This window comes from Phocaeicola fibrisolvens (assembly GCF_025567125.1).
GTDB lineage: Bacteria > Bacteroidota > Bacteroidia > Bacteroidales > Bacteroidaceae > Phocaeicola > Phocaeicola fibrisolvens.
Genome location: NZ_JAOQJI010000036.1, coordinates 1 through 41,633, shown reverse-complemented (window position 1 = coordinate 41,633; position 41,633 = coordinate 1). Strand labels below are relative to the sequence as shown.

The window sequence follows — 41,633 nt, the reverse complement described above, 5'->3', positions numbered from 1 at the left end:
TGACAATAAAAATGGCATATGAAAATGATAGACCATAATCACTTCATATGCCATTTTATTTTTGGGGGACATTTACTGAATATCCCCAATCTAGATAGATTAATCTTTGTCAATTTTCAGGATACCTCCCGTGGTGGAATTGAAAATAACCCGGGTATTGATTTTTTTCTCAAATAGTCCGTCTACAAGTGCTTCTGTATATCCATACTGGGTAAGTGGCATTTCTTCATTGAAAAGTTCTTTCCCCTTGTAGCTGACTGTAACTTTTCCTTTCCCTGGTATATTATAGATGATATCATCTTTTCTTTTTTTCTTCTTTTTCTCTTCAGGTGCGTGGAAAGAAGAAATGTTACGGATACGAATATAGATGGGTTCTCCCGCCAGGTTATCAGTCGGAAGTACGCCTAGTTGAGTTGAAAAGCGTGCCGCAATTTGTTCTTGTGTCTCTTCTCCAGGTTCTATCAGAATGGTAAATACCTTGTCTGTACGACTGGTTACGCCTGTGAACGCTTGCGTCAGTGCTTTTTCTTGTTTGCTTAGTTGGTCGATGACCAGTTGCAAGGAGGCTCCATCTTTAGGCATAGTATCAGCTTGTCCACGTAGAATAAGGTTCTTGCTGTCGCGAATGTTATAGATTTCACGAGCGGTAAGTTCAGCCATCTTGGCAGTAGAACCAGCCATCAGTATGTCTTCAGTCATGTATGTGCGTGCGTCTTCTCCCGGTTGAGTCCTTTCTAGATTGTAGTCTGGAAGTGTCTCTTCCTCAGTAGAGGTGGTATTGATGGCTTTTACGATGCCTTCATCAGTAAGTTCTACGTTGGAAGCCATATTTTTGTCTTTGATCTTCATGATATACGCTTTTGTTGAATCAGGGACACCTACCAAGCGTACTTGAATATCTTTGATTTCCCAGTGACTTTCAGGATGGGTATTTACATCGTTCAGTCGGAGATAGCGATTGGCATAAAGACAAAAATCTCCCGGCTGATAATTGATTTTTGTAGCAATGATATCGATAGCGATTTTTGTCTTTGGCAGGAAGTAGACAATTCCTTCCCCTTCCTGTGGCACGTAGCTTTCTTGGGAATAGGCACTTAGAGAAGCCAGTAATCCCAATGCGATGATTCCTCTTTTCATATTGTCTGTCATTTAGTTTCAGTTAGTTGTTTCCATGCTTCAGGCAGGGCTTCTACAATATCGCCGGAAGTCATGCTGATAACTCCTTTCTTCTGGCAGGCAATATCACCGGCCAATCCATGTACGTAGACTCCCAGCCGACAAGCTTCTTCCTGAGTGTATCCTTGTGAAAGGAGAGAGAGAATGATGCCTGTAAGTACATCTCCACTTCCAGCTGTAGCCATTCCCGGGTTGCCTGTCGGATTGAAATAGGTGACTCCGTCAGGAGTAATAATAGCGGTCCATGCACCTTTCAACACAATGTAGCATTGTAGGTAAGCCGCTAGTTCTTTGGCTTTGGAAAGTCGTTCGTAACTGTTGCTGCAACGGCCGATGATACGTTCCAATTCCTTGACATGCGGTGTGAGGATGCTGTGGCGTGGTATGCGGGTCAGATAATTACGGTAGTTGCTGAAAATATTCAAGGCATCTGCATCCAGTACTAACGGAATGTAGCAATTACTTATCTGGTCGAAAAGAGCTTGTACGGTCACTTCTTCCTGTCCTAGTCCAGGGCCGATAGCTACAGCTTGAAAATTGTCTAGGTCGGCAGCTTCGGCAAAATATCGGTCGTGTACATCGTCTTGTACCATGGCTTCCGGGACGTTGCTTTGTAGCAGGTTGTGATTGCAAACAGGAGTATGTACGGTTAACAAGCCAATACCTGTACGTAGGCAGGCACGTGAAGCCAGTATGGCTGCACCTCCCATTCCGTATGAACCGGCTATCAACAGGCCGTGTCCGAACATGCCTTTATGAGCAAATTTCTTTCTTGGTTTGATGAGTGCCCGCATTTCATCGGCTTCGGTGATGAGGTAGGGCGTTTTGGCTTTTTCGATAAATTCATGGCTGATGCCGATGTCAAGCAATTGCCATTCACCTACTATGTCGGCATTTTCTGCAAAGAGGAAAGAAAGCTTAGGCAATTGGATGCTCAGTGTCAGATTGGCTTTGATGATGTTCTGACGGATATTGTGGGTGTTATCTTCCCCCATCAGTCCAGAAGGAATATCAATGGATACTACCTGTGCAGGGGAAGCGTTGATGTATTGAACAACGGATGCAAATCCGCCACTCAGAGGTTTGTTGAGGCCTGAGCCAAACAGACCGTCCACGATGACGTCATGACCTCCAAGACGAGGAGGGTCGAATTGACTGCTGACTTCGGTATAATTGGCAAATCCGCAGTCTTTCAAACGTTGCACGTTGGTCAGACATTCTTCAGATAGCGTACCTTTTACGTTAAAAAGGTAAGCTTCGACCGGATAGTTCTTCAGAAAAAGAATGCGGGCTACAGCAAGAGCATCACCTCCGTTGTTTCCTGGACCGGCAAAAACGATGATGCGATGAGATTTGTCCCATTTTTCGCTGATGGCTTGTGCCAATAATCCGGCAGCCTTTTCCATAAGGTTGATAGATAATATGGATTCATGGGCGATGGTGTATGCATCAGCCTCCTTTTGTTGTGTACAACTCAAAATTTTCATTGTGTATAAATAGCTATTTGTCGGTAAAAGTACGAAAAAAGCCTCGAATGGTGTATATGTTCTATTGAAAATATCTTTAAATACTCAGGGGGATGTGCGGCGGTTTTAGGGAAAATCCGTAAATTTGCGCAATTTCTAAAAACTACATCATAACATGGAGACGATTCAGATAAAAGACAAGCGTTTCAAAACGTTTATCCCGGAGGCGGAAATATTGAAGGAAGTGGCACGTGTAGCCGATGAAATCAATCGTGATTTGGAGGGTGAAAATCCGTTGTTTTTGAGTGTATTGAATGGCTCGTTCATGTTCACTGCCGACTTGATGAAGCATCTGACGATTCCGTGTGAGATTTCGTTTGTGAAATTGGCTTCATACGAAGGTACGGCTTCTACTGGAAAAGTGAAGGAACTGGTGGGCTTGAACGAAGACATTGCAGGACGTACAGTGGTGATTGTAGAAGATATCGTGGATACAGGACTGACCATGCAGCGTCTGCTGGAAACTTTGAAGGCACGTAATCCAAAAGAAATCCGTATTGCTACGTTGCTGGTGAAACCAGACAAGCTGAAAGTCGATCTGAATATTCATTATGTGGCCATGAATATTCCTAATGATTTTATTGTGGGATATGGTCTTGATTATGATGGACTTGGTCGGAACTATCGTGATATTTATACGGTTATCGAATAATTTTTTATAAATCATATCTAAATAACATGTTGAATATTGTAATTTTTGGTGCTCCGGGTTCAGGTAAGGGAACTCAGAGTGCTCGTATTGTGGAAAAGTATGGTTTGAACCATATTTCTACGGGAGATGTATTGCGTGCAGAAATCAAGAACGGTACAGAGCTGGGTAAGACAGCCAAAGGTTATATCGACAATGGTCAGCTGATTCCTGATGCATTGATGATTGACATTCTGGCTAGCGTGTTCGACAGTTTCAAAGATAGCAAGGGCGTAATCTTCGATGGATTCCCTCGTACCATTGCTCAGGCAGAAGCATTGAAGAAAATGTTGCAGGAACGTGGCCAGGAAGTGTCTATCATGCTCGACCTGGAAGTGCCGGAAGAAGAACTGATGACTCGTCTGATCAAACGTGGACAGGAATCAGGCCGTGCCGACGACAACGAAGAGACTATCAAGAAACGTCTGGTGGTATATCATTCTCAGACAGCTCCGTTGATTGACTGGTACAAGAACGACGGTAAATATTGCCACATCCAGGGTCTGGGTACTATGGAAGGCATCTTCGCTGACATCTGTGCAGCTATCGATAAACTTTAAATAATGGAAAAACTGGCGGGCTGGGGACAGTCTGCCAGTTCTTAAATTTTAAATTATGGCTGAATCGAATTTTGTTGATTACGTAAAAATCTATTGCCGCTCCGGAAAAGGAGGCCGCGGTTCGGTGCACATGCGCCGTGAGAAGTATATGCCCAACGGAGGTCCAGACGGTGGCGACGGTGGTAGAGGAGGTCATGTGATTTTGCGGGGAAACCGCAACTATTGGACGTTGCTGCACCTGAAATACGACCGTCATGTGTTTGCGGAACACGGCGGAAACGGTTCGAAGAACAAGAGCTTCGGAAAAGATGGGGCAGACAAGGTCATCGAGGTTCCATGCGGAACCGTAGTATATAATGCCGAAACCGGCGAATATGTGTGCGACGTAACGGAGCACGGACAAGAAGTCATCTTGTTGAAAGGCGGACGTGGCGGACTGGGCAACTGGCATTTTCGTACAGCTACCCGTCAGGCACCTCGTTTTGCTCAACCGGGGGAACCCATGCAGGAGATGACGGTGATTTTGGAATTGAAATTATTGGCTGATGTGGGTCTGGTGGGTTTCCCGAATGCGGGAAAATCAACCTTGCTGGCAGCCGTTTCTGCGGCCCGTCCGAAGATTGCCAATTATCCTTTTACCACGCTGGAACCGAATCTGGGTATCGTGTCTTATCGCGAAGGAAAGTCGTTCGTGATGGCGGACATCCCGGGTATCATTGAAGGGGCCAGTGAAGGAAAGGGGCTGGGACTGCGTTTTTTGCGTCATATCGAGCGTAACTCCCTGCTGTTGTTCATGGTGCCGGGCGATACGGACGACATCCGGAAGGAGTATGAGATTCTGCTCCATGAGTTGGCTACCTTCAATCCGGAGATGCTGGACAAACAGCGGGTGCTGGCTATCACGAAGTGTGATATGCTGGATGAGGAGTTGATGCAGATGCTGGGGCCTACATTGCCTGAAGATATACCGCATGTCTTTATTTCTTCGGTGTCCGGAATGGGTATCCAACAGTTGAAGGACCTGTTGTGGACGGAATTGAATAAAGACAGCAACCAGTTGGAGGCCGTACGTCGGGAAGCCATCGTACATCGTCCGAAGGACCTGAAGAAACTCCAGAAAGAACTGGAAGATATGGGTGAGGACGAGGACTTCGAGTATGAATACGAGGAGGATACGGACGAAGATGACTTCGACTACGAGTACGAAGAGGAAGACTGGGACGACGAAACACAGAAGTAATGGATCATCTGACTAAGGATAAAAGGATGTGGGTGTACGACCGGATGAGCTCGCGCACCGACATCTTTTGTTTTTCTACCACCCGTCATGGAGGCTGTAGTGAGGGAAACTATGCCTCGTTCAACTGTAACCATTATTGTGGGGATAATCCTGAAAAAGTGGAACAGAACAGGGAGTTATTGTGCTCATTGATGCCTGTCCGTCCGAAAATGCTGGTGGTGCCTCATCAGACACACGGCACGACGGTGAGGGTGATTGATGATGAGTTTATAGGATTTCCTCCGGAGAAAAGAAGAGAATTGCTGGAGGGAGTGGATGCTTTGGTCAGTGACAAGGTGGGAGTGTGCCTTTGTATCTCTACCGCCGATTGTATCCCGGTGCTTTGTTATGATAGGAAGCACAAGGTGGTGGCGGCTGTTCATGCCGGATGGCGGGGGACGGTAGCCCGGATTGTGGAAAAGACCTTCGACCGGATGCGCGAACTGTATGGCACGGAAGGAGAAGATGTGTGGGCCTGTATCGGACCGGGAATTTCTCTTGAAGCGTTTGAGGTAGGCGAGGAGGTGTATGAAGCTTTTGAAGTCGCCGGATTTGATATGGCGAGGATAGCCCGACGGTATGCAAAGTGGCACATCGACCTGTGGGAGGCCAATCGCCTGCAATTGTTGTCGAAAGGTGTAAAAGCATCTCATATTGAAGTGGCAGGTGTTTGTACCTATCAGCATTATACGGATTTCTTTTCGGCACGTCGTCTGGGCATTCATTCCGGACGTATTTTGTCGGGAATTATGCGAATGGAAAAATAGAAAGGAGAGTTTGCAGAATGGATTTGAAAATTGAAGTATCAGAAGAGTTACGGCAGGCTTGGCCGCAGTTTCGCGGGGCTGCCGTGTTTGCTACCGTGAAGAATTCACCTTACAGTGAAGCGTTATGGAAAAGAATCGGGGAGTTTACCGAACTCTATCGTCAGAAATATACCATTGATTCCATCAAAGAGATGCCGGCTATTCAGGCTACCCGCCAGGCATACAAGAAATGCGGAAAGGATCCTAGCCGTTACCGTCCTTCTTCAGAAGCCTTGTGCCGCAGATTGCTGAGAGGCCTTTCGCTGTATCAGATTGATACGCTGGTGGATTTGATTAACCTGGCTTCCATTTACAGTGGACATTCCATCGGTGGTTTCGACCGTGACAAGATTCAGGGCGACAAACTGGTGCTGGGCATCGGAAAGGCAGGTGAGCCTTATGAGGGCATCGGCCGTGGAGAACTGAACATCGAAGGAATGCCGGTGTATCGGGATGCAGTGGGAGGTGTAGGTACGCCGACCAGTGACAATGAGCGGACGAAGATTTCGGAGCATACCACGCATCTGTTGGCAATAATGAATGCATACAGTGGCAGTGAGGGACTGGAGGAAGCGGTGAACTACATGGTGAACTTGTTGAAGGAGTTTGCGGATGCACAGGATGTAGAACTTTGTTATTTCAAGTAAGATGAAGCGGTTGATATGGTTGATGATTGCTTGGTGCTTCTGGGCAGGAAGTATTCAGGCCGGTGAGCCGGTTTCCACTGGATTCACACACATGGAGCGTAATCATGTCAGGGTTCAGACTCCGGGCTTGTTTGCTAAAGGAAACCGTTTTGAAATTCATTTGGAATGTTTGGCCGATTCGCAGTTTTGTTTTCCGCTTCGAAATGGAAAGGTTATTTCGGCATACGGAAGCCGTGGAGGTCATTCAGGGGCAGACATTAAGACGAAGGCCAATGATTCTATTGTATGTGTATTCGATGGGGTAGTACGTATGGCCAAGCATTATGGAGGATACGGAAAAGTCATTGTGGTACGGCACGAAAATGGCCTTGAAACATTGTACAGTCATAATTCTAAGAATCTGGTGGTATCGGGGGATACCGTAAAAGCGGGACAGGTCATTGCGTTGACTGGCAGGTCGGGACGTGCCACTACCGAACATCTGCACTTTGAGCTGCGGGTAAACGGACAGCATTTCAGTCCTGGACTCTTGTTCAATATGCAGACACGCCAGCCTCTGAAACGTACTTTGATTTGTACAAAGTCGGGTAAGCATGTAAAATTACAACCTAAAAAATAAGCAGATTATGGATATTGAAAAGATATTGACCGAAGGAATTATCTTTAAAGGAGGAAAATCCTCGGACGGAAAGAAAAAGGAAGAGAAAGTAAAGACGAAGGCCAAGAAGAAAACGTATATTACGGGACTTCATGGATCGGGCTCTGCCAAGATGAAGGCAGAATACCGTCGCCGGAGAGCCAACCGCCACAAACAGGGTTGAGTGGGCTGAATATAGGATAGGAAGAGAGATGAGTGTATCAAAATAAATTGTAGAACTAAAAAAGAAGATTATGAGAAAGTTATTTTTGCTCGTAGTGATTGTTATGGCTGCCATTTCGGCCAGTGCACAGGAAGGTATTTATCTGGGAGGTGGCATCAGCTTGTGGAGAAACAATGATGTGGATAAAACATCATTCTCTATTACGCCGGATGTAGGTTATAACTTGAGTAAACAATGGGCTGTGGGCGTGGAACTGGCCTATGCGCATACTGGATATGATGATAAATATGATGTAAGTACCAATGCTTTTGCGTTGGCTCCTTATGCCCGTTATTCGTTCTATGAAAATAAGATTGTCCGTCTGTTCGTAGACATGGGATTCGGATTTTCTACTTTCAAGGCTAAGCATGCGGATTCTGTCAATGGTTTTGAAATCGGTTTGAAACCGGGACTGGCCCTGAAATTGAATGATCATTTTAGTTTCATTACGAAAGTTGGATTTGCCGGTTATCGTGATGATTACTATCGTGATATGGAAGGTAATGGATTTGGAGTCGGATTGGATATGGAAAATATCTCAATTGGTATTGACTACGAATTCTAAGAGAATATCGAAATCTTTTGTAAGGGAGCAAAAAGAGGTAAAAACTTCTTTTTTGCTTCCTTTTTATTTGTTCGTCTGTTTTATATTCCTAAATTTGTGTAATTCATATATTTTGAGCTTATGAGAAAGATAGTGTGTATAGTGGCATGTTTGTTCTCTGTATTGACGATGGCCGCGCAGACAAAGGTAACGTGGAGTATGGAACTTGGATTGGGGATGAGTTCCTGGATGGGAAAAGATGCCGGAAACTCTTCTGCATTGTTCAATCAGAAAGTTGGTGTGGGTATTGATGTACCTTTAAGTGGACTGGTTTCTTTTCAGACGGGTTTGAACTGGGTTTCAAAAGGTGCCAGTATGGACATTGATTTGTCGGGGGCTGATATGGGGGTAGTGAATATGCACGTCAACCAGAACTATTTTGAGATGCCTTTACTGGCTGCCTTTCATGTGGGAACAGCTGCTAATTTTGATATGGTATTTTCGGTAGGTCCTTATTTGGCTTACGGAATAAGTGGGAAGCGAGATGTGGATGTAGACGATTTGACTGTGTCATGCAATACATTTGGTGATTCAAAAATACAAGAGCAGATTGTCCCAGGACTTCAACGTTTTGACGCTGGTCTGATGGGCGGGGTAGCTTTGGACTTTAAACGTTGGACCGTGGGACTTGATGGAGAATTTGGCCTTTGCCGTTTGGTAAGTAATACAAATATTCGCAATTTGGCCTTTTTCTTTACTGCTGGCTATAAATTCTGATTCTGCTGAGATATACGATGAATGCTGGACGGCTTGTACCGTTTTTTGACAGGCAGGCTGTGCAGCATTTTCAAAGCTGCCAGGTGGCGGTTACGCCATATTCGGTAGCTGAGTACGATTACTAGGAATACCGTTCCAATGATGCAGACCCAGCCGAACAGTTCTTTCAGGCTGGTCAGCATGGTTTGGGTGTTGACTTCATTGTAGAGTTGCATGAGGGACGAATTGGGAATCGATTCTGTGAGGTCGTCCAAATCACGGCTCAGTAATGCCCAGTTGTCCAGCTGGAGATGTTTCATCCAGCGGTTCAGTATGGCACTGCCCAGCGGGGTGGCAATACTGGTCCGGATGAAGCTGAGTACGCATAGTGACTGGAAGAAATGTTTGAACGGGATGTGCTTGGCCACGTAGATAGTCAATGCGATGTAAAGAATCCCGTGTCCGATTCCTTTCAGAAAGTTCGGCAAGTACAGGCTTTCAATGTTCAAGTCCGGATAAATCAGGAAATACATGTAGTACTGGTACACGACAATCAGTGTAAACCCCACCGAAATCAACAGTTTGTATCCTTTTTTTAGTACGGCCTGCCGGAAGAAGACGACTCCGGCTCCGGCTAGGATTCCTACGAATACGCACCAGTTCAGCGAGATGGCGTTGAGGGTATCGTATCGCAGAATGGACATCATAAAGGCATTCTGAAGTACGGATGAAGTGGCCAGAAACAGGCAAAGCATCAGGAACAAGAACAGGATGACGGGGAACTTCTTGTATTTGAATACTTGCGGGTCGATATACGGATGACGGATGGAGGTCATCCGGTTGATGTTGACCAGTAGGGCTACCACGGCAATCACGATGCAGGCACGTATCTGTGCGCTGTCCAGCCAGTCATAATAATCTCCGTAAATACAGATGAACACAATGGCAAACAGCATGGTGGTCCATAGGCTCAGTCCTATCCAGTCGATGCCGTACAACGGCATTTTCTTCATCAGGCGGACAGAGCGGGTAAGACACATGACGCAGACCCATACAATCATCAGCATACCGATGACGAACCAGTGCATGTATTGCCAGTTGGCCCAGTCGTTGATGTGCATCGTGACCAGTCCGGAAAGCTGGATACTTTCGAGTACAATGATGTAAATCACAGGGTAGAACACGGAGAAGTTACCCGAAGGTGTGATGCTCAGACGGATGTTGGAAAAACATTCAAACGTCCCCCACATGCGGAAGAATCCCGACACAAAGCATACGCAAATCATCAGGAAGATATTTTCCGTGTGCATGGTAATCAGGTTGCAGGCAATCAGTACCGGACAGACCGTCATGAAAATGGAGCGGGTAGTAAACCGTGCCTTCAGACGGAACAGAATCGGGAAGATGATGGTCATACCGATGAAAGAGGCATATCCGGCCATGGTGACATCTTCCTGAATGCAGCCCAAGGCACTCGACATCTGGGTGGCTGCAGGCAGGAATACTCCTCCGTTGAACTGGAATACCATGGCAAAAAACATGGACAAGCCGATGCAGACGGAGGTGGGCAGAAAATCTTTAAAGTATAGGATACGGGGACGTTGTTCAGCCATTTCTCAACTTATTGTTTTACGTAACATTCTACATTCATTCCGGCTCTTAGGCGTTGCAAGTCTTCCGGACGGTTGTTTTGGGTAAATTCAATGCGGACCGGGATGCGTTGTTCAACTTTCACAAAGTTGCCGGCCGAGTTGTTTTGTGGAATGAGCGAATAAGAGGCTCCGGTGGCATCCGAGATGGAAGCGATGCGTCCTTCAAATTTTACTCCCGGAATGGCATCCACTTTCACTTCTACCAGCTGGTTTCTATGCATGTCGGTCGTTTGGGTCTCCTTATAGTTGGCGATGACCCATTTTTCCGTGCCGTCTACCAGTGTCACCAAGGCCTGTCCCGGTTGTACCAGTTCCCCTTCGTGGATATCCTTTCGTCCGGTCACTCCGTCGGTCGTGGCCAGAATGACGGTATAAGAAAGGTTCAGCTTGGCCAGGTTAAGAGCTGCTTCCGCCAGTTTGATGGCCGATTCGTTCTGTTCCAGTCGCTGGGTCTGTTCCTGTTTCTGGAGCAAGGTAGACTGTTTCTGTCGCATCAGCTGTTCGTAGCGGGCCTGGGTGGCTTCGTAGTCCGTCTTTACCCGGTCGAACTGTTGGGGAGTGACCGCCTCTTCTTTCAGCAGTTCCTGATAACGTTTGTAATCAGTTTCTGCATTCTTCAGGCGGACCCGTTGTTCGTCAATGGCTGCATCCGTGACGAGGATGTTGTTCTGCGTGGTGTTGATGGTGGTGTACATGGCACTCTTTCCGGCCAGGGCATTGCGGTAGTCGGCCTCGGCTTGGGCTACTTTCAACCGGTATTCCGTGTCTTCGATGATGGCCAGCGTGTCTCCTTTCTTCACGGTTTGGTATTCCTCAAAACAAATTTTCTTGATGAATCCCTGTACCCGTGTGCTGACGGGGGTAAGGTGCTGTTTCACTTGCGCATTGTCGGTGTATTCCACGTTGCCCAGGTGGATGAACTTGCCGCATACCCAGCTGATGCCGGCTGCGAGGACCAGAAGTATAAAGAAGTTGGAAATCGCTCTTTTCTTGTTTCGTATCATGTCTTGATTCTTTTTGTGTGAATATAAATGGGGTTAAAGGGTTCCTGTAATTTTTTTCAACAGGTAGTACTGATACAATATACCAATCTGATAGTTGGCCAGCTGAAGTTCCATGTCCAGCTGCATGTTGCTGGCATCCAGCATGTCGGTAATCAGTGACAGCCCGTTCAGGTAGCGTTGGCGGACAATCCGGAAATTCTCGTGTGCCAGCTGTACGCTCTTCTGTTGGGTCTGGAGCCGTACGTAGGCTTCGTTCAGATTCACGTAGGCTTCATGCACGTTGTTCTCGATTTCTTCCTTGGCCAGCTCGTAGTTTTTTTCCGCTTTCGAAGTGGCAATCCGTGCCTGTCGCAGTTTTTTCTTGCTTTTGAACAAGGCATCCAGGTTGTATGAAATACCGACTCCGGCAAACCAGTAGGTGAAATTATTGTTTAAGGGCGGTACCTCTACCAGAATCGGGCCGGTGAAGTCGTTCGTGGCTGTCAGGTTGATGTGTGGTCTGCGTTCCGAACGAATTAGGTCCTGCTGGTTGTGGCTTAGCTTGATGGCGGTTTGTGCCTGCTGAAGAGTAGGCGATTCCTGCGAGTCTTCCATCCAGGAAATTTCCTGTCGTTTGTCCACATTTATATGGAACAAAGCCGTGGAATCCGGGACGATGTGTACCGAAGGCTCCAGTCCGATGGTCGTCGTCAGTTTGTGGTTCAGCACGTTGAGCCTGTTTACGGTAGAAGTCAGTCCCAGCTGAAGATTCTGAAGCTGCAGTTCGTAACGGGTGATGTCACTTTTCAGCGCTGTTCCTTGCTGGTAGGCAGCCCGCATATCCTTTACCAGCAGGCGCGTCTGCTCGATGTTCTTTTCATATACGGTTTGTTGGTTCCGAAGTTGGAACAAATCCAAGTAGTAGCCCAGCAACATGAATCGTAAATCTTGCTGATTGTTGTCGTAGGTCTGTTGTGACAGTTGGTGTTGTAGTTTCGCTTTTTGTATGTTTGCGTGGATGCTTCCCCCTGCATAGATGACTTGTGAGGCCTTGAGTACAAACGTATTGCCGAAATGTGGCATGTCGGCATGTATTCCGTTGCTGAAATCCCGGTCGGTCATGCAGCCGTCACCGATGTAGTTGAGGTCTACCTGTGCCCGGATGGACGGGAGTCTGGCATCCTTGGCCACTTTGACAGCCTGTGCGCTTTCGTCGATGGCCAGTGCATGTAGTTGGATGCTTTTGCTGTTCTGGTCTGCCAGCTGAAACAGTTCGTCGATGGAAAGTACCCGCTCCTGGGCTGAGATGTACATAAAAAAAGAAAGAACTCCGATACTTGCAATTAGTCTTTTATTCATTTGTCTGTGTGATATTGAAAAACAGTTTGAAACCAGCTGACCACTCTCTCGATGACCGGTTGCTGGAACCAGTATAAATCGCCGTGTCCGGCACCTTCCACCGTAACGTAAGTGGCTTGGTTGCCTTTTTCTGTCAGAGCTTTGAACAGCTGTTCGCTTTGTACGGGCGATACCAACTTGTCGTTGCTTCCATGCATAATCAGGAAGGGAGGCATGTGCTCTTTTACGTGTCCCAGCGGACTGGCTTTCATGGCCTTTTCCGGGTCGGAAAGGATGCTGGCTCCCGCAAAGTCTGCAAAGGCAGGGCCGTGTACGAGCAAAGCTTCTGTTACAGCCGGTGAGGCATGAACCTGCTGTATGGCATCAGAATAACCTTCGCCTATGTTCAGCAGATTGCTGATGCCGTAAATGGTGACGGCAGCCTGTACGTCGGACGACTGGTCGAGATAGTCTCCTTGGTCATACTCTTTTTCTCCATTGGTCGTACCTACCATTTGTGACAGATAACCGCCGGCAGAATCTCCTAGTACACCGATGCGGGTCGGGTCGATACCAAACTGTGTGGCATGGGCTCTCAGGAAACGTACGGCCGCTTTTCCATCGATGACCAGTGCCGGAAATTTGTCGGGAACTGTACGGTACTCTGCAGCGGCCACCACGAATCCGGCTTTGGCCAGTGCCATACGCATTTCGATGAACTTCTCATAATCTGCAGATGTGAATCCTCCTCCGGGGAAATATACAATTGCAGGTTTGGGGGTACGGGTTCGTGGAACCAGTACGGTCATCCGCAACGCACGGTTGCTGTGAGTGGAAATGACTTGTGAATAGATAATACCACTGATTACATCTATTTGTCCTTCCGTAATTTCCACTTTGATGCTTTCCGGTTTATTTTCGGGTGCCTTTTCTGGCATAGCGGATGCGCGGAAGGTGGTTCCTGCGAGCAAAACTGCAATTGCAAAAATACATTTCATCATAATTTCATCGCTAATTTATAGTCTCTTCTATTGCTGGTGCAAAATTAAACCTTTATTTTTATGCGGAATATGCGATTTATGCAAAAAAATTATCATTTTAAGCCATAGAACTAGCAATGAATCAGGAACAGGAGCGTTACATTTCGTTGATAAACCGTACCAGTCGGGAGACCATCCGAATCAAGAAGACGGGTTGGGAAGAGATAAATTTGCCGGGTCATACGCACGGCCAGTGCCAGATTGTATATACCCTTTCGGGCACATTGCATGTACAGATTGGTTCGACCAACTATTTTGTGCCGGAGAAGCACATAGCATGGATTCCCGGTTGTACGGAACACAAACTGTGCAGTAACAACCGGCAGACTTCGCTGGTAATCTTTTATTTGTCGCTCGACAGCGATGGAGGTGATGAAGCGTTGAAGGATTTTTCCATATACCACACCGACTCGTTTGTGGCAGAAAACCTGAAGTTTATCGCTTCGAAAGGGACGGAGATAAACCGGGAGGATACTCCCGATTTGTATGCTTTTGCCCTGGGCTTTTTCCGTTTGCTTCCTTCCATCAGCCAGAACATGGGCTTCCTGTTGAAAACCCTGACCATTCCCAACGATGCCCGTTTGCATCCCATATTGGCATACTTGCAGGAACATCTGCAAGAAAACTTGAAGATGCCGCAGCTGGCCGAACATTTCGGTTTCTCGGTGCGAAACCTGAGCCGTTTGTTCAATGAATCGGGCATACGCTTCAGCTATTATGTGAACAACCTCCGGATTATGCGGGCCATCGAACTGTTTGCCGACGGAGGCAAGACCATGCAGCAGATTGCCTATGAAGTGGGATTTACCACCCCGAACAATTTCAACCGGGTGTTCCGTCAGATTACGGGCATGTCGCCCAATGCGTTTATGAAAAACGACTGAGTCCCTTTCTTCCTTGTGCGGCAGGGAAAGAAAAGGACTCAGCTATAAATAAAATAAGAAATGCAGGTCGTTTATACGTAAGTTTCCAGGAAGGATACTTCACCGTCTGGCACGACTTCCAGGTTTTGGGTCGTGGCAGGGAACAAGACCGACTCACCGGCTTTCAGGGAAATGCAGTTGCCTTCATTGTCGGTCACGGTACAGCTTCCTTTCATGCAGATGTAGATGACGAAAGAATCCAGTTCACTGTAGTCCATCGTCATGGATTCTGTCAGGTTGTAGACAGAGGTGGTGAAATACGGACAGCTGACCAGTTCCACCGGTTCATCCTTGTGCGGAGTGTAGTGGGTGCGATAGTCATTTTCTACCGTATAGTCGATGGCATCCTTCGACAGTTCGGTGTGCAGTTCGCGAAGGTTGCCGTTCTTGTCTCTGCGGTTGAAGTCGTAGATGCGGTAAGTGATGTTGGAAGTCTGCTGGATTTCGGCCAAGAAACAACCCGCTCCGATGCTGTGGATACGTCCTGCCGGCAAGAAGAATACGTCGCCCGGCTGTACGTCGTATTTGTCGAGTGCGTCGCAGATGGTGTTTTCTTCAATCATCTGGGCATATTCTTCGGGGGTAATTTTTTTCTTCAGTCCGGAATAAAGATGCGCTTTTCCGCCCGTATTGTCGATGATGTACCACATCTCCGTCTTTCCCATGGACTGGTGGCGCTTCATGGCCAGCTCGTCGTTGGGGTGTACTTGGATGGATAAATCTTGTTTGGCATCGATAAATTTAATCAGCAAAGGGAATTTGCCCTGGAAACGCTGATAATTTTCTTTTCCTACCAGTTTTTCCTTATATTCTTGCATCAGTTGGGTAAGGTTCTTGCCGGCATCTGCTCCGTCGGCCACTACAGATTCATCGCCCGGCACATCGGATATTTCCCAGCTTTCTCCCACCTGTTCCTGCTGGCAGTCCAGTTGTTTGAAAGGAATGATACGTTCTCCTCCCCAGAGGGTGGATTTCAAAATCGGTTTGAATTTTAAAGGATACATCATATATTTATTGTTTAGGTTTGTACAAAAATAGGAAAAACCCTTCATAAAATCAGGAAATAAGGGAAAAAGAATCTCCGGCTTTCATGCGTGGCGGATACTTTGCATGAAAACCGGAGAAGAAAAGCAAATCAGTGTGATGTGTTATGGTTAGAATTTATAGCCTGTCCAGCTGAAGGCTGTTTGGTCGGCTCCTGTGTTGCCGTCTGTGATTTTGATATTTTCATAAGAAGTACCTCCATCATTGATTTCCTTGCCACTGAGTGTAGAACTGATTTGGTTGGTGACACTCATTTGGGTAGCAGTAGTGGCGTTTCCTTTGGAGTCGGTTACGTCGATAAAGTCTTTCATCTGTCCGTTTCCAATTACCAGGGCGTTTTCAATGTGTGCGGTAGCTCCTCTGCGCACCTTGATGGCGTCGTCCATCACCTGGCCGGTGGCATAGGTAGCAATGGTCATGTTCTTGATGGTGAAATCCGACTGTCCTTGGTGGTCGGGTCCGTTTCCGTCCAGGTTACCGTCGGCTTCCACTCCACGTGGGTCTTCCTCTGTGCTGGTGTATCCGGCTTCCCATACGCCGTAGCAGTTGCTCAACGTGCCTTTATAACCTTGGGTGAAATCGAACATGTCGTCGTCGCAGTTTACAGCCAGTATGTTTTCCACATTGACCGTTCCTCCAAAGAATTCAATGGCATCGTCCGCACCGTCTGTGATATAAAGGTTCTTGATGGTCGTTCCTCTTCCCACACCGTTCAGGGTCAGTCCGTTGTGCTCGATGTCCGCACTGGAACGTGCACCGGTGAACCGCAATTCCACGTATTCCAGCGTACCGCTGTTGTCGTTTTCATCCGTACCTCCGTATTTCTGGTTGTTGTCTACTTCTGTAGAGCCCAGTTCGCCGCTGGTAGCTCCTGAAATCGGAGCTTTTCCGTTGATAATCAGTCCACCCCAGTATCCGGTAGTAGCATTTTCCTCATCGTCGGCGGTAAAGATAATGGGTTTGTCGGCCGTACCTTTGGCATTGATTTTACCTCCCTGTGCCACAAGGATATAGTTTCCGAATCCTTTGGCAGCCTTGATGGTGGTACCAGCCGGAATTTCCAGTGTGGCTCCGTCGGCGACGGTCAGCGTGCCGTTCAGGATATATTCATTGTTGGCATCCAACGTCAGGGTGCCTTCCACGGTTCCGTTCAGTTCAATCTTTTCACCTCCTGTGCTTGGTCCTTCCGGATTATCGTCGTTGGAACAAGCTGTTAAACTTACACTGCTTACTATGGCTGCAAAAGCCATTGCTGTAAAAAATACCTTTTTCATAATGAATAATTGATTAAGAAAATTGATTGTCTTTATTGCTAGTTTATGTAACGTATCTTGATTAGAAGTTGCAGGTCACTCCGATGCTGAAGTCCATGCCTCTCTTGTATTTGCTCAGTACCACTTCCTTTCCGTCGGCATTGCCTTTTCGGGTCAGCTGGTGGGCCGGATTCAGCAAGTTCTTCGCTTTCAGGCTGAGGGTCACGTATTTGTTCAGCTGGGCAGAAGAAACGAAGTCGAGTGTCGGAACACCGTTTTCCACGATGTCCTGATATCCCTCCGTGCCGATGGTATGGATACGGTCGCTGAAATAGTTCACCACCAGCGTATTGGTAAAACTCTTCTGCCCTTTCCGGAACAGATGGCTCAGGTCTGCATTGAAGATCCAGGGTGCGGCTCCTTCCAGTTGTGAACCGGTGGGGTCGGTGGCCAGGGGCACTTTGGCGTAGGTGTACGTATAGGCCCCGTTAATGCCCAGGCTGAGTTTGCTGACCCCGTTGCCCTGCAGGTTGCGGTTGAACAAGTCCTTTCGGAATTCCATTTCCACTCCGGCCACGGTAGCGTGGTTCGCAATGTTCTCATAAGAGAGGAAGCCTCCGGCACTGGCAATCTCGATGCGTGAAATCGGGTTCTGGATGTATTTGTAGAATCCGGTGACGGAAAACAGCTCGCTCGGAGAGATATAGAAATCCCACTTCAAGTCTACGTTGTAGTTGTCCGAAGGCTTCAAGTCCGGGTTACCCTGGCTGTTGAAACTGACACTGGTATAACGGAACGGGGAAATTTCTTTGGCCTGCGGCAGGGTGTAAGTCTTGCTGGCAGCCAGGCGGAGCGCATGCTTGTCGTTGAAATTATAGCGCAGGTTGAGGCTGGGGAGGAAATAAGATTTGTCGATGGTATTCTCTCCTTTGGTCCCTCCACGGTTCACGTTGTAGTTCACGCGGATATTGACATCGTCGTATTTCAGTCCGAGGTTGGCAATGAAGCGCGAGGTGAACTGATAAGTGGCTTCCGCATAGGCCGAGTGGATATTCTTCCGGACACCGTATTCATCCACGTTGCGGTCTAGCTGGAACATGCCGTTGTCCAGGTTCTCCTGGTTGTAGAAATCCCCGAAGGAAATGTGTGCCAGGTCGAAAACCGACTGCTTGACAACAGACATGTCGTATTCCGTAGCTTCGAAGTTGTCATCTACTATCCGGCCCATGTAGCCCAGTTGAATGTTCGACAAATCCCCATACCCGTCGTGGAGCTTATAGGTCAGTCCGGCCCGGAGATTCAGGTCGTTTTCCTGCAATTCAGAGAAATAACGCTGTTGCACGCCCGTACCTTTCATCGGTACATAACCCTTGTCGGTTTTTACCAGGTTGTTGATTCTTCTGTCGGGTTCGTTTCCTTGAATCGTGTTGTAAGAAAGTCCGGCATCCAGCAGGAAATTCTTGCCCAAGTCCCATTGCGTGTGAAGCTGGTTCACAAACAGCAGGTTGTCGTTGGTCTGCTGACGGCGCATGAATCCCTCGTATGTGTCCGACGACTGATAGTCGGCATCCATGCCGAGGTAATCGCCCACAGAGGAATTGGAGGCATGCACCATCATGAAGTTGTAGGACAGGTGATGCTTCTGGTTGTGGGTGTAACTCAGGTTGGCCATGGCCAGCTGACTGGTCTCGATGCGGGAGATTTCGCCGTTCATATCTTGCGACAAATCGCCGCTGGTGATAGTATTTCGCACTTCCTCGTCGTAGTAGGAGAAGTTTTTGTGGTGGCTGGCCACGATGAAGAAGGAGAGCGGGTTGCCGTGGATACGAAACTGTTTTCCACCCGACAGGCTGTAGTCCTGGTTGATGGGGATATTCTTTTGAGAAGGGTCGATGGCATTTTTAAAGCGGTAGCTCTTCAAATCCTCTCCCGGCTGGGTAGTATTGGCAAATCCGAACAGGTTGTTTCCGCTGGCTTGCAGCAGGTCGCCCGACAGCGCCTGGGTATTGACACCTCCCGACAGGCTGAAATCCAGTGTGGCGTCTCCCGTCAGTTCCTTCGACGTGATGTTGATGTTGGCTCCTGATGCATCGGCAGAGGTGTTGCCATAAAAAGCCTTGTTCACTTCCACCGACTGGATGACGTCGGTGGAGAAAAAGTCGAGGGCAATATTCTTGTATTCAGGGTCTTCCGACGGAATGGGATAGCGGTTGAGAGTGGTGAGGTTGTAACGGTCGCCCAATCCGCGGACAAAGACATTTTTCACTCCCTCCTGTTTAGAGATACCCGATATCTTGGTCACGGCAGCCTGTGCGTCGCTGACACCTTTTCGTGCCAGTTCTTTGGCGCCGACTGCCTGAACGGCCACAACCGACCGTTTTTGTTCCAGCAGGGTCACGCTTTCAGATTCGCGGTTGGCCTTGGCTACCACTACCACATCCGACAACAGGTGCTCATCGGTCACCATTTCGAAATCGAGCGTAGTGATTTTATTGTTTTCAATCTTGACCTGTCTTTTGATGGCAGTCTTGTAGCCTACATATTTAATCTCGATGTCGTAGATGCCATCTTCCACTCCTGAAAGCTGGAAATTTCCGTCCATGTCGGTCACGGCTCCGATGCTGCTCCCTACAATCTGTACCGTGGCACCAATCAGCGGCTCTTTTGATTTCTGGTCTGTAATGCAGCCCTTGATATTGACATTTACCTCTACGGCAAACACTTTGGCAGTAATCAGTGAGGTAAAAAGCGCTGCGTGAATCCATCTTCTTGTTCTGTTCATGTATCGTTTGCTTTTTTCTGCTGCAAAGTTGCAGACTTCCCGTTACAGGGTGAAAGCAATCTGATGAAGTTGTGTTTACGAAGATGTGTCGTCTGTGTTGCCGTTTTTTCATTCCTATTTCAGCAGGAAGCGGAGTGTCTGTGCATCGCTGGAGGCCGCATCGTAGGAAAAACCTTCCCATTCAAAGGCTTTCAGCTGTTCCGGCTGTTCAATCCGATTTTTCAGGATGAAGCGGGTCATTTCGCCGCGGCACATCTTGGCATAGACTACCACGGTGGTGGGTTTCCCGTTCTTCAGGGTATAGAATTCGGGAGTAATGACCTGGACTTCCCGGCATACCTTTTCCCAATGGAACAGGTCTTTCATTTCGCTACTGGCCAGATTGACCAGGATACCTCCTTGCCGACGGACGGCTTCAATGAAGTAGTCGGTCAGAATCGGTTTCCAATAGTCGAACTGCGTCTGGTGCTGGTGTTCCGGCAGGCGGACATTCCCCTCCATCCGGTAGTTCCTGATGGCATCCAGCGGACGCAGCAGGCCATATAAGAAAGAGGTAATGAGCAGGTGCTGCTGGGCAAACTGGAAATCTTCCGTGGTAAAGTCGGCTGGATGGATGCGTTTGAACACCATACCCGTGTAGGCTAGCAGTGCCGGGAGAGACGGAGTGTCCGGTGAAAGAAAATCCTGGTAACGCAGGCGGTTCTCTGCGGCTAGCTTGGCATTCACTTTCAGCATCCGGCCCAGTTCCTCAGCAGTGAACTGGTTCATGTACAAGGCATTTTCCCGGGCTTCCTTCTGAAAATGAGGCACAGTGGTTTCGGGGAATTTTATCTTGGTGCGTGCCGTCATGGTTTTGGCACACGAAATGAAGGTCATCATATTGCAGGCTTGTTTTTTCGTTAAAACTCTTTACAAAGATAGGCTCCCCGGCGGATTTTCCATCGGTTTACGGTATCTTTGTCAGGATTTAACATTTACAAAAAGGAAAAAGACAATGAAAAGCGTACGAATCTGGAGCCTTCTGTGCCTGATTTGGATGGGGGTGCTGGCAGCCTCTGCACAGGATGCGGGAAAAGAAAAAATCAAAGTGGGAGATGCGATGCCAGCCATCACCCTCAGTTCGGAAGTGTATGGGAAAGTGACCCCGGCCGACTTGAAAGGTAAGGTGGTATTGGTGAGTCTGTTTGCTACGTGGTGCGGCCCTTGCCAGCTGGAACTGGCAGAAGTGCAGAAAACCTTGTGGCCGAAATACAAGGATTGCAAGGATTTCAAGCTGCTGGTTATCGGGCGGGAACATACCGATGCCGAGTTGAAGAAATACAACGAACGGAAAAAGTTTACCTTTCCGCTCTATCCGGACCCGAAGCGGGAAGTGTTCTCTCTGTTTGCCGACCAAAGTATTCCCCGTGCCTATCTGTTCGGAAAGGACGGCAAGTTGATTCGGGCTTCTGTCGGCTATACGAAAGCTGAATTTGAGGAGCTGATGAAAGCCATTGAAACGGCTCTGAAATAAGTAAAAAAAGGTATTGAAAAAACGCCTTTGCGTTTGGAGGAAAACGTAAGTTCGTTTTACCTGAAACGCCGAAGCGTTTTGCTTCAAACGTCGAAGCGTTTTATAGAACGTCAAAGCGTTTTTGTTCGAACGCTTTGACGTTTTTTTAGGTCGTCAAAAGTCTTCAGAAAATCTTCAAAAGACGTCAAAAGTCTACACTTTTCATTTGTATTCCTGCCAGCTCTTTATCTGGATGTCTTCCTGCTTCAGATGGCAGAAAGCCTCGATGAATGCCTTGGCTAGACGGGCGTTGGTAATCAGCGGAATGTTGTGGTCGATGGCCCCGCGGCGGATGCGGTATCCGTTGGTGAGTTCCCGTTTGGTATGGTTCTTCGGGATGTTCACAATCAGTTCGAATTTGTGTTCCGCAATCATCTTCATCACGTTGTTTTCGGCGTGCGGACGTTCATCGGGCCAGAACACCGGCGTGGTCGGAATGCCGTGCGAGTTCAGGAAGGCAGCCGTGCCGGCAGTGGCATAGATGTCGTATCCTTTCTGGTGCAGCATGTGGCTGGCATCCAGCAGGTCCACTTTCGATTTGGTGGCGCCGGAAGAGAAGAGCACCGATTTCTTCGGAATCTTGTAGCCTGTCGCAATCAGGGCGTTCAGCAAGGCTTCGTCAAAGTCGTCGCCCAGACAGCCTACTTCTCCCGTAGACGACATGTCGACACCCAGTACCGGGTCGGCATTCTGCAGACGGGCGAACGAGAACTGGGAGGCCTTGACTCCAATCCAGTCGATATCGAACGCCAGTTTGTCGGGACGCACGTACGGGGCATCGAGCATGATGCGGGTGGCCGTTTCGATGAAGTTGCGTTTCAACACCTTCGATACGAACGGGAAGCTGCGGGAAGCACGCAGGTTACATTCAATCACTTTCACGTCATTGTTCTTGGCCAGGTACTGGATGTTGAACGGACCCGAAATGTTGAGTTCCTTGGCAATCTTGCGGCTGATTTTCTTAATTTGGCGGGCCGTCGCAAAATAAATGTGCTGTGCGGGGAATACCAGGGTCGCGTCGCCGGAATGCACGCCGGCATATTCGATGTGTTCCGATATGGCGTATTCCACAATCTCTCCGTTCTGTGCTACGGCATCGAACTCGATTTCCTTGGTTTCCTGCATGAACTGCGATACGACCACCGGATATTCCTTGGACACCTCACTGGCCATTTGCAGGAAGCGTTCCAGTTCCTCCTGGTCGTAGCATACGTTCATGGCCGCTCCAGAGAGCACGTATGACGGACGAACCAATACCGGATATCCCACTTTCTTCACGAACTCTTTCACATCGTCCAAACTGGTCAGTTCCTGCCAGGCTGGTTGGTCGATACCCAACTGGTCGAGCATAGCCGAGAACTTGTTGCGGTTTTCCGCCCGGTCGATGGAAATCGGAGAGGTACCGAGTACCGGTACTGACTGGCGATATAGTTTCATGGCCAGGTTGTTCGGAATCTGTCCGCCTACGGAGACGATGACACCGCGCGGCTGTTCTAGGTCGATGACATCAAGTACCCGTTCGAAGGAAAGTTCATCAAAATACAGACGGTCGCATACGTCGTAGTCGGTAGACACCGTTTCCGGATTGTAGTTGATCATGATGGATTTGTATCCCAGCTTGCGGGCGGTTTGGATGGCATTCACCGAGCACCAGTCGAATTCCACGGACGAGCCGATGCGGTAGGCACCTGAACCGAGGACGATGACCGATTTCTCGTTCTTGTAATAATTGACATCGTGTCCTTCCACGGCATACGTCATATATAGGTAGTTGGTCAGTTCCGGATGTTCGGAAGCCACCGTGTTGATGCGTTTCACTGCCGGCAGGATACCCAGCTTCTTGCGGTAGGCACGTACTTGCAGGTTCTCTTTCTCCATATTTCCCTGCGTGGGTTTCAGTACGAAGCGGGCAATCTGGAAATCGGAGAAGCCCATCACCTTGGCCTGACGGAGCACCTCGGTCGGAAGTTCTTCAAGTGAGTTATATTCAGACAGCTTATGTTTGTAGTCGACAATGTTTTTCAGCTTGCCGATGAACCACGGGTCAATCTTGGTCAGTTCGTAGATGCGCTCGATGGAATAACCTTCTTCCAGCGCCTGTGCGATGGCAAAGATACGCAGGTCGGTCGGATTGGCCAGTTCATCGTCCAGGTTCGTGAAGCGGGTATGGTCATTGCCTACGAAGCCGTGCATGCCCTGACCAATCATACGCAGTCCTTTCTGGATAATCTCTTCAAACGTCCGTCCGATGGACATGATTTCGCCCACCGACTTCATGCTGGAGCCGATGCGGTGGGATACGCCGGCAAACTTGTTGAGGTCCCAGCGCGGAATCTTGCAAATCAGGTAATCCAGTTGCGGAGCCACATAGGCTGAGTTCGGGGTGCCCATCTCACCGATTTCATCCAATGTATAGCCCAGCGCAATCTTGGCGGCCACGAAAGCCAGCGGATAACCGGTGGCCTTGGAAGCCAGTGCCGATGAACGGCTCAGGCGGGCATTTACCTCAATGATACGGTAGTCGTTGGTTTCGGCGTGGAACGCATACTGGATGTTGCATTCTCCCACAATGTTCAGATGGCGGATACATTGCTTCGACAAATCTTGCAGCATGCTGACCTGTTCTTCGGTCAGTGAGCAGGTAGGCGCCACCACGATGGATTCTCCGGTATGGATGCCCAGCGGGTCGAAGTTTTCCATGCTGGCCACGGTAAAACAATGGTCGTTGGCATCGCGGATGACCTCGAACTCGATTTCTTTCCAGCCTTTCAGGGATTCTTCCACCAGAATCTGCGGAGAGAAGGTGAAGGCACTTTCAGCCAGTTCGATGAATTTTTCCTCATCGGGGCAGATACCGCTTCCCAGACCTCCCAGCGCATAAGCCGAACGGATCATGACCGGATAGCCGATAGACCGTGCGGCTTCGAGTGCATCCCGCATGTTTTCCACTGCCCGGCTGACAGGAGTCTTGAGGGGTACTTCGTTGAGTTTCTTGACAAACAGGTCGCGGTCTTCCGTGTACATGATGGCATCCACTGAAGTGCCCAGCACTTCCACACCATATTCTTTCAGCACACCTTTTTGGAAAAGTTCCGTACCGCAGTTCAGGGCTGTCTGTCCGCCGAAAGCCAGCAGAATACCGTCCGGACGTTCCTTCTTGATGATTTCAGTTACGAAATACGGAGTCACGGGCAGGAAGTAGACTTGGTCGGCAATGCCTTCCGAAGTCTGGATGGTGGCAATATTGGGATTGATAAGGACGGAGCGGATACCTTCTTCGCGCAATGCTTTCAAGGCCTGCGAACCTGAATAGTCGAACTCTCCGGCTTGTCCGATTTTCAGTGCGCCTGATCCGAGAACCAGGACTTTTTTCAATTCTTTCTTCATGGTTATAGATAAATTGGTGTTTTTCTCAAAGGTTGTTTGCGTCCGGCGGCTGTTTTTGTCGTTTGGGACTACTTGCAAAGAAACGATTTATTTTGAAGAAAACAAAGGATTTATATATCTTTGCTGCAATTTAGAAAGTAGAAACAATAGCTTGTAGTATGAAAAAAGAAAAGATTATTTTAACCGGTGATCGCCCTACCGGTAAATTACATATCGGCCACTACGTGGGTTCGTTGCGCCGACGTGTGGAATTGCAGAATTCAGGACTTTACGACAAAATCTTTGTGTTCGAGGCCGACGGACAGGCGTTGACCGACAACATTGACAATCCGGAAAAGGTGCGTCAGAACGTGATTGAAGTGGCATTGGACTATTTGTCTGTGGGACTTGATCCGGCAAAGTCTACTATTTTTATCCAGTCGCAGATTCCGGAACTGTGTGAATTGACGTTCTATTACATGGACTTGGTCACGGTATCCCGCTTGCAGCGTAATCCGACAGTGAAGACCGAAATCCAGATGCGTAATTTTGAAACGAGCATTCCGGTGGGCTTCTTTACTTATCCCATTAGTCAGGCTGCCGACATCACCGCCTTCAAGGCGACTACCGTACCGGTGGGAGAAGATCAGGAACCGATGATTGAACAGACGCGTGAAATTGTGCGTCGTTTCAATCATATCTATGGAGAAACGCTTGTGGAACCCGATATTTTGTTGCCAGACAATGCCGCTTGTCTGCGTTTGCCGGGAACGGACGGTAAGGCCAAGATGAGCAAGTCGTTGGGCAACTGCATCTATTTGTCGGATTCAGCAGACGAAGTGGCAAAGAAGGTGAAGAGCATGTACACCGACCCCACTCACATCAAGGTGAGCGACCCGGGTAAGCTGGAAGGCAACTGTGTATTCACGTATTTGGATGCCTTCTGCCGTCCGGAACACTTTGGCCGTTATTTGCCGGAATATGCCAGCTTGGATGAATTGAAGGCTCATTACACTCGTGGTGGACTAGGTGATATGAAGGTGAAGAAGTTCCTTGCTGCCGTAATGCAGGAAGAATTGGAACCGATTCGTGAGCGTCGTAAGGTATTTGAAAAGGACATTCCGGCTGTCTACGACATGCTGAAGAAAGGTTGTGAAGTAGCCCGTGAGGCAGCTGCACAGACGTTGGACGAGGTGCGCCGTGCCATGAAAATCAACTATTTTGACGATGCCGCACTGATTGAAGAGCAGGCAAAACGCTTCGCAGAGCAATAAGAATATGGAAATAGAGGAACTATATAACCGCTTTACGGAATGTAACGGACTGACGACCGACAGCCGCCATTGTCCGGAGGGTTCTATGTTTCTGGCCCTGAAAGGAGAAACATTCAATGGGAATGCCTTTGCCGCTCAGTCGTTGGCACAGGGTTGCCGCTATGCAGTGGTGGATGAACCGCAGTATGCTTCTCCCGAGAATCCACGGATTATTCTGGTGGACAACTGTCTGGAGACCTTACAGAAGCTGGCCAACTATCACCGCCGTCGGTTGGGTACCCGCATGATTGGGGTGACCGGTACGAACGGAAAAACCACCACGAAAGAACTGATTGCAACCGTGCTGGGCGAGAAGTTTAAGGTGCTTTACACGCAAGGAAACTTCAACAACCATATCGGAGTGCCGTTGACACTGTTGCGCCTGAAGCCGGAGCATGAGATGGCGGTCATCGAAATGGGGGCTAATCATCCGGGAGAAATCAAGACCTTGGTTCACATTGCCGAGCCGGACTACGGGATCATTACCAATGTGGGGAAGGCCCATCTTCAGGGATTCGGCTCTTTCGAAGGAGTCATTCGCACCAAAGGAGAATTGTATGATTTCTTGCGGGAAAAGGGAAATGCTACCATCTTCATCCAGAACGAGAATCCTTATCTGAACAAGATTGCTGCCGGCTTGACCTGCGTCCGTTACGGACAGACTCCGGGACTGGATGTGACGGGAAAAGTGGTAGCTTGTTCGCCGTTCCTGCATTTCAGCTGGACAGCCGAAGGAATCTCCCATGATGTACAGACGCATCTGATAGGGGCCTATAACTTGGACAATGCCTTGGCGGCTGTAGCCATTGGTCGTTATTTCGGAGTGGAGGATACAAAAATCTGTCACGCACTGTCTTCGTATGTGCCGCAGAACAATCGCTCGCAGCTGGTACATACCGCTTCCAATACCTTGATTGTGGATGCATACAATGCCAATCCCACCAGTATGATGGCGGCGTTGGAAAACTTCCGTCAGATGGAGGCGGCGCACAAGGTAGCAATTTTGGGTGACATGAAGGAACTCGGAGAAGGAAGTCACGAGGAACACCAGAAGGTGGTTGATTTCCTGAAAGAATGCGGATTTGAACGGGTGATGTTGGTTGGTCCGGAATTTGGAGGTACTGCCTCTTCCTTCGAGCATTATAAAGATGTGAAGGAAGTGGAAGCTCTGCTGGCAGCTCATCCCTTGCAAGGATGTTGTATCTTGGTAAAAGGCTCTAACAGCATGAAGTTGAGCGAGCTTCCAGCCAGTTTGTAATAAAAAGTCATTTATTTTAATAAAAGTCCATGTTTGAGAGGGAAATCTCTTGAATGTGGACTTTTTGTCTATTCTGAAAAATAGCATGCGGAGAGATAGAATAATTCGTCCAAAAAATGGATAATATTGTCACTTGCTTGTTTTTCTTCTTTCCTTGACGAAATTTTTATCCCTTCTTTTGATGCGAAAAGCCTATTTTTGTAACTGTACTTAATATGTAAACTATGAAGCGCATTTTTTTATGTTTGATAGGCATTTTCTTTTTGGGAACTCTTGCCGCACAACGTTTGGTAAAGGTGGGTGACGGATATAGCTCGACTTCAGTCAATACGACCGTATTCCGGAACAGCCCGCTGGTGACGGACAAGGGTACGCAATACATATCTTATTATGATGCGGACGGTTATTTGGTGGTAGGTAAACGTGCTTTGGGTATGGAGAACTGGACGTTGCATCGTAGCCAGTATAAAGGAAACGTGGCCGACGCACACAATGTCATCAGCATGATGGTAGACGGAGACGGCTATCTGCATCTTTCTTTTGACCACCATGGGCACAAATTGAATTATTGTCGGAGTACGGCTCCCGGAGCACTGACCTTGGGAGAAAAAGAGCCGATGACCGGGAAGGACGAGGATGATGTGACTTATCCGGAATTCTATCGGATGCCCAGCGGCGATTTGCTGTTTGCCTATCGTTCGGGAGCTTCCGGACGGGGAAATCTGGTGTTGAACCGTTATGACTTGAAGAGCCGCAAGTGGTCGCGTGTGCAGGATATCCTGATTGACGGGGAAAACCAGCGGAATGCGTATTGGCAGCTGTATATGGATGAGGCCGGAGTGATTCATCTGTCGTGGGTGTGGCGTGAAACGTGGATGGTGGAAACCAACCATGACCTTTGCTATGCATATTCTCCCGATGAAGGGAAAACGTGGTATAAGTCGACCGGCGAAAAATATACGCTTCCTATCCGGAAAGACAATGCGGAATATGCTTGTTACATTCCGCAGAACAGTGAGCTGATTAACCAGACCAGTATGAGTACCGATGCGGAAGGACATCCTTATATCGTGACTTATTGGAGGGATGCAGACAGTGAGGTGCCGCAGTACCGACTCGTGTGGAACGATGGCAAAGGCTGGCAGAACCGTCAGATAATGAACCGGTCACAAGGATTTACCTTGAAAGGCGGGGGAACAAAGATGATTCCGATTTCGCGTCCGCGCATTGCGGTGGATAAAGGAAAGGCTTATTTCGTGTTCCGCGATGCGGAGCGGGGAAGCAAGGTTTCAGTGGCTTATACGGAGAATGTGAAGTCGGGAGAATGGCAGGTGAAAGACCTGACCGATTTTTCTGTGGATGCCTGGGAACCCAGTTGTGACACGGAATTGTGGAAAACACAGAAAAGACTGCATGTGTTTGTGCAGGAAACCCATCAGGGAGACGGTGAAAAAGTGAAGGATTCAGCTGCTACCCCGGTATATGTATTGGAAGTAAATTAATCTCAAAATAAAACTATGAAACAAGTATGTAAATTTTTATTGGCTTGTGCGTTGGGTATATGGTCAGGATCGGCGGGTGCCAAGGACTCCGAAGCGGGTCAGGTCCGCAAGATGATTGACAAGGTGAACCAGCACTGGCAGGCCGAAAATTCACCGGAAGTACGTTCGTTCTGGGACAATGCCGTGTATCACACGGGAAACATGGAAGCTTATTTCCTGACTGGAAACGAGACGTACCGCACCTATTCGGAAACATGGGCAAACTACAATCAGTGGAAAGGAGCCAAGAGTGACAACCGTTCGGAATGGAAATACTCCTACGGAGAATCGGATGAATATGTACTTTTTGGCGATTATCAGATTTGCTTCCAGACGTATGTGGATTTATACAACCTGGCTCCGGAGGATTGGAAAATCCGCCGTGCCCGTGAGGTAATGGAATATCAGATGAGTACCTCACAGAACGATTACTGGTGGTGGAGCGATGCGCTCTACATGGCCATGCCGGTGATGACCAAACTGTATAAGGTGACGCACAATACGCTGTACTTGGATAAATTGTATGCGTATCTGCAATACTCTGACAGCATCATGTTCGACAAGGACGAAAACTTGTATTACCGCGATGCGAAATACATCTATCCGAAGCATAAAACAGCCAGCGGAAAGAAAGATTTCTGGGCCAGAGGAGATGCCTGGGTGCTGGCCGGACTGGCTAAGGTGTTGAAAGATATGCCGGAAGAATACAAGCATCATTCGTTCTTTGTGGAGAAGTTTCAGAAAATGGCGAAGGCCGTAGCCGCCATTCAGCAGCCGGAAGGCTATTGGACCCGCAGCATGATGGATCCGGATTTTGCCCCAGGACCGGAAACCAGTGGTACGGCGCTGTTCACATACGGATTTTTATGGGGAATCAACAATGGGTATTTAGGAAAAGATACATACATGCCGGTAGTGGAGAAGGCATGGAGCTATTTGTCAAAGAGAGCACTTCAGAAAGATGGTACGGTGGGCTATGTGCAGCCGATTGGCGAAAAAGCCATTCCCGGACAAGTGATTAACGCCAACTCTACGGCAAATTTCGGGGTGGGAGCATTTTTGCTGGCAGCCTGTGAATATGTACGTTATCTGGAAGCTCCTCAGGCTGCAGACCGTGTCTACTGGTGCAAGTTGGCTTACCAGATGGCGGCTCCGGTATTGCGCAACATGGCCAAAGGAGAATTGCAGAAGAACATGCAGCTGGAAGTCAGCCCTACTTGGGACGGACGCAACAAAAAAGTGGCTTACATGGAAACCTTCGGACGCCTGATGGCCGGTATCGCTCCTTGGCTCACGTTGCCGGATGACAATACGGAAGAAGGCAAGATGCGCAAGGAACTGCGTGAATGGGCGTTGAAGAGTTACGCCAACGCCGTGGACCCGCAGAGTCCGGATTATCTGCTGTGGCGTCAGGAAGGACAGACGCTGGTCGACGGTGCGTATGTGGCCGAAAGTTTCCTCCGTGCCTACGACCAGCTGTGGATGCCATTGGATGAAACCACTAAGAAACGCTATATCGAGGAATTCCAGCAGCTGCGTCGCATCGACCCTCCTTATACCAATTGGCTGCTTTTCTCGTCTACCATTGAAAGTTTCCTGGCTAAGGCGGGGGCACCGTTTGATGAATATCGGGTAAATTCTGCCATCCGTAAAGTGGAAGAGTGGTACACCGGCGACGGATGGTACTCAGACGGTCCATCTTTTGCATTTGATTATTACAGCAGTTACGTGTTCCATCCTATGTACCTGGAGACGCTCCAGGCCATGAAGGATGCCAAAGTGCGCAGCCGGATTGACTACGGAAAATATTATGACCGCGCGTTGAAGCGTGCCCAGAAATACAGTCTGATATTGGAACGTTTCATTTCACCGGAGGGAACTTTCCCCGTATTCGGTCGTTCCATCCCGTACCGTATGGCTACCATGCAGCCATTGGCCCTGATGGCTTGGTATCAGGAACTCCCGGCAGGGGTGACAGGGGCGCAGGTACGTTGTGCTTTGACTGCCGTGATGAAGCGTATGTTTGCTACTGGTCATAATTTTAATGAAGGTGGTTTCCTGACCATCGGTTTTACTGGTCGCCAGCCGAATGTAGCCGACTGGTACACCAACAACGGAAGCTTGTATATGACTTCTCTGGCTTTCCTGCCATTGGGACTTCCAGCTTCCCATCCTTTCTGGACCGATGCACCTCAGGAATGGACCAGCGTGCGGGCATGGGGTGAAAAACCGTTCCCGAAAGATCATCAATGGAAAGACGAAATCCGTACGTGGGATTTGTTTTAAGAGATTGGGGGCTGTGAGTAAATTGTGAAATGGCGGCGAATCTCTGGAATGGTGCGCGAGTTTCGTGTCTGTTCCTTGTCGTAAGAGTTTCGTCGCTATTCCCATATATGCCAGGATCAATCATTTATTTGTTAACCCAATAATTATGTGGATTTTATAAGAGACAAGCATAGGTATATTTTTTATTTTGCTGGGTTATTGTGTGGGGTTTGCAATATAGCCTCTCCTTTAAGGGTATAGAAAATGAAGGAAGTAAAGACCGTTCCGTTGGATTCCATCTGGTTAAGCGATTTCTGTATCTTGGCTAATCAATCTGGTCGCATGTATTATATGACGGGTACTGGAGGAATGTTATGGAAAAATAAGAACCTGAAACTTTGAGTAGGTCCGTATAAGGTGGTTCACACGGCCAAAAGATAATGGCTGATTTCTGTGTATAGCTATAAGGAGATGAAAGGAGTGTATATCCGGGTTCCTCATCTGTTTGAAGTGGACTTATTTGGAGATAAGTTGCAAGTCGGAAAAGAATACAAACCATAAATAACAAAAAATAGATAAAGATGAAAATGAAAAGACTTTGCCTTTTGGGATGTTTTTGCTTGTTATGGACAATGGTCTGCACGGCAGCAAATCCTAAGAAAATCCGGAGTGGAGAAATTTGGCCCGATAACCAAGGAGTGCACGTCAATGCCCATGGTGGAGGGGTGTTGTATCATGAAGGTAACTATTACTGGTATGGAGAGAATAAATCGGATACCACCAACAGTGCGATGGTAGGCATTATGTGTTATTCTTCTTCCAATCTGGTGGACTGGAAAAATGAAGGAGTTGCACTTCCGGTGGTAAAAGATGATGCGAACAGTGATATCGTGCAGGGCTGTATCATGGAACGTCCGAAAGTGATTTATAACCCGAAAACCAAAAAGTTTGTTATGTGGTTTCATCTGGAACTGAAAGGAAAAGGTTATGCGGCAGCCCGTTCGGCCGTGGCCGTTTCCGATACTCCGACAGGACCGTTCAAGTATATCCGTTCCGAACGCATCAATGCGGGGAAACTGCCTTTCGACATGACTGACGCGCAGCGTACCGCTTTGGATACCTTGGATGCGGAGAAATACAAGGAATGGTGGACACCGGCCTGGTATCAGGCGATTGACAAAGGTCTGTTCGTAAAACGCGATTTGGCGGGAGGGCAGATGGCACGCGATATGCAGTTGTTTGTCGATGACGACGGAAAGGCTTATCATATTTACTCCTCGGAAGACAATCTGACGTTACAGATTGCAGAACTGAGCGAGGATTTCCTGAGCCATACTGGCAAGTATGTGCGGGTGGCTCCTGCCGGCCACAATGAAGCTCCGGCTCTGTTTAAGAAAGACGGCATGTATTGGATGATTACCTCCGGATGTACAGGCTGGGCACCCAATGAGGCTCGCATGTTTTCCGCTCCCAGTATCTTAGGCCCGTGGACCAAGCATCCGAATCCCTGCCGGGGCCCGAAATCGGAAATTACGTTTGGCGGACAGAGTACGTATGTGCTTCCGGTTCTGGGAAAGAAAGACGCTTTTATCTTCATGGCCGATATCTGGCGTCCGAAGCATCCCAGTGATGCTCGCTACATTTGGTTGCCCATTCAGTTTGAGGAAGGTGTCCCTTATGTGGAATGGATGGACAGTTGGTCGCTTGATTTTTTTGATAATAAGCAATAATTCTTTTTTGCATAATAAAACCATAAAAGCCTGCAGGAAAAGTTTCCGGCAGGCTTTTATGGTTTAGATACGAGGACAGGTTAATTCTGTTTCCGTTTTAAATATTCCGTAGGCGCCATGCCATATTCATCTTTGAAACATTGACGGAAATAGGCCACACTGCTGAATCCGGTCAGGTCGGATACTTCAGCCAGTGAGTATTGGCCGCTGTTGATGAGCTCCATCCCCTTTTTCATCTTGATTTTCCGGACAAATTCATTGACCGACATCTCCATCAGGCCCTTGATTTTCCGGTAAAGAGTGGAATGGCTCATGCACATTTTATCGGCGATAAAGGCCACATCCATTTTTTCCATGCTCAGGTTTTCTTCGATGATGGCCGTCACTTTGTTCAGAAACTCCTGGTCCAGTTTGTTTAGGTTTTTCCGTTCATTTTCAATGTGCTTCTGCTCGCTTTCCGTTTCCGGTATCGAGGTAATGACTCCCGCAATTTTACGTCGGTTTTCCAGAATGTTGTTGATACGGCTGTTCAGCAAGCGGGCACTGAACGGTTTGGTGATGAATGAGTCGGCTCCTGCGGCATACCCTTCTTCTTTGTCTTGTAGCGTATCTTTTGCCGTGAGCAGGATGACCGGAATATGGCTGGTACGCATATCCTCCTTGATGTGGCGGCACAGTTCTATGCCATCCATTACAGGCATCATGATGTCGCTGATAACGATGTTCGGTATCCGATTCTGGGTTATTTCCCATCCTTCCTTTCCGTCGGCAGCAGTCAGTACCTCATACATTTCTTTAAAAGAGCAGCGTATGTATTCCCGGATATCCCGGTTATCTTCTACCACCAAAATAATCGGTTTCCCTTCTTCCGATTCGGCTGTCGGTACATTAGCCGATTCCTCTTTCTTATGCTTGCTTGTTTCTTGTATGACCTGATGTTCCGCATTGGGATAAGTGTTTTCCGTCAGCAGTTTCAGGGTAAAGCGGCTTCCTTTTTCCACTTCACTTTCCACTTCGATGGTAGCCTGATGCAAATCGGCCAATGATTTGACCAGTGCCAGGCCGATACCCGATCCGGAAGCTTGGTATTTGCCTTGTCCCTGATAATATCGCTCGAAGATGTGATTGAGCGATTCCTTGGAGATTCCATGTCCCGTGTCTTCCACGCTGATGGTGGTGTATTTCACCCCATTTTCCTCACAATTTCCAATGCCGAGCGTAATTGTCCCCTTAGGAGTGTATTTTAGAGCGTTCGACATTAGATTATCGATGATGATGGTGATGATTTCCCTGTCATAGTAGAGTTTACCTTCCTCGCCGTCTGTTTTTATTTGAATGTCCACGTTCGGATTTTGGTTAAGTTCTTTGTATTTGATGCCGATTTCTTGTACGAGTATAGCTAGGTGGTTGTAGGCTACTTTCAGCTTTCTGTTTTCTGTTTCCGTTTTCCTGAATTCCAGAATCTGGTTGATTAGGTTCAGCAGCCGGTTGGCGCTGTCGCGTACAAGGCTGATTTTGTTGGCTTGTCGTGCCGACAAGGTCTTGTCGGCCAGCAGATCCTCTAAGGGACCAAGTATTAGTGTCAGTGGGGTACGTAGTTCGTGCGTGATGTTCGTATAAAAGCGCAATCGTTCATTATTGAGCTTCTGGTCATTTTCATGTTGGTGATGCTCAAGGTTCAGACGGCTTTCCAGTTCCAGTTTACGCTTGTAGAAGCGTACGATGGCAAATAAGATGACAGCGACTACAATCAGGTAGCATAGTTTGGCATACCATGTCAGCCAGAATGGTGGAGTGATGACGACATGGATGGATGTGAATTCATCTCCCCATGGCTGGTTCCGCATTTTCGCCTTGACTTTAAAGGTGTATTCTCCGGGTTGCAGGTTACGGAACGTAATCCGGTTCTCACTGCCTGTTTCAAACCACGTTTTCCCCAAGCCTTCCATGTTGTAGGCATATTCCACTTGTGGACATTGTGTGTAGTCCATTACGCTGAAGGTGAGGGTGAAAGTACTGTTTTGATAGGATAATCTCACCTCATCGTTTATTATCGGTGCAATGGAGCCTTGACTGTCGGTTTCAGAATGTCCGTAGCTTGTGACACCGGTGATTCTGACCGGAGCAACCTGTACATTTTCTTCGATACGTTCCGGGTTGAAATAGCAGACTCCGTTTTGTGAGCCAAAGAATAAATTCCCATTTTTGTCCTTGCATACAGAGCCATCCATGAAATCTCCTCTGGGGACACCTTGGTGCCAGGTATAGTTCAGGAATCTTTTTTCATCACTTTTCCATTGTGAAATGCCTGCATTGGTGCTGATCCAGATTTCCCCTTTATTGTCTTCCATGATAGCCCGTACGTTTTCGTCAATCAGTCCTTGTTCCTGTCCAAGCACTTCAAGTTGGGGGTTGGAGGTATCACTGATGTGTACGATACCTGCCCGGGTAGTAGCCCACAAGCCGCCTTTCTTGTCCATGTATAATGAGTTGACGGCATTGGATGCCATGCCATTGGAAGTGTCAAAACGCATGATTCGTTTTCCTTCAGGTGAAAAGACAATCAGTCCTTTGCCGAAGGTACCCAGCCAGAGTTTCCCTTGCCGGTCTTTCTGGATGCCATGTACCATGAGGTCGGGCAACTGTGCATTGATTTCCTTTTCTTCTGTGATTTTATCGTTTTCCCATGCGTAAAGTCCGTTTTGGGTGCCAATCCAGAGTTTGTGATTGTCTTCATAAAAGCAGCGGACGTCCACGTTTCTGCCTGTCATGGGGATACGGTTGATTGCTCCGGACTGTGGGTTGCATGTAAGCACTCCATCTTTGTATAGTCCTAGCCATAGTAGACCTTTTTTATCCTTGAAAATGACAGATACATGTGTATGAGGATTCGCTTTTCCTTCCAATGAAAGAATTTTTTGTAGCTCCATGTCTGTGTTAAATAAAGCCACTTCATCTTCTCCTCCAATCCAGATGCGAGATTCGTTATCAATTGTAAGTCCCCAGACTTGTTTCTCTGTTAAAGATCCGTCTTTCAGCATATTATATGCCAGCGTCTGAAAAGCAGGACGGTTGTAACTTAGAAAGTCTACTCCTCCACGGTAATTTCCTAGCCAGATATTTCCAAAGGAATCCTGTAGAAAACTCTTGACATTGGGAGAGGAAACTCCATGCAGATTATTGGTAACTCGGATATTCTGGAAATGTGTGTTTTCTGGTGTGGTGAACACATTGTCATTCACGTCAAGAATACTGACTCCTCCCATTTGTGTGCATACCCATAGTTTTCCATCCCAGCTTTCTCCAATGTCATTTACCTGATTAGATAGAAGTGAATAAGGATTACCTTTTTGGTGCTGGAAGGAAATAAACTGTTCCTTCTGAGGATTGAACAATGCCAGTCCGTCTCCTGTGCCTACCCATATCGTATTTGCTTTGCTGATGAAGATACAGCGTACGGTGTTGTTGGGAATACTATGGGGGTCATCAGGATTATGTTGATAAGTTTTGGCGGTTCGATGTTTGATATCGATGACTGCCAGTCCACCATCCTGAAGTCCTACATAAAGATGACCGTTCCCGTCGTCTTTTGCACACCAGAAGTGTCCTGAAAGTCCTTTTATATCTTGGGCTTTGTAATGTGTGATGGTCTTGTCCTGGTTGCTGTAATAATCTATTCCTAGATGATAATGCGTAATCCATATTCCTCCATCAGCTGCTGCACTTAGGTCGGTGATGTCTTGGGTTATCATACCGGGTACACCGTAGGGGGTGAAGGTTTGTGTTTCACAGTTAAAGATACTGATGCCGTTGCGTTGTGTGCCAATCCAGATGGTATTGTCGGCCTTATTGTAGAATAATACATTTAATGCATTGCTTCCAAGTACGGAATATTCTGAGTTGTAAGGGGTAAAATTAATTCCGTCGAATTTGCATAATCCGGATTCAGAAGCAAGCCAGATATTACCTTGGTTGTCTTGGATAATATCTACGATATAGTTGCTGACCATCCCCTCTGTCATTGTCAATCGCTTGAATGTATATTCTGGTTCACCGTGTATAGACAGACACCATTCGCAAATAAAAAAAAGAAGAAAGAAGAGTTGCTTTTTCATGGATTACGATTTTAAAACAAAAGTACAATAAACTCCGTGATTGTAACCTGGGTAGATGAAAAAATACTGTGTATCCGAGTAAAACAGACGAATTTTTCTAGGTTATGACGAATTTTTACGATGGGGTCTAAGAATAAAAATTAGAAATCTTCAATCATTTGGAACGTGTACATCACCTGTTGAAGGCGTTTTGACAGAAAAATAAAAGGATAAATGTGGGGGAAACGAGAGAAAAAAACAGGAGAAATTTTTATATTTTTCATGTGGAAAACATTGGTTTCTCGAACGGGAAACATACGGTTTCCACGGGGGAAACGTAGGCCTCTTACAGGGAAAACATAGAAGATACAACGCCGTTTTGGGATTAGTCTCTAGGGATTTTCCCCTTGACTTAAAGGAAGACCTGAAGGCATTTGTCGAGTAGTCTCGTTGGAGAGGAGTAGGTTTTTTACAATAAGGTATAAATTTGTATAAATGACTTATTTTTATTTTCTCGGTTGAAGAGAATGACGAAAAAAATGATGCATTTGCTCATTTTTTTATCTTTTGCTTACTTAATATAATATAATTTTGCCCTCGTAAAATCTAATTAATTTGAAAAGCAATGAAGATAGATTTAGTAAGAAACAATCGGAAAGCATTATTCGCTTTGCTGCTTTGTTCGGGATTTATTGCTACCCATCCGTTAGCTGCAATGGCAAGCAATAATGAAGTTCAAGCTACTCAACAATCAAATTTGAAAGTATCAGGTATTGTAAAGGACAATATGGGAGAGCCTGTAATTGGAGCCAGTATTGCCGTGAAAGGGGGAACTACAGGTACTATATCTGATATTGATGGTAAGTTTACATTAAATGTATCTAAAGGAGCTGTAATCGAAGTTTCTTTTATCGGTTACAAGACTCAGGAGTTTAAGATTGATTCTTCAAAAGAATTGAACATCGTATTGAAGGACGATGCCGAAATGCTGCAAGAAGTAGTGGTTGTCGGTTATGGTACCATGCGTAAGAAAGACCTTACTGGTTCAGTAGTACAGATTAATCCGACCAAACTTGCCGACCAGAATCCGACTTCAGTGCAGGATGTGTTGCGTGGTACACCGGGTTTGCAGATTGGTTATGATGCTTCTGCGAAAGGTTCAGATGCTTCTATCCAATTGCGTGGTCAGAACTCTTTAGGAACCAATGCCAGTCCGATGATTGTGTTAGATGGTATGCCTTTCTATGGTGAGCTTTCTGAAATTAATCCGGACGATATTGCACAGATTGATGTGTTGAAAGATGCTTCTTCTGCGGCTATCTATGGTGCCAAGGCTGCTGCGGGTGTTATTATCATTACTACAAAGAAAGGTAAGGAAGGAAAACCTGTTATTAATGTAAGTGCAAACCTTTCGGTAGTTAATAAATCTGATTACCGCGACTATTATGATGCTGCTGGATATCTTAAATTCCATCAGGATTGGCGTAAAATGTATTATACCTATGGCCAGGGAGAAGATGACTTGTATGGCTATTATCAAGCAAAAGATGAAAATGGAAACTTGTTGTATCCACAGGGATATTATGATGATCCTCGTCTTATGACTCCAGAAGAGCAGAGCGCTTGGGCTACTAATATTGGAACAAGTGGTATTGGACTTGCTGAAGGTGAATCTGTATTAAGTCTGTTTGCTCGTCGTTTGGAATTCAATAATGCTCCGATGATGATGGATAATTTCTTGAATGGACGTATGGTCGATTGGAATGATGCCACATTCCGTACCGGATTCAATCAAGATTATAATGCTAGTATTTCAGGTGCTACTGAACGTGTGAACTACTACTTCTCACTGGGGTATGTGAACAATGAAGGTGCCGTACAGGGGAATGAATACAATGCATTCCGTTCAAACATGAAAATCAATGCGAAAATCACAGATTGGTTGGAAGTAGGTGCCAATGTGAACTTCCAGGATCGTTCAGACGGCGATATTCAGGTTTCGTTGGGAAGCAATTATTGGGATGCCAATATGTTGCGTAACTCTCCATACGCTTCTATGTATGATGAGGATGGAAATTATGAACAATATCCTATGTCTGGTAAGCCTTCTAATGGTGGTTATAACTACTATTTTGACCGTCAATACTATGACCTGGAAAAAGGCTATACGGTATTGAATACAATTTTCAATGCCAAAATCACTTTGCCGGCAGGTTTCACTTATTCATTTAATATTGCTCCTCGATACCAGTGGTATTATGACCGTTATTGGATGTCTGCCGATCTGCCTGATGCATCTGCATCTAGCCGAGGAGTAAATCGCGGATGGAGTAAGAATTTTGACTGGAACTTGAATAACACTATTACATGGGACAAGACATTCGGCGATCACCATTTTACTGCTACATTAGTACAGGAAGCAGAAGAGCACCGTTATTGGAGTGATAATATCAATGCACGTAATATTACTCCGAGTGACGCTTTGGGCTTCCACTATACATCGGGTGCTAACAAGAGTCAGAGTAGTTTCAGTACCAACGATACACACTATACGGCAGCTTCTTATCTTGGTCGTTTGTTCTATGGATTGAAAGACCGTTATATGATAACTGGAACTTTCCGTCGTGATGGTTATTCTGGTTTTGGTGCTAATAATCCATGGGGTAACTTCGGTTCTGTGGGTGTTAGCTGGGTATTCTCTGAAGAAAAATTCATGTCTGCCACTCGCGACTGGTTCGATATGGGTAAGTTACGTTTGTCATGGGGTACCAACGGTAACCGTGAATTCGGTGATGTATATTCTACATTGGCTAACTTGGCTTTGGCAGGAGGAAACATGGTGTACTACCAGAATGGTAATTCCAATGTGGTTAATCCGCTTTATATGAGCCGCCTGGCTGCTCCTAACTTGGAATGGGAAAAGACAAAAGCATGGAACGTTGGTTTGGACCTTTCTTTCTTTAACGGAAGATTGACAGCCAACATGGATTATTATTTCAAGAAGACCACTGATATGATTATGAGTCAGCGTCTGCCGAGCTTCTCTGGATTTGGATCTATTATGGCTAACTTGGGTGAAGTACAGAACCAAGGCTTTGAAATTGCACTTAATTCTACCAATATTCAGAACAAGGACTTTACTTGGAATACTTCTGTAGGTTTCTCTATTAATAAGAACAAGATCAACCACATCTACTACGACTATGATGAAAACGGAGTAGAAAAGGATGATACATCTAACGGATGGTTTATTGGACAGCCTATTGGTACCATTTGGTATTATGAAACAGATGGTGTATGGCAGAACACACCGGAAGACATCAAGGCTGCCGCACTGGTAGGACAGAAACCAGGTGACCCGAAGGTTATAAACCATTATACAGAAGATGACCAAATTTTGGAAGATGGAACTCGTATTCCGGTATATAACGATAACGATAAAGTATATCAAGGTACTACAGCTCCTCCTATCTATTGGAACATGCGCAACGACTTCACTTTGTGGAAAGATTTGACACTCTCTATTTCATTGTACTCATACATGGGACACAAGAGCCGTGCTGGCTACTGGTTGAATCAGGAAAACGGAGGTTCACAGGTAACAAACGGATTTAACGTAGCTGCCAGAGAGTATTGGACACCAGATAACCCGACAAATGATTACTGTCGTCTAAATGCTGCAGGACCTAACACTGGCTTGGCTGGAGGTGTTGATAAAGTTTATAACCGTAGCTTTGTTCGTTTGGATGACATCACTATCGGTTATACGTTGCCGAAAAAATGGACACATAAGTTTATGGTAGACCGTATTCGTTTAACTGCCACTTGCAAGAATGTTTGTACGATTGACGGTTGGGAATACGGCGATCCGGAAACTGGCGGATTGGCTACCCGTTCCTTTAACTTTGGTATTAACGTAACACTCTAATTACTGAAAAAACATTATGAAAACATTAAATACACTATTTACAAAAGGATGTATGGTGCTGGCTTCAGCTGCGCTGCTTACTACTGGATGTACGGATGATTTCCTGAAGCAAGACCCGCTGTCATTCTATAATCCTGAAAATACCTATACAACCGAATCAGGATTGCAGGCTGCTATGGCGATGTGTGACTATGGCTTGAAAGAAATGTTGATGGATGGTAATGGAAACGTACTTCCTATGGCTTCTCTTTATTTCATGACTGATTTGGGTCTGTATGCCAAAACAGATGCAGGCGATATGCAGGATGATTTTGCCAACAAGATTACTCCGACTTCTGGTATGAAAGGGGGAGGTGATGAAAATGCTATGTCACGTTTTTGGGACCGTACCTGGAACAGCGTCACTTTTGCAAATACCATCATTTCCAATGTGGATAAGGTAGAAGGCTTGGATCCAACTTTGCGTGACGAATATCTGGGCCGTGCTTATTTCCACCGTGCTTATGCTTACTATCATGGGGTATTGCTGTTTGGTGATATTCCTTTGATTACAAAACTGATTGAAGTTCCTAAGCAGAACTATAAATCAACCAGCAAGGAAGCCATTTTCCAAATGTTGGTTCATGATTTGGAATTTGCTGTCATTAGTGTCCACTAAAAAATCATAGTAGTTCTTTGAAATTATTGAGATTCAATTTGTTATGAGTAATTTTGGGGAGAACGGATTTG

At 47.0% G+C, this 41,633-nt stretch carries 29 protein-coding genes and 2 pseudogenes; 19 read left to right on the top strand and 12 right to left on the bottom strand.

The genetic code is table 11. From position 1 onward, the window contains the following. Positions 1-99: 99 nt before the first annotated feature. Positions 100-1,137 carry a DUF4831 family protein gene (locus OCV81_RS13150; RefSeq protein WP_148330405.1) on the bottom strand — a complete coding sequence of 346 codons (1,038 nt, stop codon included), beginning with the start codon at positions 1,135-1,137 and terminating at the stop codon, positions 100-102. Positions 1,138-1,145: 8 nt separating this feature from the next. After that, a complete protein-coding gene (locus OCV81_RS13145; protein WP_148330403.1) occupies positions 1,146-2,663 on the bottom strand; it encodes an NAD(P)H-hydrate dehydratase in 1,518 nt (505 codons plus the stop codon). A gap of 154 nt (positions 2,664-2,817) precedes the next feature. Between OCV81_RS13145 and hpt the strand changes: the two genes are divergently transcribed. The 9 genes from hpt to OCV81_RS13100 all read left to right on the top strand — a co-directional run bounded on the left by hpt (position 2,818) and on the right by OCV81_RS13100 (position 8,863). Further along, positions 2,818-3,354, top strand: coding sequence for a hypoxanthine phosphoribosyltransferase (hpt, locus tag OCV81_RS13140; protein ID WP_148330401.1), 537 nt, complete (start codon positions 2,818-2,820; stop codon positions 3,352-3,354). A gap of 26 nt (positions 3,355-3,380) precedes the next feature. Continuing rightward, positions 3,381-3,950 (top strand): adenylate kinase, encoded by a 570-nt coding sequence (locus OCV81_RS13135; RefSeq protein WP_022355079.1) that lies wholly within the window; start codon positions 3,381-3,383, stop codon positions 3,948-3,950. A gap of 55 nt (positions 3,951-4,005) precedes the next feature. Continuing rightward, positions 4,006-5,190, top strand: coding sequence for a GTPase ObgE (gene obgE, locus OCV81_RS13130; RefSeq protein WP_148330399.1), 1,185 nt, complete (start codon positions 4,006-4,008; stop codon positions 5,188-5,190). Further along, the gene (gene pgeF / locus OCV81_RS13125; RefSeq protein ID WP_148330397.1) at positions 5,190-5,996 is read left to right on the top strand and encodes a peptidoglycan editing factor PgeF; all 807 of its coding nucleotides are present in this window, start codon (positions 5,190-5,192) and stop codon (positions 5,994-5,996) included. Before obgE ends, pgeF begins: the two co-directional genes overlap by 1 nt. A gap of 23 nt (positions 5,997-6,019) precedes the next feature. Next, complete coding sequence (locus OCV81_RS13120; protein WP_148330413.1) at positions 6,020-6,682, top strand: B3/B4 domain-containing protein; 663 nt, start codon at positions 6,020-6,022, stop codon at positions 6,680-6,682. 22 nt (positions 6,683-6,704) lie between these two features. Continuing rightward, entirely contained in the window at positions 6,705-7,301 is a 597-nt protein-coding gene (locus OCV81_RS13115) for a M23 family metallopeptidase (RefSeq protein WP_394802545.1), read from the top strand. Positions 7,302-7,308: 7 nt separating this feature from the next. Continuing rightward, positions 7,309-7,503: a hypothetical protein gene (locus OCV81_RS13110; RefSeq protein WP_022355074.1), complete on the top strand. Its 195-nt coding sequence runs from the start codon at positions 7,309-7,311 to the stop codon at positions 7,501-7,503. Positions 7,504-7,573: 70 nt separating this feature from the next. Next, positions 7,574-8,107 carry an outer membrane beta-barrel protein gene (locus OCV81_RS13105; RefSeq protein ID WP_022355073.1) on the top strand — a complete coding sequence of 178 codons (534 nt, stop codon included), beginning with the start codon at positions 7,574-7,576 and terminating at the stop codon, positions 8,105-8,107. 120 nt (positions 8,108-8,227) lie between these two features. Next, the gene (locus OCV81_RS13100) at positions 8,228-8,863 is read left to right on the top strand and encodes a porin family protein (RefSeq protein ID WP_022355072.1); all 636 of its coding nucleotides are present in this window, start codon (positions 8,228-8,230) and stop codon (positions 8,861-8,863) included. Here the strand turns inward: OCV81_RS13100 and OCV81_RS13095 are convergent. The 4 genes from OCV81_RS13095 to OCV81_RS13080 are packed head-to-tail and all read right to left on the bottom strand — an operon-like array spanning position 8,851 to position 13,816. Then, positions 8,851-10,455, bottom strand: a complete 1,605-nt coding sequence (locus OCV81_RS13095) for an efflux MFS transporter permease (RefSeq protein WP_148330393.1) — start codon at positions 10,453-10,455, stop codon at positions 8,851-8,853. The genes OCV81_RS13100 and OCV81_RS13095 overlap by 13 nt on opposite strands. Positions 10,456-10,463: 8 nt before the next feature. Beyond that, positions 10,464-11,498: an HlyD family secretion protein gene (locus OCV81_RS13090; protein WP_148330391.1), complete on the bottom strand. Its 1,035-nt coding sequence runs from the start codon at positions 11,496-11,498 to the stop codon at positions 10,464-10,466. A 33-nt stretch (positions 11,499-11,531) separates the two neighbouring features. After that, the gene (locus OCV81_RS13085; RefSeq protein ID WP_148330389.1) at positions 11,532-12,836 is read right to left on the bottom strand and encodes a TolC family protein; all 1,305 of its coding nucleotides are present in this window, start codon (positions 12,834-12,836) and stop codon (positions 11,532-11,534) included. Continuing rightward, positions 12,833-13,816 (bottom strand): alpha/beta hydrolase, encoded by a 984-nt coding sequence (locus OCV81_RS13080; protein WP_262640362.1) that lies wholly within the window; start codon positions 13,814-13,816, stop codon positions 12,833-12,835. The genes OCV81_RS13085 and OCV81_RS13080 overlap by 4 nt, the downstream gene beginning before the upstream one ends. 116 nt (positions 13,817-13,932) lie before the next feature. On the opposite strand from OCV81_RS13080, the gene OCV81_RS13075 reads away from it, so the two are divergent. Then, positions 13,933-14,739 (top strand): helix-turn-helix domain-containing protein, encoded by an 807-nt coding sequence (locus tag OCV81_RS13075; RefSeq protein ID WP_148330387.1) that lies wholly within the window; start codon positions 13,933-13,935, stop codon positions 14,737-14,739. 71 nt (positions 14,740-14,810) lie between these two features. On the opposite strand, the gene OCV81_RS13070 is transcribed toward OCV81_RS13075, so the two are convergent. The 4 genes from OCV81_RS13070 to yaaA all read right to left on the bottom strand — a co-directional run bounded on the left by OCV81_RS13070 (position 14,811) and on the right by yaaA (position 20,736). Further along, on the bottom strand, positions 14,811-15,782 hold the full coding sequence (locus tag OCV81_RS13070; RefSeq protein ID WP_148330409.1) for a type I phosphomannose isomerase catalytic subunit: 972 nt from the start codon (positions 15,780-15,782) through the stop codon (positions 14,811-14,813). Positions 15,783-15,932: 150 nt separating this feature from the next. Then, the gene (locus tag OCV81_RS13065) at positions 15,933-17,096 is read right to left on the bottom strand and encodes a hypothetical protein (protein ID WP_148330385.1); all 1,164 of its coding nucleotides are present in this window, start codon (positions 17,094-17,096) and stop codon (positions 15,933-15,935) included. A 61-nt stretch (positions 17,097-17,157) separates the two neighbouring features. After that, on the bottom strand, positions 17,158-19,857 hold the full coding sequence (locus OCV81_RS13060; protein WP_148330383.1) for a TonB-dependent receptor: 2,700 nt from the start codon (positions 19,855-19,857) through the stop codon (positions 17,158-17,160). Between the two features lie 114 nt (positions 19,858-19,971). Continuing rightward, positions 19,972-20,736 carry a peroxide stress protein YaaA gene (gene yaaA, locus OCV81_RS13055; RefSeq protein WP_148330381.1) on the bottom strand — a complete coding sequence of 255 codons (765 nt, stop codon included), beginning with the start codon at positions 20,734-20,736 and terminating at the stop codon, positions 19,972-19,974. 115 nt (positions 20,737-20,851) lie between these two features. Here yaaA and OCV81_RS13050 point away from each other — a divergent pair, with 115 nt between their 5' ends. Further along, positions 20,852-21,370: a TlpA family protein disulfide reductase gene (locus tag OCV81_RS13050; protein ID WP_148330379.1), complete on the top strand. Its 519-nt coding sequence runs from the start codon at positions 20,852-20,854 to the stop codon at positions 21,368-21,370. A gap of 201 nt (positions 21,371-21,571) precedes the next feature. Here the strand turns inward: OCV81_RS13050 and carB are convergent, their stop codons facing one another. Next, positions 21,572-24,796 carry a carbamoyl-phosphate synthase (glutamine-hydrolyzing) large subunit gene (carB, locus tag OCV81_RS13045; RefSeq protein WP_148330378.1) on the bottom strand — a complete coding sequence of 1,075 codons (3,225 nt, stop codon included), beginning with the start codon at positions 24,794-24,796 and terminating at the stop codon, positions 21,572-21,574. 158 nt (positions 24,797-24,954) lie between these two features. Here carB and trpS point away from each other — a divergent pair, with 158 nt between their 5' ends. From trpS to OCV81_RS13010, 6 genes and pseudogenes are all read left to right on the top strand, one after another. Further along, the gene (trpS, locus tag OCV81_RS13040; protein WP_022355060.1) at positions 24,955-26,049 is read left to right on the top strand and encodes a tryptophan--tRNA ligase; all 1,095 of its coding nucleotides are present in this window, start codon (positions 24,955-24,957) and stop codon (positions 26,047-26,049) included. A 4-nt stretch (positions 26,050-26,053) separates the two neighbouring features. Continuing rightward, positions 26,054-27,346, top strand: coding sequence for a UDP-N-acetylmuramoyl-tripeptide--D-alanyl-D-alanine ligase (locus OCV81_RS13035; protein ID WP_148330376.1), 1,293 nt, complete (start codon positions 26,054-26,056; stop codon positions 27,344-27,346). Between the two features lie 224 nt (positions 27,347-27,570). Next, the gene (locus tag OCV81_RS13030) at positions 27,571-28,848 is read left to right on the top strand and encodes an alpha-l-rhamnosidase (RefSeq protein WP_148330374.1); all 1,278 of its coding nucleotides are present in this window, start codon (positions 27,571-27,573) and stop codon (positions 28,846-28,848) included. 15 nt (positions 28,849-28,863) lie between these two features. After that, positions 28,864-31,173 carry a DUF2264 domain-containing protein gene (locus OCV81_RS17775; RefSeq protein ID WP_148330372.1) on the top strand — a complete coding sequence of 770 codons (2,310 nt, stop codon included), beginning with the start codon at positions 28,864-28,866 and terminating at the stop codon, positions 31,171-31,173. A 255-nt stretch (positions 31,174-31,428) separates the two neighbouring features. Beyond that, positions 31,429-31,551 (top strand): annotated as a pseudogene (locus OCV81_RS13015) (glycoside hydrolase family 43 protein); the annotation flags it as partial. A 182-nt stretch (positions 31,552-31,733) separates the two neighbouring features. Beyond that, positions 31,734-32,882, top strand: coding sequence for a glycoside hydrolase family 43 protein (locus tag OCV81_RS13010; protein WP_394802544.1), 1,149 nt, complete (start codon positions 31,734-31,736; stop codon positions 32,880-32,882). Positions 32,883-32,962: 80 nt separating this feature from the next. On the opposite strand, the gene OCV81_RS13005 is transcribed toward OCV81_RS13010, so the two are convergent. Further along, complete coding sequence (locus tag OCV81_RS13005; protein WP_262640361.1) at positions 32,963-36,997, bottom strand: hybrid sensor histidine kinase/response regulator transcription factor; 4,035 nt, start codon at positions 36,995-36,997, stop codon at positions 32,963-32,965. A gap of 604 nt (positions 36,998-37,601) precedes the next feature. On the opposite strand from OCV81_RS13005, the gene OCV81_RS13000 reads away from it, so the two are divergent. Both OCV81_RS13000 and OCV81_RS12995 read left to right on the top strand, forming a co-directional pair. Then, entirely contained in the window at positions 37,602-40,904 is a 3,303-nt protein-coding gene (locus OCV81_RS13000) for a SusC/RagA family TonB-linked outer membrane protein (protein WP_148330368.1), read from the top strand. Positions 40,905-40,920: 16 nt separating this feature from the next. Further along, positions 40,921-41,547 (top strand): annotated as a pseudogene (locus OCV81_RS12995) (RagB/SusD family nutrient uptake outer membrane protein); the annotation flags it as partial. Positions 41,548-41,633: the final 86 nt, after the last annotated feature.

What these genes read in the sequence shown, in the direction of transcription:
- OCV81_RS13150 (WP_148330405.1), bottom strand. Translation starts at nt 1,137, where the DNA reads ATGAAAAGAGGAATCATCGCATTGGGATTACTGGCTTCTCTAAGTGCC.
- OCV81_RS13145 (WP_148330403.1), bottom strand. Translation starts at nt 2,663, where the DNA reads ATGAAAATTTTGAGTTGTACACAACAAAAGGAGGCTGATGCATACACC.
- hpt (WP_148330401.1), top strand. Translation starts at nt 2,818, where the DNA reads ATGGAGACGATTCAGATAAAAGACAAGCGTTTCAAAACGTTTATCCCG.
- OCV81_RS13135 (WP_022355079.1), top strand. Translation starts at nt 3,381, where the DNA reads ATGTTGAATATTGTAATTTTTGGTGCTCCGGGTTCAGGTAAGGGAACT.
- obgE (WP_148330399.1), top strand. Translation starts at nt 4,006, where the DNA reads ATGGCTGAATCGAATTTTGTTGATTACGTAAAAATCTATTGCCGCTCC.
- pgeF (WP_148330397.1), top strand. Translation starts at nt 5,190, where the DNA reads ATGGATCATCTGACTAAGGATAAAAGGATGTGGGTGTACGACCGGATG.
- OCV81_RS13115 (WP_394802545.1), top strand. Translation starts at nt 6,705, where the DNA reads ATGATTGCTTGGTGCTTCTGGGCAGGAAGTATTCAGGCCGGTGAGCCG.
- OCV81_RS13110 (WP_022355074.1), top strand. Translation starts at nt 7,309, where the DNA reads ATGGATATTGAAAAGATATTGACCGAAGGAATTATCTTTAAAGGAGGA.
- OCV81_RS13105 (WP_022355073.1), top strand. Translation starts at nt 7,574, where the DNA reads ATGAGAAAGTTATTTTTGCTCGTAGTGATTGTTATGGCTGCCATTTCG.
- OCV81_RS13100 (WP_022355072.1), top strand. Translation starts at nt 8,228, where the DNA reads ATGAGAAAGATAGTGTGTATAGTGGCATGTTTGTTCTCTGTATTGACG.
- OCV81_RS13095 (WP_148330393.1), bottom strand. Translation starts at nt 10,455, where the DNA reads ATGGCTGAACAACGTCCCCGTATCCTATACTTTAAAGATTTTCTGCCC.
- OCV81_RS13090 (WP_148330391.1), bottom strand. Translation starts at nt 11,498, where the DNA reads ATGATACGAAACAAGAAAAGAGCGATTTCCAACTTCTTTATACTTCTG.
- OCV81_RS13085 (WP_148330389.1), bottom strand. Translation starts at nt 12,836, where the DNA reads ATGAATAAAAGACTAATTGCAAGTATCGGAGTTCTTTCTTTTTTTATG.
- OCV81_RS13080 (WP_262640362.1), bottom strand. Translation starts at nt 13,816, where the DNA reads ATGATGAAATGTATTTTTGCAATTGCAGTTTTGCTCGCAGGAACCACC.
- OCV81_RS13075 (WP_148330387.1), top strand. Translation starts at nt 13,933, where the DNA reads ATGAATCAGGAACAGGAGCGTTACATTTCGTTGATAAACCGTACCAGT.
- OCV81_RS13070 (WP_148330409.1), bottom strand. Translation starts at nt 15,782, where the DNA reads ATGTATCCTTTAAAATTCAAACCGATTTTGAAATCCACCCTCTGGGGA.
- OCV81_RS13065 (WP_148330385.1), bottom strand. Translation starts at nt 17,096, where the DNA reads ATGAAAAAGGTATTTTTTACAGCAATGGCTTTTGCAGCCATAGTAAGC.
- OCV81_RS13060 (WP_148330383.1), bottom strand. Translation starts at nt 19,857, where the DNA reads ATGAACAGAACAAGAAGATGGATTCACGCAGCGCTTTTTACCTCACTG.
- yaaA (WP_148330381.1), bottom strand. Translation starts at nt 20,736, where the DNA reads ATGATGACCTTCATTTCGTGTGCCAAAACCATGACGGCACGCACCAAG.
- OCV81_RS13050 (WP_148330379.1), top strand. Translation starts at nt 20,852, where the DNA reads ATGAAAAGCGTACGAATCTGGAGCCTTCTGTGCCTGATTTGGATGGGG.
- carB (WP_148330378.1), bottom strand. Translation starts at nt 24,796, where the DNA reads ATGAAGAAAGAATTGAAAAAAGTCCTGGTTCTCGGATCAGGCGCACTG.
- trpS (WP_022355060.1), top strand. Translation starts at nt 24,955, where the DNA reads ATGAAAAAAGAAAAGATTATTTTAACCGGTGATCGCCCTACCGGTAAA.
- OCV81_RS13035 (WP_148330376.1), top strand. Translation starts at nt 26,054, where the DNA reads ATGGAAATAGAGGAACTATATAACCGCTTTACGGAATGTAACGGACTG.
- OCV81_RS13030 (WP_148330374.1), top strand. Translation starts at nt 27,571, where the DNA reads ATGAAGCGCATTTTTTTATGTTTGATAGGCATTTTCTTTTTGGGAACT.
- OCV81_RS17775 (WP_148330372.1), top strand. Translation starts at nt 28,864, where the DNA reads ATGAAACAAGTATGTAAATTTTTATTGGCTTGTGCGTTGGGTATATGG.
- OCV81_RS13010 (WP_394802544.1), top strand. Translation starts at nt 31,734, where the DNA reads ATGAAAATGAAAAGACTTTGCCTTTTGGGATGTTTTTGCTTGTTATGG.
- OCV81_RS13005 (WP_262640361.1), bottom strand. Translation starts at nt 36,997, where the DNA reads ATGAAAAAGCAACTCTTCTTTCTTCTTTTTTTTATTTGCGAATGGTGT.
- OCV81_RS13000 (WP_148330368.1), top strand. Translation starts at nt 37,602, where the DNA reads ATGAAGATAGATTTAGTAAGAAACAATCGGAAAGCATTATTCGCTTTG.